The sequence below is a fragment of the Gordonia asplenii genome, assembly GCF_012933505.1.
GTDB classification, from domain to species: domain Bacteria; phylum Actinomycetota; class Actinomycetes; order Mycobacteriales; family Mycobacteriaceae; genus Gordonia; species Gordonia asplenii.
Genome location: NZ_JABBNB010000014.1, coordinates 57,672 through 115,342 on the forward strand (window position 1 = coordinate 57,672; position 57,671 = coordinate 115,342).

Below are 57,671 nucleotides of genomic sequence, written 5' to 3' on the forward strand. Positions count from 1 at the left end.
GCGACGCGCCACCCGAACGGTCTGGCTCGTTGCGCTCGCGTGGCCCGAACTGTCTGGCTCGCTCCGCTCGCGTGTCGGGTGGGGAGTTCAACCCGCAAGCTTGAGTAGAGCTACGCATCCGAATCGGACGTCGGCGTGCGACCGTGAATCAATGACTGCCCCAGATCCCCGTCCGCCGTCGACGCTGGCGATACTCGATCGGCTCAGCGCCGACTGCGCCGACATCTCCCGCCGGGCCTCCGCGATGACGACCGAACTCGCGCAGGTCCGGCATTTGCTGTCCGAGCAGGACGACGCGCGGATGTCAGGTCCGGTCGGCCAACAGGCTGCCCCGCCGATGGTCCCGCCGCAACCGGCGTCGATGATGCCCGGCTTCGCTCCGCCGACATACGCGCCACCGTTCTATCCGCAGCAGGGGCCACAGTGGATTGGCCCGCCACCGCCACAGCAGCCGATGCCGCCGGTCCCGACGCCGCGTCCCGCGCGGCCTCCCCGTCCGCCCCGTCCGCCGCGCTCGTCGTCGCAGATCATCGGCCGGATACTCGCCGCGCTCGGCGTCGGCGTCACGTTGATCGGCGTGGTGCTGTTGCTGGTACTGGCCGCGCAGGCCGGGCTGCTGCGCCCGGAGCTGAGGGTCGCCGGCGGCGCGGTGTTCGCCGCGGCGTTGCTCGGTGCGGGTGTTCTGGTGAGCCGCAGGCGAGGCGGCCGGGTCGGCGGAATCTCCTTGGCCGCCACCGGAATCGCCGCGGGATACATCGACGTGATGGCCGCGAGCGTCATCTACCACTGGTTGCCCGCCGCGGTGGCGCTGATCATTGCCGGGGTGATCGCCGGTGCGGGACTTGGTATTTCGCGGTGGTGGAGCAGCGAATGGCTCGGTGTCGCGGTGATGGTGCCGTTGCTGGTTCTCGCGCCGATCATCACCGGCGGCGTCGACTTCTCGTTGATCGCCTTCATGCTGGTGCTCTCGGCGGCTGCCCTGTGGGTCCCCATTGGCAGAGACTGGCTGGGGTTCTATGCGGCGCGCACCGCGGTGTCGACCATCCCGCTCGCGCTGGGACCGCTTGCCGCGCAAGGCCGATTGACCGGCGACCAGCTGGCATTGCTGCTCAGCTGCGCGGCGCTGAATGCTCTGCTGGCCGTGGGATCGGCGCTGATCGTATTGCGGCCCACACGTTTTCGTCTGGCACTCGGCGTGATCAGCGGAGTCGGGGCGGTGCCTCTCGCGCTGTCCGCCGCTATCGTCGATCCACGCATCTGTGCCGCCGTGATCGCCGGGTACGCGCTGATCATGGTGGGACTGGGTGCCTTCGGGGCGCGGTTGCCCGGCGTGACGCTCGCCGTCCGGATCGTCTGGTTCGCCACCGCTGCGCTGGCGTGCGTCGTCGCGCTGCCGATGGCGTTCGAGCAGACCGTCGTCGTGCCCGCGCTGCTGGCCGTGGCATTCGGTCTGGCGGGCGCGTCGCTGATCACGCCGTCCGACGCCGAAGCCGCCGCGTTCGCCACGATGATGCGCGTCGTCGCCGCGGCTGTCGGCGCGCTGGGATCTCTCGGCCTGCTCGCGCTGTGCCCGCCGTGGGACCTGATCGTCGCCCCGGATATTGCTGTGGGACAGTCGCTTTCGGTGATCATCGCGAGTCTGCTCGCGCTGGCCGCGACGGTGACGTTGGCAGCGTCGGTCCAGCGGGCGACGTCGTCGGCGGACACCGGGCGGCTGGTCTGGGCGATCGCCGCGGTGGCCGCCGTCTATCAGTGCACGCAGATCGCCGTGCACATCGGGATCCTTGCCGGAGGCCGTGACGGTGGCTTTCTCGGCGGGCACATGGCTGCGACGATCGGGTGGGTGGTGGTTGCCGCGGCACTGCTGGGTTATGCGACGCGGATTCGCGGTACCACCCGCGCCTTGCTCGTCGGCGCCGGGCTGGCGCTGACCGCGGCCGCGGTCGGCAAACTGTTCCTCTTCGATCTCGCGACACTCGACGGGCTGTTCCGGGTGATCGCCTTCATCGTCGTCGGGCTGGTGTTGCTCGCCCTCGGCGCCGGGTACGCCCGGCTGCTCGACAATGCCGACGACACGGCGCCACCACGCCAGTAGACTCGGGTGCCGCCGGGGTGAGGAGGCCTTCCTATGAACGAGTCCGACGCCGAATTCGTCGACGAGGTCGCCGATGTCCTGTACGAACTTCCCGGCGTGTGCGCCGTCGCTCTGGGCGGTTCCCGCGCGTCGGGCACCGCGCGCGACGACAGCGATTGGGATTTCGGCCTCTACTACCGCGGTGAATTCGACCCGGACGATCTGCGGGCCGTCGGTTGGCCGGGGGAGATCTTCGACGTCGGCGCCTGGGGCGGAGGAATCTTCAACGGTGGCGCCTGGCTGCGTATCGACGGACGCAAGGTCGACATCGTCTACCGGGACCTCGTCGTCGTCGATCACGAACTCGGCGAGGCAGCTGCCGGCCGCTTTCACTGGGAGCCGTTGATGTTCCACCTCGCCGGCATCCCCAGTTACCTGGTGCTCGCCGAGCTCTCGGTGAATCGGGTGCTGCGTGGTGAGCCGCTGCCGAAACCCGACTTCGCCGCGCCCCTGCGCGAGCGCGCGTCGCAGCTGTGGCGAGGCAACGCTGACCTGACGCTCGGTTACCTGGAGAACTACTACGCTCCGCGCGGGCAAGTCGGCGAGGCCGCCGCAACATTGGTCACGGCTGCCATGCAAACCGCGCACGCGGTGCTCGCCGAGCGAGGCGAGTGGGCCGTGAACGAGAAGCGTCTCATCGATCGTGCGGGGCTGCGCGGCATCGACGACATCGTGCGGGGAATGTCGGACGATCCCGCAGTCCTGCTCGCCGCGGCCGCGGCGGCCCGCAGCCTCTTCGCACGTCGTTGAGCAGTTCCGGCCAGACGTCGGCCGGTCAGCTCAGTTCTGCTGATTTCGGCTGCGCCGCAACAGATCCTGCACGCTGATCTGCTCATCGTCGTCGCGTGCGGCGCGCTTGCCGCTGGAATCGTCGTCGGTCTGACCGCGCAGGTCGGTGGACATCCCACGATTCATCGGCGAACCCTGCGGGACAGTGCTCGACGGGCGGGTGCCCTCCGGGTTGACCGCGGCGGCCAGCGGGCGTCGGCCGGTCTCCTCCAGAGTGGGACGGCGACCCAGCGGCGAGGAGCCACCGGGCATCGGCGCTGGGCCCGGCGGCGAGGTGTGCCGATTCGGTACCGCCCGCTGCCCGGTGGGCTGCGCGGTGGTCACCGGCGGCGTCGACGGTCGACTCGGCGCGGGAGTGGCCTGATTGGCGGGAGCGGCCGGTGCGGGCGCGGGCCGCTGCTGCGGCGGGGGCGTGGGTGCCGGAGCGGGCGGCGGTGTCGGGGCTGGTGCTTGCGGGACAGCCTTCGAGCCGCCCAGCGAGATACCGCCCTTACCGAGCCGCCAGCGCCCGGTGTCGGGGCCGTTGCTGTTGCGCTTGTCGCGACGTGAGGCGATCGGCGGGCGTGGAGTGGCCGGTGGAGGTGTCTGCGGAGCGGGACCGGGCGGACGTGCAGGCGCGACGGGAACCGTGCCGCTGGGGCGGGCGTCGGGAGCCGGGGCGTCGACGACACCGGTTTGCGGTCCGGTACCGGGCAGCGGCCCGCCGGGCTGCGGGACCGGACGGCGGCGCGGAGCGGCAGCGGCGCGCGGTCGATCGGTGACCGGAGTTGTCGACCGGGTCCCCTGCGCGGAGAACGCACGGGTGGGGGCTTCGGCGATCAGCGTGCCCGCCGACATCGGGCGGTGTGCCCGCGACGAGTCGCGGAGTTCGTCGGGTTCGTCGTCGAGGACGGTCTCACCGAGGCCGACCTTCTGCTGCAACCGCTGCATCCAGCGTGGAGCCCACCAGCAGTCGTCGCCGAGGAGTTTCATCACCGACGGCACCAGCAGCATGCGGATGATCGTGGCGTCCAGGATCAACGCGGCGATCATGCCGTAGGCGATGTACTTCATCATCACGATGTCGGACAGGCCGAAGGCGCCGGTCACGACGACGAGAATCGCGGCGGCCGCGGTGATCAGGCGTCCGGTGTGCGCGGTTCCGGTACGGATCGCCTCGGTGGTGCTCGCGCCCTTCTGGCGGGCTTCGACCATCCGTGACAGCAGGAAGATCTCGTAGTCGGTGGACAAGCCGTAGACGATTGCGATGATCAGCACCAGCATGGCCGCGAACAGCGGGCCGGGGGTGAAGTTCGCGATCGACGCACCGTGGCCGTCGACGAAGATCCAGGTCAAGATGCCCAGTGTCGCACCGAGGCCGAGCGCCGACATCAGTGCGGCCTTGATCGGCAGAATCACCGAACCGAAGGCCAGGAACATCAGCAGGCTGGTGACCAGCACCAACAGGACGATCATCACCGGCAGCCGCGATAATAGCGCGTCGATGGAATCCTGCGTCAACGTCGGGGTGCCCGACACGAACATCTTGGTGCCGTGCGTATCGATCTGGCGGAGCTTCTTGATCGCCTCGCCCGCGGTGGTGCGGTCGACGAGGCCGGCCGACATCTGCAGGACGCCGTAGTTGCCGTACTCACCGGACTCCGAACTGTCGGCCGCGGTGCTGAACTTCTTGGTGAAGCCGGGAATCTTGTTGGCGTCGGCCGCGATCTGATCGAGGGCGGCGCTCTGCTCACCGTTGTTCGGATCGAAGGCGATGACCAGTTTGATGCCCTCGGTGCGTTCGCTGGGGAACAGCTTGTCGAAGTGTTCCTGCGCCTGCCGGTTCGGGTTGTCCGGCGGCAGGTAGGCCTCGGAGATGCCGCCGAAGGCGATATTGCCGAACGGGATGATCAGGGCCAGGAGCAGCAGAATCGTCGGGACCGCCGTCTTGACCGGGTGGCGCATGACCCAACCGGACAGTCGGCCCCAGAACCCGTCCTCGATCTCCTTCTTCGTGCGCGTACGGCGCAGGAAGGGCAGGCTGAGCATGTCGATGCGCGGGCCGAGGATGCTCAGAATCGCGGGCAGCACGGTGATCGACAGCAGCGCCGCCAGGCTGACCGACGCGATGGCGCCGTAGGCGACCGACTTGAGGAAGCCCTGCGGGAACATCAGCAGACAGGCCAGGGCGGCCACGATGATCGTCGCCGAGAAGGCGACGGTCTGTCCGGATGTCATCACGGTTCTTCGGACCGCGGCTTTCGTCGAATAGCCTTCGGCGAGTTCTTCACGGAAGCGGCTGACGATGAACAGGCCGTAGTCGATGGCGATGCCCAGACCGATCAGCGTCACCACGGACTGCGCGAAGATGTTGAGTTCGGTGGTCTGGGCGAGGATCTTCATGATGCCCAGCGACCCGGCGATGGTCAGACCGCCGATGAGGACGGGCAGACACGCCGCGACCACGCCGCCGAATACGAAGAACAGCATGAGCGCGACGATCGGCAACGCGATGACTTCGGCCCGGTGAATGTCCTCGTCCATGCCGTTGGCCATCGCACCGGCGACGGGTTGCAGGCCGGCGAGTTCGAAGGTGGTGCCCTGCATGCCGTAGTTCTCGGCGATGCCGGAGAACGCGGGTTCCACGGCCTTGAAGTTCGCGAGCACCGACGTGTCGTCGTTGCCCTTGATGCCGATGCTGATGAACGCGTGTTTGCGGTCCGCGGTGAACATCCGGGCACGCTTTTGATCGAGGGCCGCCTGGGTGGCCGCCGATTTGTCCCCCAGGTCGAACGGATCGATGATGCCGGGAGTGTTGCGGTCCACCGAGCCGGGATACTTCTTGACCAGCGCATCGATGAAGTTCTCGATCTTCACCCCGAACTCGGGGTTGTCGACGGTGGTGCCCTCCGGCGGGGTGATCAGCAGGATCACGTCGGATTTGTGGTCGCGTCCGAGCGCGGCGTCGGCGAGCCTGGCGCCCTTGTCCGACTCCGACGTCGGGTCGAACCAGCCGCTCTGGCTCAGATACTTGTTGAGGTCGAGGCCGTAGAGACCCAGACCCGCCATGAGGGCGATGAGTACCGCGATGACAGCGAATCTCATCCGGTACACGAATGTGCCGATGGCTCCGAACACGAGCGACATTTCCTTTCGTAAACCGCTGACCCACGTCCGTTTCCGCGATCACATCCCTGGCTGGGATGCTCGGCGAACACGTCCGCAGAGCGCGCAGACGGCTAAGTCTTGCAGGTGGGCCTGAGTGTCACCTTAGTGAATGCGCAGGTAGTGATCACCGCAACAACGCCGCCAGGGGTCGGAATGGGGCCAACCACGCGCCGTCGTCGGGCAGTGAATCGAGTCCGATTCGGGGTAGCGGTTCGCGGAAGACGGCCGGAATGTCCTCCAGGTCAACGAATTCGATTCCCTCACAGGCCAGCGCCCAACTGGCGTGTTCGTGGAATCCGATGACGGTGACCGCGACGCCGTCGGCCGCGATGGACAGCAGCGGCTCCCGGAAGGCCTGCCCGTCGGCCGATGCGACGATCAGCCCGGCCAGCCCGACGGACTGGCGGCGCAACTCGATGTGTTCGAGCATGTCGTCGTCGACGTCGGTGTCGTCGGCGAGTTTCGGCTTCGCGAAGACCGCGTACCCGACGTTGCGCAGGGCGTCGACCCACGGCCGCACCACCTCGGCGCTACCGGGCACGATGTTGGTGAAGACGGTGGCCTCGGGTTCGACGGGATCGTCGGACCCGCCCGACAATTGCGCCGTCCGGTCGAGCAACCAGCGTCCCAGCGCGTCGAACCGGGGCCGGTGGGCGGCGGTCGGGCGGCCGCCGAGGATGGCGCCCAGCCCCATGTCCATGTTGGGGGCGTCCCACACGAGCAGGACCCGGCGAGCCCTGCTGTGGCCCGAGATGATTTCTCCGACGGTCATGATTCAGCTCCGTTCGCAGCCGCGGATGTCGCTTCTGCCCTGGTGAAGACGTATTCGGTGACGTCGCGGCCCTCACGCTGTGCGCGTCCCTCGAACTTGGTCGTCGGACGTTCGAGAGAAATCGGTGCACGTGATACGTCCCCGAGTGCAACCACATGCGTCTTCGTCGTGTCTTGATTGTCGAGGACTTCGGTGATCCATTCGGCGTAATCGGCGTGATCGGTGGCGATATGCAACACACCCCCCGGCTTGAGACGATCGGCCATCAACTCGATGGTGCCCTGCTGCAGCAGGCGGCGCTTGTGATGGCGGGCTTTGGGCCAGGGATCCGGGAAGAACACCCGGATACCGGTCAGGCTCGACGGCTCGATCAATTCGTTGAGCACGACCATGGCGTCGCCGCGGATCAGCCGGACATTGGTCAGCCCCCCGCGGTCGACGAGTCCGAGCAACTGGGCCAGACCCGGCTGGTAGACCTCGACGGCCACGACGTCGAGTTCGGGTTCGTCGGCGGCCATCGCCGCGGTCGAGATGCCGGTGCCGCTGCCGATCTCCAGGATCGTCGGGGCCTGCCTGCCGAACCAGGTCGCGGCGTCGAGCGGCGGTTCGCTCTGCCCGTCGACGCGCAGGTCACGGCCCATCGTCGGCCACAGGTTGGCCCAATTGCGCTGCTGACCGGCGGTCAGGGCACCGCGCCGGAAACGAAAACTGGTCACCCGCGGGTAGCGGCGGGCGTTGTCCACCGGATCGGCGTCGGACGGCGAAGATTCGGGGTTACTCACCAGGACATGATCGCATTCGGCCGGGTGAACATCGTGTAAGCGGCGGCCCGGAGCCGGGGCGTCGCAAGAAAGTTCCGGCCGATTCGGCGCCGAGTGGAACCAGACTCGCCCGCGCTGCGTCTTGATTGACGAACACTTCGGCAATCTCTCGCAGACAGGCGGCGACATGCGAAACACCGATGACCCCGACGCGGTCGATGCCCGCGGCGACGAAGCCTTCGACCCGACGTCGGTCGAGGACCTCGCCCGACGCTGGCCCGCGGTGGCCCCGATCCACCGCCGACTCGTCCGCCCGCTCGACGTCGCCGTCCGCGGCGCCGCGGGGTCGGGACGCCGGACCTTGGTGACGGCCATCCAATCCGCGACGTCGGCGTCGGCGGTGATCGACGAGCCCCACTGCACCGTCCCCGACGTCGACGTGGTGCTGTATCTGCTGGTCGACCGGGTGCGTGCGGGTGATCGGGAGTCCATCGCGCGGCTCCCCGCCGACCGTCGGATCGTGTTGTTGAACAAGGCCGACTGTTGCGGACCGTCGCGGTCCGCTGACGTTGCGCGGCGGTGCGCCGACGACCTCGGGGTGCGGGTGACCCCGACGTCGGGCCTGTGGGCCACCACCACCGTCACCTCCGACGACGCCGCGCTCCTGCGTGAGTTGGCCTGGTACGACGACCCCCTGCCCGCGCTCACCGCCCAGTTCGCGGCGGCCGACCCGGCCCGAGCCGGACTGCTGCGCCGGGTCGGGCGGCAGGGGATCGTCGAGTGCCTCGACGCCGTACGCGCCGGCCGCGTCGCGGGCAACCCCGCCGACTTCACCACTCTGCTGCGCCGCCGCTGCGGATTGCGGGATCTGGCCGCGCAGCTGCGGTCGGCGGGCCCGGCGGTTCGCGACTTTCGGCGCGAGCGTGCTCGCGGCGAACTGAACGCACTCGCAGCGGCCGCCCCCGGTCAACTCCGCGACGCCGCCGAGCAGACGTTGATGGGAGCGGCGCATGCCTGAACTCGATGCCGGCGAGGCGCTGCTGACCCGGGCCGCCGAGGTACTGGGCAGACCGGTGGGGCGAGTCCGCGCGACCGGGCGAATCGTCGTCGACGACGGCGCGGACGGCACGCTCGCCGCGCAGCTGATCAGCGCCTGCCGCAGCGGTGACGCCGCACTGGACATGGTCGCGGGTGGGCCGGTGACGGATGCGTCGATCGTCGTGATCGTCGTCGACGCCGGATGTGCCAACGGAGCCGGGATTCGGCCCATGGTCGAGCGGTATCTCCGCGTGGTCGGGCGAGTTGCCTTGGTATGCACCAAGATCGATGTCTTCTGGGAGTGGCCGGCGACATTGGCGGCAGACCGGGCGGTGGCTGACCCGTTGCGCCTGTGTCCGCTGTTCGCCGTCGCGACCGACGTCCCCGACGACCCGCACTCGGGAGTCGACGCGCTCGTCGAATGGTTGCGGGCCGAGTCGTCGGGCGGTGGCAGTGCGGCGGTACGTGCACAGTTGGCGATGACGGCGGCCGCGCTCGCCGACGACGCGGCAGCGCCCGAACAGGCTATGGAACTGCGCCGACGCCGTGCGGCGTTGGTGGCCGAACGGGACCGCGGGCGCGCGGACCGCCTCGCCGGAGTACGCGCCGGACTGAGCGGATGCCGCGCCGCCGGCGCGACCCGGCTCGCCGCGCGGCTACGGGAGGCCTCGGCCCGTGCGTCGGCCGGCATCGACGCCGTCGCGACGCACTCCGACGCCCAGCGAGTCTCGACCTGGTTGCACGGGGCGCTGCGGGAATGCGCACAGTCGGAGTCGGCGGAACTGCACGCACGACTCGCGCGAATCCGGGCGGTGGCGCTACTGGGCATCGAGGCGCCGGGAGTCGGGCCGCTTGCACTGCCACCGATACAGCTGCCCATCCGGTCGCTGCCGAAACCGAACCGGGGCGCCGACGACGCCCTGGTCATGGTGTTGGGGGCCTCCAGTGGACTCGGCGTGGGCCGGCTCGTCGCGTTGCCGCTGGCCGACGCCGGGTTCGCCGGCTGGGGGAGTACCGCGGCGACGGTGATCGTCGGATTGGCGATGGCCTTGTGGGTGGTCCGGACCCGACGCCGCGCGGCGACGCGCACAACCGTGCGGGCCTGGGTCACCGAGGCGACCGCGCAGGCCCGCGCCCGCATCGAACAGAGCATGGCGATCACCGTGACCGACGTCGAGGCGCAGATCGCGGTCACCGTCGCGCGGCACTACGAACGGTCGGATCGGCGTATCGTGCGGGCCGTCGCCGACGTCGACGCGCAGTTGCGCCTGCTCAGCCGGCGCGAACGCGACGCCGGGCGCGCCGACGCCGTGTGCGCGGACATCGCGCGATACCTGGCCGAGCATTGACGCGGACGGTCGGGAAAGAAATATCGGCGGCGATGGAACCGAACGGCTCGCGGCTGCGTCCAAGTAACTGTGATGAGTGATGGTTGATTTCGCGAGCATGGATCTGGGCGCCGGGCCCGTCGAACCGGAGACCGCGGATCCGCCCGACGCGCTGGGGCAGCACTTGCTGCTCCACGACGCGGGACGGGTCTGGGACCTCGGGCCGGCGCTGGTCGACACCGACGCCGACGGCGTTCCGGACACGTTGACCCGGGTCGGGGTGTCCGGGTTGGTGATCTTCACCGATAGCGACCACGACGGCGAGGTGGACAAGGTCACCTCGCTGGCCGCCGACGGCACCTACGAGTCGGCGTCGCGCGAGGGTGCCGGGCAACCGTGGCGCCCCACCGACAGCGGTCGGTTGGGGTAGGGCGCGCGCCCGGTCGTACCGCTTGCCGGATCCTCCGGTCACCGGTGCGCACCGGTGTGGGCCTTATCACCCTTTGCACCCGACTACCTAACGTGCGCTCGGTCCACGTATCCTTGCACTACCAGCGGCCGACGTGAGCACCGGCAGAGAACCCCTTCGAGGAGATATCACATGACCTCAGCGACCATTCCCGGTCTCGATCCGAGTAATGCGCCGACGTCCCACCCAGGATTGTTGGCCTGGGTCGCGGAGGTCGCCGAACTGACACAACCCGACCGCGTGGTCTGGTCCGACGGCAGCGACGCCGAGTGGGATCGGCTCACCTCCCAGCTGGTCGAGGCGGGCACGATCGTCAAGCTCAACAACGACAAGAAGCCGAACTCGTTCCTGGCGACGTCCGATCCGGCGGATGTCGCGCGCGTCGAATCGCGCACCTACATCTGCTCGAAGACCGAAGAGGCCGCCGGTCCGACCAACAACTGGGTCGACCCGGAGGAGATGAAGGCGACGCTCACCCCGCTGTTCGCCGGCAGCATGCGTGGTCGCACGATGTTCGTGATCCCGTTCTGCATGGGTCCGCTCGGCAGCGACGACCCCAAACTCGGCGTCGAGATCACCGATTCGGAGTACGTCGTGCTCTCGATGCGCATCATGACCCGCGTGGGACCGGCCGTCCTAGAGGCGCTCGGCAACGACGGCTTCTTCGTCAAGGCGCTGCATTCGGTGGGTGCGCCGCTGGAGCCCGGCCAGCAGGACGTGCCGTGGCCCTGCAACGAAGACAAGTACATCACCCACTTCCCGGAGGATCGCGAGATCTGGTCCTACGGTTCGGGTTACGGCGGCAACGCGCTGCTCGGTAAGAAGTGCTATTCGCTGCGTATCGCATCGGCCATGGCCCACGACGAGGGCTGGCTGGCCGAGCACATGCTGATCCTCAAGCTGATCAGCCCGGAAGACAAGGCCTACTACGTCGCGGCGGCTTTCCCGAGCGCCTGCGGCAAGACCAACCTCGCGATGATTCAACCGACCGTCCCGGGCTGGCGTGCCGAGACCATCGGCGACGACATCGCCTGGATGCGCTTCGGCAAAGACGGCCGGCTCTACGCCGTCAACCCGGAGTTCGGGTTCTTCGGTGTCGCACCGGGTACCAACCACAGCTCCAACCCCAACGCGATGAAGACCATCGAGGCCGGCAACACCATCTACACCAACGTGGCGCTGACCGACGACGGCGACGTCTGGTGGGAAGGCCTGGAGGGCGAGCCCGATCACCTGATCGACTGGAAGGGTAACGACTGGTTCCTTCGGGAGACCGAAACCCTTGCCGCACACCCGAATTCGCGCTACTGCACCCCGCTGTCGCAGTGCCCGTCGGTGGCCCCGGAATGGGACGACCCGGCCGGTGTGCCGATCTCGGCGATCCTGTTCGGCGGTCGCCGCAAGACCACCGTGCCGCTGGTCACCGAGGCCCGCGACTGGCAGCACGGAGTGTTCATGGGCGCCACCGTCGGCTCCGAGCAGACCGCGGCAGCCGAAGGCAAGGTCGGCACCGTGCGCCGCGACCCGATGGCGATGCTGCCGTTCCTCGGCTACCACGTCGGCGACTACTTCGAGCACTGGATCAACCTGGGCAAGAACGCCGACTCGTCGAAGCTGCCGAAGGTCTTCTACGTCAACTGGTTCCGCCGCGGCGCCGACAAGCGCTTCCTGTGGCCCGGATTCGGTGAGAACAGCCGGGTCCTGAAGTGGATCATCGAGCGGATCGAGGGAACCGCCGACGGCGTCGACACCGCGATCGGCATCGTGCCCACGCCGGAGTCCCTGGATCTGGGCGGCTTGGACACCTCGGTCGACGACGTCGCCGAAGCTCTCGCGGTCGATCACGACGAATGGCGCGCGGAACTGCCGTCGATCGAGGAGTGGTTCTCCTTCGTCGGCGACAAGCTGCCGTCGAGCCTGCGCGACGAACTCGACGGACTGACGCAGCGCCTGGGCTGAGTCCGATCGACTCGAAGGTCCCCCGGATCGTCGGAACCCCTAGTGCTACAAGGGGTTTCGAGTTCCGGGGGATCTTTCGTCGTCTGGGAATGTGATTTGGGGGTGTTACCCGATGGCAATTCGGCCAGTCTTTTGGTTTTCTGGACACCATGACCCCACGACACTCTGCGAGTGCCCAGACAGTTGCCGCTTCTGCCGACGATCTACGAAAGGTTTACGGCTCCGGTGACACCACCGTCGCCGCGCTCGCCGGAGTCAGCGTGGAGTTCGCGGCCGGGGAATTCACCGCCATCATGGGACCGTCGGGATCGGGTAAGTCGACGCTGATGCACTGCCTCGCCGGCCTCGACGTCGCGACATCGGGTCGAGTGCGCATCGGCGACGTCGAACTGGTGGGACTGTCGGACAAGGACATGACCAAACTGCGTCGCGACCGCATCGGCTTCGTGTTTCAGGCGTTCAACCTCGTGCCGACGCTCACCGCCGCCGAGAACATCACCCTTCCCCTCGACATCGCCGGACGCGACGTCGACAAGCAGTGGTTCGACACCGTGATCGGCCGGCTCGGGCTGACCGATCGCCTCACCCACCTCCCCAGCGAGCTGTCCGGCGGTCAGCAGCAGCGTGTCGCGTGTGCGCGCGCCCTCGTCGGCAGGCCCGACATCATCTTCGGCGACGAGCCCACCGGCAACCTCGATTCCCGTTCGTCCGGTGAAGTCCTGTCGATTCTGCGTGCGGCGACCGACGAGTTCAAACAGACCGTGGTGATCGTGACCCACGACCCGCGCGCGGCGTCGTATGCCGACCGGGTGATCTTCCTCGCCGACGGCGCGATCGTGCGTGAGCTGTTCAAGCCGACGGCCGACGACGTCTTCGAAGTCATGCGCCACCTCGACGACCCGCAACCGCAACCGGTGGCCGTCGCGCCGACGATGCCGCCGGTCGGGCCCAACATCGTGCCGAGCATGTCGAAAGAGATCCGCTGACATGTCGAAATCGGTGATGCGCCGGGTTTCCATGCGGAACTTGGGCGCGCATAAGGTGCGGCTGTTTCTCACCGTGTTCTCGGTGGTACTCGGTACGTCGTTCGTGGCCGGGTCGATCGTGTTCACCTCGACGATCAGCCATGCGTTCAGCGGGATATTCGATCGGGTGGCGCTCGGCGTCGCCGTGCAGGTCTCGGCCAAGGACGCGCAGTCGTCCGGGGTGCCCAACGCCATCGTCGACGACTTGACCAAGCGCAAGCAGCAACTCGGGATCGACCGACTGGTCACCGAGTACAGCGGATTGGTCACTCTGGCCGATTCGTCGGGCAACGCCATCCAGACCGGCGGAGCGCCGAGCATGGGATCGGCCTACATCCCGCCCGATCAGGCCCTCAACCCCGCCGACAGTCAGTTGCTCCCGGGCGGGCAGGCGCCGCAGAGCGCCGATCAGATCGTCCTGAACAAGTCGGCCGCCGACAATGCGGGGCTGCACGTCGGGTCGAAGACGCGCGTCGTCGCCAACTCCAGTGACCTCAAGCCGTGGGACGTCACCGTCGTCGGCATCCTCAAGCCGACGTCTGACGCCGAGAGTGGCTTCGTCACAGTGCAATTCGACGCCGAGACCGCCAGCGGACTGTTCTCCGACGGAGATCACGTCGGCGCGATCGACATGTCGGCCGTCCAGGGGGTCACGCCGACCGAGCTGCAGCAACGCGTGCGCGCCGCGGTCGATCAGAACCAGCTCAAGGTGCAGACCGGCGACGAGGTGCGGCAGTCCCAAAAGGATCAGGTCAACAAGTTCCTGAACATCTTCAACTACATCCTGCTGGCCTTCGCCGGGATCGGACTGATCGTCGGCACCTTCATCATCTACAACACGTTCTCGATGATCGTCGCGCAACGAAATCGGGAGTTGGCGTTGCTGCGCGCGGTCGGCGCGAGTCGTAGGCAGGTGTCGCGTTCGGTCCTGTTCGAGGCGCTCATCGTGGGCCTGATCGGCGGTGCGGTGGGCCTCGCGGGTGGTATCGCCATCGCCGCGCTCCTGGTGGCCATCGCCGGCGCGACGTCGGGACTGCCGAGCGGGTCACTGCAGGTGACCGTCTGGGCGGTACTGGCGGCAGTGTTCGTCGGCGTGATCGTGACGCTGGTGAGCGCGTGGGTGCCCGCGGTGCGTGCCGCCCGCGTGCCGCCGGTCGAGGCCATGCGTGCGACGCAGGCCGAGGGATCGGCACCGCTGCGGAACCGGACGATCGCCGGAGCCCTATTGGCGGTGATCGGCATCGCGGCGATCGCGGGCGGCGCCGTCGGGCAGGGCGTTGGTCCGGTCATACTGGTCGGTGCGGGCACCGCGGTCCTCATCGCGGCGGTGGTGCTCGGGGCACCCGCGTTGTCACAGCCCGTCGTCGGCGGGATGGGGCGAGTGCTCGCCGCGCCGTTCGGCAAGGTCGGGCAGCTGGCGCGGACCAATGCGGTGCGCAATCCGAGGCGTACCGCCGCAACAGCTTTCGCGTTGACGCTGGGACTGCTGCTGGTCGCGATCATCGGAACTCTGGGATCGACGTTCAAGGGCACCGTCGACACCAACGTCGACTCGTCGATCACCGCCGACTACATCCTCAACGGCGTCAGCGGTTCGACGCTGTCGCCGACGGTGCTGTCGGAGGTGAAGGACGTCGACGGGGTAGGCAAGGCCACGGCCCTCAGCTTCGTCGCCGCGAAGGTCGGCGACAAGGCGGTCAACGGGCGGGCACAGCGCGGGGATCAACTCGCCGACGTCATGAACATCTCGATGCTCGGCGGAGCGTCGAAGACCATTCCCGACGGGCAGATGTTGGTCAGCGAGACCACCAGCAACACCGAGGGATGGAAGCCCGGCAGCACCGTCACGTTCACCACCTACGACGGGCAGACGGTTCCGGTGAAGGTCGCCGGTGTCTACCGCGACGACACGCAGGCCCTCGGACCGTGGGTGCTGAGCGAGAAGGCCTACCAGCGGGTGATGCCGTCGGTCGCGCAGGTCGACTACGCGGTGTTCGTGAAAGCGTCGCAGGGCGCGAATCTGAGCCAGCTGCGCGATGCGCTCACCGCGGTCGTCAAGCCCTACCTCGTCGTGCAGGTTCAGGACCGCGAACAGTACAAGAGCACGGTGTCGTCGCAGATCGATCAGATGCTCGGCGTGCTCTACGCCATGCTCGGCCTCGCGCTGGTGATCGCCGTGCTGGGCATCATCAACACGCTGGCGTTGTCGGTGGTCGAACGAAAGCGTGAGATCGGGATGCTGCGCGCGATCGGTATGCTCCGCGCCCAGGTGCGCCGCACGATCTACCTGGAGTCGGTCCTGATCGCGATTTTCGGTGCGATCCTCGGCGTGCTCATGGGGTGCGGAATCGGTTGGGCGCTGGCGCGGACGCTGCGCGAATGGGGCGCGGGCGACCCCGTCCTGCCCTGGAGCCTGATCGTCATCACACTCATCGGAGCCGCCGTCGTCGGCGTGATCGCGGCGCTGTGGCCCGCGGTACGCGCTGCCCGCACCAAACCACTGGAGGCGATCGCGGACGTGTAGGCGCGACCCTCGTTCGCTGGTTAGCCAGGCTCGCGTCGAAACCGCGGCACCACCCCCGCCGGTTGAGCCGGGCTCGACGAGCGTAGCGAGCCGCGCCCGTGTCGAAACCACGGTGAGACGAGTTGCCAACTGTCGCTATGAGTTTGGTGCGTTGGCATCGTCGGGTTGCGTGGTTTCGACACGGGCCTTCGCTAGCGCTTCGGCCCGGCTCAACCGGCGGAGCGGCCCGGCTCAACCGGCAGAGCGGCCCGGCTCAACCGGCGGAGTGGACGGCCTTCGCTAGGCTTCGGCCCGGCTCAACCAGCGGATTGAGGCTAGAACGCACGGTGCGACTGCAGCGAGATGAAGAATCCGTGGCCGGTCCGATTGCTGCGGCAGGTGACGCCGGTCGTGCGCATGGTGCAGGTGACATACCCGGCGGTCAGCGACTGTCCGTAGGGCAGAACGGGTTTGACGACCCGCCCGGTTCCGGAGCCGTTGGCCGTGGAGCCGCCGACGAAGACACCTTGGTTCTGACATTGGAATCGGCCCCACGCGGCGTGCGCGCCGTCGCGTTCGAGAACCATCGCCATGCCGTCCGGGCCCCATTTGCGCAAGCACTCGTTCTCGGTCGCGGTGACGACGTTCGTCCGGCCCTGGCAGCCGGCCTGATAGTTGCGCAGCCAGGTGTTGCCCTCGGGCAGGATCGCACACGAGTAGCGACCCGACGGCGAGTGGAAGAACACCGGACTCGGCGCGGCGGCCTGCGCGGGAGCGGTGACGACAGCGCAGAGGATCAGTGTGGTCAGCACCGTGAGTATGACCGCAATCACATTTCTCATCATGTTGGTTGAGTCGTGACGCCGCCGACATCAGTTACTTACTCAGGCTAAAGTACTGCATTTGAACGACGTCCGCCCGAGTGACGAACGATGCAGGCCCTGCGCCGTGATCGCCCTCTCAACTCGCCTCGATCACATCGTTCTCTAAGTCCCAGATGAGAGAATATCGGAATGACTCAACCGCCTGAGGGGTTTGACCAGCACGAACCGACTCGTCGACTCGATCCGCTCGACGACCAGCAGACGCAGGCATACTCCGATCCGGCCCAGCAGTACGAGCCGCCGGCAGCGACCCAATATCAGCAGCCGCCCACTCAATCGCACTACTACGACGAGCCTTATTCGCAGGGCCAGCCGGTGCAGGGCCACCCGGACCACGGGCAGCCGCCCGCCGATCCGCCGAAGAGCAACACCGGCCGCACCGTCGCGCTCTCCTTGGCGATCGTCCTCGCGTTGATCGTCATCGGATTCGTCGGCTACCGGATCATCGACGGCAACGGCGGCTCGTCGAGCACCACCGCCGCGACGTCGTCGGAGACGACCGAATCGACCACCGAACCGACCGAGTCGACAACCGAATCGACGGAATCGACCACGGAATCGACCTCGACGACGCCCACCTCCAGTGACGCCGTGCCGGTCGGCCAGGTGACCTATCAGATCACCGGCGACGGCGACGTCGTCGGACTGCGCTACCGCACCATCGGCGGCAGCCAGTTCCTGGCGGCGGTCGGCTCGCCGTGGCAGCAGACGACCAAGGTCTCGCAGGGGCGTGCGGACATGAGCGCCATCGTCATCCGCGGCAAGCTCACCTGCACCATTTCCCGCGGCGATCACATTCTGTCGTCGTCGACGAGCGCCGGCGGGACCCTGCAATGCTCGGCCACCCTGCCGTCGTCGTAGACGTCACCTCTTACGCAGGACCACAACGAGATTGGTGCCGAGAACCTCCCGCAGAATCGGCACTCTCATCACCCACCACAGCCATCCCGGCAGGTAGCGGGGAAAGGCCGCGAGCAGTTCCGCGTCGGGTTGACCGCGCGCCCAACCCAGCCCCGACGTCGCGGTGACGGCGAAAAGTGATGTGCCGTAAAGGTTTTTCGGTGGATGTCCGTGGCGGCGCGTGTACCAGCGCGCCGCACGGGCACCGCCGAAGTAGTGGGTCAGCCCCATTTCGTGTCCGCCGAACGGGCCCCACCACAGTGTGTAGCTCACGATCACAACGCCGCCGGGCCGGGTCACCCGCACCATCTCGTCGGCCATCTGCCACGGATATCGGGTGTGCTCAACGACATTCGACGAAATACACACATCCATCGAATCGGTGGCGAACGGCAGCTGCTGCCCGGACCCCCGTACGCTCGCGCCGTGGCTGATCCCCGCGGCATGCATCTCCGACGCGTCTGGTTCCAGCGAGATGTACTGTGCGCCAACGGCTGCGAACGCGTCGGCGAAGTACCCCGGGCCGCCCCCGACGTCGAGCAGCAGCGCGCCGTCGAGCGGCGTCGCGGTCACTCCGGCGACCAGTTGCGCGGTGTCCCGTGCGAGCGCACCGTAGAACCGATCCGGATCGGTTTGCTCGAAGCGGAAGTCGTTGAGCAGCCGGGCCGATCGCCGCATTGTCGCATATCGCCGAAACCCCTTGGCGTGCTTCACGCGTCGACCGGAATCCGATAGACGACGACCGGGAACTTATCGGTGGGGTACGAGTCGACGACGACGCCGCCCAAGCTCTCCGCGATCCGACGGCTCGCGGTGTTCTGCTCGGCCACCGGATATCGGAACCCCTCGACGCCGGGCAGGTGTTCGGTCGCCCAATCGCGAGCCGCGGCGACGGCTTTGGCGCCGAATCCGCGACCGTGCCGGTCTTCGCGAATCCAGATTCCCAACTCGGAAATGGGCTCGTGGGCATGATGGACACCGACCTGCCCCAAGAAGTCGCCGGTACCTGCGTCGACGACGGCGAACACGAAATCCGTTCCCGCGCTGCGGCCCTGCATCCAGCCACGCCAAATAGGTTCGAATTCCGCCGCCGACGCCGTGCGTTCCCACGCCATGAACCGCGTCAACGTCGACGTCGTGTGCGCGTACGACTCCGCGGCGAACTCCGGGGAGAACGGATGTAGCGCGATCCCGTCGTAGGTGACGCCCAGACCATCGGTGACCTCGGCCGCCGACAGCACCCGAACACCGATCAACGCGAGGTCGGCGAGCCGGTCCTCAGTGGTCTGGGACAGCGCATCGGCGACCGCCACCGCGCGCAGATCGCGTTCGGTGGCGTCGAAAAGCGTTGCGCGCGGACAGTTCGGCAGGTTGCACCCCGCCACGACGACTGTGTCGCAACCATTTTCACGCAGCCACTCGTCGAGTTCGGTGCGGTAGAACGCACTCCACCGCGGTTTGTACAGCACGATCTCGCCGGGACCGACCTGCTGCGCCGCCCCGCGCAGGAGCACAGCGGTGTCGAGGCGCACCTCGGCGCCGAGGACGTCGGAGGGAATCTGCGCGCCCGCGGTGTCCGGCGCCGCGATCTGAGCACCGCCCTCGACGGCGGCGCGACGTACCGGGTCGACGTCGGATCCGCCCGGCTCGTAGAACCGCACGAGATGGGCGATGGGGCGACCCGCGCTGCGGAACGAGTCCACCAGCCGTGCGAGGGTGCCGACGATCGCGGCGGTTCCGGGCACCGCCGTCGGACTGGCACCGGAAGCGTCCGCTACGGAGTAACCCGACATGTCGCCGATGAAGTCGCGTTGCATGTCGATGACGAGCAGTGCGGCGCGATGCCAGTGCGGTGCGGTGTAGTCGGCCATAGTCCTTGCGAGTCTAAGGCGTGGCTTGGTGCGCAGGTACCCTGGTCACCGATGTCTGCCACCCCCGACCTACCCGACGCCGCGCCGATTCCGTCGCAGGTGTTGTTGTTGTGCTGGCGCGACACCGGCCATCCTCAGGGCGGTGGCAGCGAGCTGTATCTGCAACGGGTGGGGCAGCGGCTCGCCGAGCGCGGTGCGACGGTGACGCTGCTCACCGCGGCGTACCCGGGGGCGCCCGCCGTCGAAATTCGCGACGGCGTGCGGATCGTCCGGGCGGGCGGCCGGTTGAGCGTGTATCCGCGGGCGCTCGCGACGATCGTCGCCGGGCGGTTCGGCCGCGGCCCGCTCGCCGACTTCTCGCCGGAGTTGGTGGTCGACACGCAGAACGGAGTGCCGTTCTTCGCGACGGTGGCTTCCGCCGCGCCGACGCTGGTGCTCGTGCACCACTGCCACCGTGAACAGTGGCCGGTCGCCGGACCGCTGCTGTCCCGTATCGGCTGGTTCATCGAGTCCCGCCTTTCGCCGCTGGTACACCGGCGCAGTCAGTACGTGACCGTCTCCGCGCCGTCGGCGGCCGAGTTGGTCGAACTCGGCGTCGACGCCGAGCGGGTCACCGTGGTGCGGGCCGGCATCGACCCGCTGCCCGTGACCCCCCGACCCCCGTCCGACGACGCCGTGCATCTCGTCACGCTGTCGCGGTTGGTCCCGCACAAGCAGATCGACCACGCCCTGGAGGTGATCGCGCAACTTCGGCGCAGCCACCCCCAGATCGTGCTCGACATCATCGGCGGCGGGTGGTGGGACGATCGGCTCCGCACGCGCGCAACCGAACTCGACGTCGCCGACCGCGTCACCTTCCACGGGCACGTCACCGACGAACGCAAACACGAACTGCTCTCCGGCGCCCACCTGCACCTGATGCCGTCGCAGAAGGAGGGCTGGGGCATCGCCGTGATCGAGGCGGCCCAGCATGCCGTCCCGACCATCGGGTACCGCCATGCCGCCGGACTCCGCGAGTCCATCGCGCACGACGAGACCGGCTTCCTCGTCGACAGCGTCGACGAACTCGTCAGTGCCACCCGCAAACTCGTCGACGATCCCGCTTCGGCCCGCCGGCTGGGCGATGCCGCATACCAACGCGCGCAAGACTATTCATGGGAGTCGACGACGGACGGCATCATCGCCGCCGCAGGCCGGGCCACGTCGCGACGACTGCGATAACCGCGCACAGCAGTGCACCGATCCACAGCCACAGCGCCGTGAGTGCGATCCGACGGTCCGTCGTCGACGCCCCGATGTCGTTGTGCGGGGCGGGAATTCGATACAGCGTCAGCGTCGGGCCGCGGTAGGTCGGAGCGACGCGGCCAAATCCGGGCACCGGGGCCGACGCCACCACCCAGCCGACGCCCAATGCCGCGACGTCCCCGCCGTCGGCCAGCGTCCGGTGTATATCGTCGGCCCACACCGATCCGCCGTCGACGACGCGCCCGTCGACGCTCAATCGTCCGGACTCGGCGACCGCGGCCCGCACCATGCGCGCGGTGGGGTCGAGAGACGGTCCCCGGGCGAAATCGAAGCGGCGCACGGTATCTCCGGGCCACAGTGCGACCGCACCGCTGTCCGCTGGAATCCGCCCGGCCACCGCCCGCCACTCGTCGGGATAGGAGATCGGTGCGATCCGGCCGCCGACCCCCCAGGCCAGATCGGGCAGCGGCGCGACGATGAGCAACGCGGCCGCACCGACGGCGAAACCGGCTGGGACCCAACGCCGTAACGTGCCGACGAACGCGGTCGCCGCCAGCGCGACGAGCGGCATCGCGAGCATGACGAACTTCCCGGCGTCGCGCAGCAGACCGGCTCCGCCGACCGTCGACGCCAGGCGGCCGAGCACGGTGAGCCCGGGCCCGGTCGATGCGACGAGCACCAGCCCGAGCGCCCCGAGTCCCACGGCCGACGCGGTGTCGACCACCGACCGTGCCTCGGCGTCGAAGACCGGCCGCCGCTGCCACAGCGAGCGGATACCCACCGCCACGACGGCGATGAACAACACCGCGGCGACCACCGCCCACGGCGTCTGGCGGCTCGCCGGCACGGCGTCGGTATTCCAGATCCCGCCCATGCTCAGCACGGTCAACACCCGTCCGAGTCCGGGCTCGGCGCGGACGGCGAAGGTCGGCACCGACACCGCTTGAACCGTCGTCACCGACGGCCCGACGAGCACCGCACCCAGCCACGGCGCCATCCCGACGGCCACGGGCGCGAGACTCGCGGCGCACGCGCGCCAGCGGCGTCGAACGGCCAGCGGAATCGTCAGCGCCGCAACGAGAGTCACGGTACCGACAAGCCAACCCGACGGAGTGAGCGCCGCGCAGAGCACGGCTGCCGATAGCACCGACCAGGGTCGCCCGGAGCCCTCGTTCGATCGAATCTGCAACGCCGACAACAAGATCCACCCGAGAGCGGCGTAGCCGGTGAGCAGACTCCAATGTCCCTGCAAGAGTCGTTCGGCGACAAAGGGATTCCAGATCCCGACGAGCGCCGCGGCGGCTGCCCCCGCCGATCCGGCGTCGGGGAGAATGCGATGGGCGAGTGCCCCGTACCCGAGGCCCGCCAGGAACAACGCGAGGGTCATGATCGTGACCACCACGGCGCCGCCGTCGAACAGCGTGGACAACACGGCGATCAACCCGTCCTGGGGGACCGCCCGCGGCGGATTGCCGCCGATGCCGAGCGTCGTGTCGGTGAGGAAGGTGCGCGGCGTCGACACCGCATCGCGATACAGCAGATAACCGGGGCGCCACAGTGGCGCCATGACCGCCGTCGTCGCGGCCGCCGAGACTCCCACCAATACCCTGGTTGTCATGCCCGCGCCTGCCACTCGCACTACCGTACATGCGCTGGGGTGGGTGACCGCGGGGTCGATGACTGCCAACGTCTTCTCCTACCTGGTGCATCTGCCGGCGAGCCGGTGGCTCAGCGAAGCGCAGTACGGCGAGTTCGCGGTGGTGCTCGCCTGGCTGCTGGTCGTCGCGGTTCCGGCGTTGGCAGCGCAGGCCGTCGTCGCCCGCGAAGCGGTACGCGGCGTGGACGACGCGTCGTTGCGGCGGCTGGGTATCCGGCTCACCGGGGTGGTCGCGGTGGCGGCAGTCGTCGCGGTGCCGGTGGTCGGCGCGGTGGCGCAGATCGGATTGTCCACCGTCGTGCCCGGGGTGCTGATCGCCCCGATGCTCACCCTGATCGCGACGGGGCAGGGAATTCTTCAGGGGCACAGTAGATTTCGAATGCTGGGTGTTGTCCTGGCGGTGGTGGGCGCCGCGCGGTCGGTGCCGATGATCGTCGCCGTCGGATGCGGTCTCGGCGTCGCCGGGGCGCTATGGGCGGGTTTGGGTGGTGCTGCCGTGGCGGCCGCGGTGGTGTGGTGGTTGAGTCGATCGGCGGCGGTCGAGCGCAGCGCGCAGCCGCCGGTGTTGTGGACCGTGGTGGCGGCGTCGCAAGTGCAACTGGCCCTGGTGGTGGCGTCCTCGCTCGATCTGTTGCTCTCGCGGACGGTGCTCTCGGCCGCCGACGCCGGGGTGTATGCCGTCGGTGCGGTCGCGGTGAAGGTCGCGTTCTGGTTGCCACAGGCCGTGGGCGTCGTGTTCTATCCGCGGATGGCCGACAGCGGCCAGACCGGTCGGTCGGTGCGCGGCGCGGCGACGGTGGTGGCGGCTCTGGGCGCCGTGCTGATCGTGGCGTCGATCCTCGGTGCCCGATTGGTGCCGATCCTCGTCGGACACAAATACGACGCCGTCGTCGGATCGCTGTGGCTGTTCACCTATACCGGCGTGGCACTGTCGTTGTTGCAGATACTGCTGCTCGCGACGATCGCCGCGCGACGCACCCGCTGGTCACTGATGGCGTGGGCCGTCATCGGCGTCGAGGCGCTCGTCATCCTGCGCTGTGCCCACACCGTCACCGGTCTGATCGCCGTCGCCGCGCTCGCCGCGAGCGTCGCCGCGCTCGCCTACGCCGTCACCTTCCGGATCTGGGCCGGGCCCGCGGAAACGTCGACTCGGACGACCGAATCGACGAGGTACGACGATGCCGGCGATCAATGCGGCGACGCCGAGCAGCCCGCTGATCAGCGGCACGATCCGGCCCCAGACGATCTGCGGCCGTGACGCCGCCCGCGCGGCGTCGGTGAGTTCCCTGGTGGTGGCGGCGTCGTAGGCGAACGTCGCGACGAGACTGTTGAGGCGCACGGCGGCCAATGCGGCGTTCGCCCCGGGGTTGACGATGCGATATTGCGCGTCGATGGTGAACGCGGCGTCGACGATGATTCCCGTCCGGGGGTCCACCGACAGCGACCAGCGCCCGCTGCGATGCAGGGCGGCGGTCAGCGGCGTCGACGGCGCGATCCCGTCGATGGGCCCGAACCACCCCGCGGGCCGGGTGATGAGGGTGCCCGGCTCGGGCCGATTGTCGATGCCGTAGAGGGTCGACAGATCGGTGTCCGGGATGACCGCGGAGTACAGATCGGCGTCGAGCCCGTTGACGCTCGCGCCGCCGTCGTAGTGCAGCGGGACCGAGCGTCGGGTCGGCGTGTCGTAGAACGACAGTGCACTTCCCGGATCGCGGGGGAAGACATAGGTGAAGCCCGTGCGGCCGGGCAGCGGGACGGGCGCACGATTGCTGTCGAATTGCGCCTCGGAGACCGGCGTGCTCACCGGTCGCGCGGTCACCCGGTCGAGGGTGACGCGGTCTTTGAACGCCGACACCGTCGGATTGCCGCAGCTCCCGAGCACCTTGTCGTCGGCGATGCGCACCGAGGTGCCGGCCTGCAGGGTCACCTGCTGTGCTCCGGCCGGACGCACGGCGACGACACGCTGACCGGTCATCAACGCGTCGGTGCGCACCACCGCGGTCGGGGCGTCCAGCGCGCACGCGTCGAGGAACGACGTTTCCTTCTCCGACGTCGCCACCACCGTCGAATCGGTGTTCAACGACACCTTGCGGAATTGCTTCACCAGCAGCGTCGGCGCGGCGACGGTGACGGCGAGGAGGAACGCGGCGAGGAAGATCAGACTGGGGCCGAGCAGGTCGCGTGTGGAGAATCGGCTGGACCCGGACGTCGGCATAGTGGCGAGCCTAGTGGGTAGATTGTCTAGTCGATGACTGTGCCCCGCTTCTACCCGCAACTCGAAGGAATGCGTGCCGTCGCGTCGCTGGGCGTGCTGAGCACGCATGTCGCATTTCAGACCGGAGCGGTGTCGACGCCGGTGCTCGGCCCGCTGCTGGGCCGCCTGGACCTGGCGGTGGCGCTGTTCTTCGGGTTGTCCGGATTCCTGCTGTGGCGGCCGTATGTCGACGCCGCGCACGGTGCGGGCGCTCCCCGCGTTCGACGGTACTTCGCGCATCGATTCGTGCGCATCTGGCCGGCGTATGCGGTCGCCGCGGTGATGGTGCTGACTCTGTTGCCGGACGCGCGCAACGCCGACGTCGTGGTGTGGGCCGCGAATCTCACGCTGACCCAGATCTTCGTGCCGTTGTCGTTGACCGCGGGGTTGACGCAGATGTGGAGCCTGTCGGTCGAGGTGATGTTCTATCTGCTCCTGCCGGTGCTCGGCGCGGCATTGATGCGACTGTCGGGTCCGCTTGCGCGGCAACGGATTCCGGTGCTGATGGGGCTCGTCGGCCTGACCCTGCTGTGGGGGCCGGTGGCCTCGGTGTTGCCGTCGCAGCCGGGACTGGAACCCCAGAACTGGGTGATCGGGCATCTGCCCTGGTTCGGCGCCGGGCTGCTGCTCGCCGAATTGGCGGGCCGGGTCCATCGTGGTGAGCCGCTGCCGCGGTTCACCGCAGCGGTGGTCGAGTTGAGTCGACGCCGCGGACTCATGTTCGGACTGTTCGTCGTGGGATACGGGCTCGCGTGCACGCCGCTGGCCGGACCGACCGGTCTGGGCGCGGTGAGCAGTGGGCAGTTCGTCGGGAAGATCCTGCTCGGCGCGATCTGCGGCTACGCGATCCTGGCGCCGCTGGTGTTGTCCGACGCCGCGACCCCGTTCCGGTTCCTCGACTCGCCGCCGATGCAGGCGCTCGGTCGATGGTCGTACGGGATCTTCATCTGGCACGTCGCGGTTCTGGCCGTGGTGTTCGGGCTGTTCGGGATACTGCCCTTCGGAGGTTCGACGCTGACCGTGTGGACGTTGACCCTGATCCTCAGCGTCGGAGTGGCATCGGCGAGCTACGCCTTCATCGAGGAACCCGCGCGGCGATGGCTACGGGGACGGGAACGGTCGGCGACGGCGGGCGTGCCGCACACCGTTGAAAACTGATGCGGGGACGCGGCGCGAAAGAGTGCTTCGGCACTCGGGGAGCGGGGGCTGTGTGCCGACGCTCGTGCTTCGGCACTCGGGGAGCGGCGGGTACACCGAAGCTCGTTCCTCGCTTCGGCACTCGGGGAGCGGGGGCTGTGTGCCGACGCTCGTGCTTCGGCACTCGGGGGCGATAGGTTCGCCCCCGCCGCCCAAACCCTACTTGCTACCCAATCCCGCGTACCACGACACGAACTCGTATGCCACGTGTGACGCGGCGACGCTGGTGATCTCGGCGTGGTCGTAGGCCGGTGCCACCTCCACGACGTCGGCGCCGACGAGGTTGAGCCGGCGCAGGCCACGCAGGATCTCCAGCAGCTCGCGGCTGGTCATGCCGCCCGCCTCGGGGGTGCCGGTGCCGGGAGCGTGCGCGGGATCGAGGACGTCGATGTCGATGGACACGTACACGGGGCGATTGCCGACGCGCTGACGCAGGGCGTCGACGATCTCGTCGACGCCGCGGCGGAACACGTCGGCGGAGGTGTAGATGCCGAATCCGAAGCGGCGGTCGTCTTCGAGGTCCTTCTTTCCGTACAGCGGTCCGCGGGTGCCGACGTGAGAGAGTGCCTCGGTGTCGACGATTCCTTCCTCGACGGCCCGCCGGAACGGGGTGCCGTGGGTGTACTCGGCACCGAAGTAGGTGTCCCAGGTGTCCAGGTGGGCGTCGAAGTGAACGAGGGCGACGGGGCCATGGACCGCTGCGACAGAACGCAGCAGGGGCAGTGCGATGGTGTGGTCGCCGCCGATGGTGACGAGTTTGACGCCGTTGCGGGCGAACTCTCCGGACGCTTGCTCGAGGGTGTCGATGGCCTCGCCGATGTTGAAGGGGTTCACGGCGACGTCGCCGGCGTCGGCGACCTGCAGTTCGGCGAACGGCGAGATGTCGACGGCGGGGTTGTACGGCCGCAGCAGGCGGCTCGCCTCGCGGATGCCGGCCGGACCGAACCGGGCGCCGGAGCGGAACGACACGCCGCTGTCGAACGGGACGCCCATCACCGCGACGTCGGCGGCGTCGACCTCGTCGAGGCGGGGCAGGCGGGCGAAGGTCGCCGGCCCGGCGAAGCGTGGCATCAGCGAGGAATCGACGGGACCGATGTGGCCGTTGTCGATGACGCGCGGGATCTGGAGTGCGGGGTGAGACAGTTTCATGGCGGTGCTCCTATCGGTGAAAGTGGACGAGGATATCGGGGTCAGTGCTTTGTGAGGTCCGGCGCCGAGTCGAGGCCGCGAGCGCGGCCCAGCCGCGAGTGGCGCATGCCGTAGGCGAAGTACCAGAGGATGGCCACGCCGACCCACACGACGAACACGTAGATGGTTGCCAGGCGCAGGTCCTTGATGATCCAGGCGCAGCCGATGATCGACAGGATGGGCGTGACCGGATAGCCCGGCACCTTGAAACTGCGCTTGAGGGTGGGATTGGTCCGACGCAGGATGATCACCCCGATGGACACCACCAGGAATGCGACGAGAGTTCCGACACTTGTCATTTCGGCGAGGAAGTTGATCGGGATGAGTCCGGCGAGCAACGCGACGACGCCGCAGACGATCAGCGTGTTGTACACCGGAGTCAAAGTGCGCTCGTTGATCTTGTGGAAGATCGGCGGCACCAGGCCGTCGCGCGACATCGCGAACAGGATGCGAGTCTGGCCGAACAGCACCACCAGGGTGACGCTGAAGATCGAGATGACCGCACCGGCCGCGAGAACTGTTGCGGGCCAGCTGGATCCGGTGATGTCTTCGAGGATCTGAGCGAGACCGGCCTCTTGGCCTTCGAATTTGTCGGTGGGTTGTGCACCGATCGCGACGGCAACCACGGCGACGTACACGCCGGTCACCGTCACCAGCGCGATGAGAATGGCGAGCGGCATGTTGCGATGCGGATCCTTGACTTCCTCACCCGCGGTCGACACGGCGTCGAGGCCGATGTAGGAGAAGAAGATTATCCCGGCGGCCGACATGATGCCGGAGAAACCGAACGGTGCGAAGTGGGCGAAATGATCACTGTGCCAGCCGAATACGGAGATGGCGATGAACATGGCGAGGATGCCGAGCTTGATGGCGACCATGATGGCGTTGGTCTTCGCCGACTCACTTGCGCCGCGGATCAACAGGAGGCAGCACAGGCCGACGAGCACCACTGCGGGCAGGTTGATCACCCCACCCTGTTCGGGCGCCTGCGAGATGGCGTCCGGCAGTTTGAAGCCGAAGAGGTTGTTCAGCAACTCGTTGAGGTACTGCGACCAGCCGACGGCGACCGCCGCCGCCGACACCCCGTATTCCAGGAGCAGGCAGGCCCCGACGACCACCGCCACGAGCTCGCCCATCGTCGCGTACGCGTAGGAGTACGACGACCCGGAAACCGGTACGGCACCGGCCAATTCGGCGTAGCACAGGGCGGTCAGGCCCGCGACGACACCGGCCACGATGAACGAGATGATGACCGCCGGTCCGGCCACCGGCACAGCCTGGGACAGCACGAAGAAGATGCCCGTGCCGATGGTGGCGCCGATGCCGAACATCGACAACTGTGCCAGGCCGATGGATCGCTTGAGTTCGCCTCCCCCGGTCTCGGAGCCGGATTCATCTTGCATGGCGTCGACCGGCTTGCGACGCATGATGGGAAGTGTGGACAGCGACATTGCTTGTGCTCCTTGGCAATTGCCGAATGATCTAGAGGTGCGCGATGAGGTCGGCGACGTCGGCCGCCGCGCCCCACGAGGTGGTGACGCCTGCGCCACCGTGTCCGTAACAGGAGATGACCGGACGCGAGCCGACGTCGATGTGATCGAGTGCGACGGTTGGACGGGTGGGTCGGAGACCGACCAGGGTGTCGAGAATCTGTGCACCGTCGAGCCGCGGCTCGACGGCGATCGCGCGGCGCAGGATCTCCTGTGTCACAGCGGGATCGGGAGTGATGTTCGACCCTCCGGGCGTATTGGTGCCCCCGCAGATCACGTCGTCGAGGCGGGGGATCACGTAGGTGAGTCCGGCGGGATTCTCGTCGTCGATGTACCAGTGGGTCAGACCCGGATTGGCAACGCGCACAACCTGTCCGCGGGCCGGGACCAGGGTGTCGTCGCCGGTGAGCGCACCCGAGCGCAGACCGCAGGCCACGACGACCGGACCGGTACCGTCGAGCGAATCGAGGGAGTCGACGCCGCGCCACTCGAAGGTGACGCCCCGCTGCTCGCATCGGTTCAGCAACCAGGCGAGGTAGCGCGGCATCACGATGACGGGAACCGTGCACACCGTGCCCGACGCCGCACCCGGCGGCAGTTCCTCGACCTCAGCCGGGCGGGTGGGGATGTGTTCGGCCCACCAGAGTTCGTCCGGTGAAGCTGTGTGTGCCACAACGGTTCCCGAGCGCAGCACGACGCCGGTGTCGGGGTCGCCGGCGAGCGCGGTGAACGCGGCGAGCGACGTCATCGACCAGCGCAGCGCTTGATCGGCGGGTGCGACGTCGTAGGGTTCCCAGATCGCCGCGGCGACGGCCGAAACCGTTTGTGCCGGACGCTGATCGGCGACGACGCGGACGCGGTGGCCCGCCGCGGCCAGTTCATGTGCACACGTCAGCCCGACGACGCCGGCGCCGACCACGGTGATCTGTTCGGCCATCGGCTCAGTCGAGGTCGATCGGGGCGATGTCGTCGAAGACGTCGCCGGGTCCCGGATTGCCGTCCGCGGTGTGCCCGCCGAAGTGGGTCATCACGCCCCAGACCGCGTTGAGTGCGGTCTGTACCGCGCCTTCGGCCCAGCCCGCCGTCCACGACACGTCGTCGCCGGCGAGGAAGAACCCGCGATACTCGGCGGGCAGCCGATCCTGCATGAAATGCGTGTACAGCCGGCGCTGGTAGCGGTAGTGGCCCGGCAGGTTCGCTTTGAAGGCGCCCATGAAGTCGCGTTCGGTCTCCCACGACAGGGTGACCGGCGACGCGATGACGTGGCTGCGGATGTCGACGCCCGGGTAGATCTCGGCCAGCGACTTGAGCATCAGATCCATCCGCTCCGTCGGGTCGAGCGGTAGCAGCTTGAGGGAGTCGTCGGCCCAGGTGTACGACAGGCAGATGAGGCCGGGCTGGTCGTCGCCGAAGTCGAGAAGGTAAGTGCCGCGGCTCATTCGGTCGGTCAGCGTCATGCTCATCACTTCGCGGCCGGTGGTCGGATCGATGTCTTTCCAGAACGGCCGGTCGACGAGGACGAACACCTTCGACGATCCCATGTAGTGGGTCCGCTCGATCGCCGTCCAATGATCGATCGGCAGCATCTTCTCGTCGGTGTCGATCGTATTGAGCAGCATCCACCCCTGACCGGTGAAGACCGCGGCGTCGAACGTGTCGATGGTGCCCGCCTCGTCGGTGATCGTGATGGTGCCCGGGTGCGTGCGCCGCAGCTTCACGACGCCGGGGCGGGTCACCCCGCCGTCGTGCAGCGACTGCACCGAGGTGCCGGCCGGCCAGTGCGCCGCGTCGTCGACCGGAGTCGACCAGAGTCGTTGGGGCAGTTGGGAAGAACCGCCGACGATGCCGCGGTGGTGGTCGTCCGCGGCGGTGCACACGACCCGCAGGATCTCCAGGATGGAGTTGGGGAAGTCGGTGTCCCATCCGCCGGTGCCGAAGCCCACCTGACCGAAGATCTCGCGCAGCGCAAAGCTTTTGAACGCGTCGGACTGGCAGAGGAAGCCGTAGAAGGTGGTGTCGTCGTGGGTGCGGACCAGGTCGCCCCAGATGCGCTGGATGGCCGCGACGTCGCGGTTGCGGATGGCGTCACCGAGCTCGGTGGCCTGCGCTTGCTCTTCGAGCGTGCGGTTCCAGGCCTCGGCGACTTCGCTGTAGACGGCCGGCAGATCAGCGAGACTGCGCGCGAAGTGCTTCTCGCCCTTGAGATCGACGACGGTGCTCGGCGCGGCGTCGGACAACGGGTTGGGGAACGGCTGAGTCTTCAGCCCCATCGAATCGAGGTAGTGGAACAGCGTCGTCGACGACGGAGGGAACCGCATCGAACCCATCTCCGCGGTGATGCCGGGGTAGCCGTCGAAAGCCACCGAACGCATCCGGCCGCCGATCTGATCAGCCTCGTAGACAACGGGTTTCAGGCCCATTCGAAGTAGCTCGCGAGCGACCAGGGTGCCCGACAGTCCGGCGCCGATGACAGCGACACGCTTGCCGTGCGCCTGCTCGGGAATCGAACCGATGCCGGCCGCCGCGGTGACGAAATCGTCGTACGCGAACGGGAAGTCGGGGCCGAACATGGTCAGCGGCGGCTGCGGTGCGGCGGCGGTGCTGTCGGGGACGATGGGGGTGGTCATCTGCTGCTCTCTCTTCGATGCGGGGGTGAGATGGAGGTGATCAGGACTGGGGACGAGTCGGCGCCGGGTACAGGTCGAGTCGGCGGTCGGCCAGATGGGTGTTCTCGCCGCGCCCGGCGATCAGTGCGTCGGCCTCGACGTCGGCGACGAGGAGCGTCTCGCCGCGACCCGCGCGGGCGAGGTCGGCGCCGTCGGGACCGACGACGACACTCTGTCCGCAGTAGTCGAGGCCGTTCTCGACGCCGCAGCGGTTCGCATAGACGACGAACATCTGATTCTCGTAGGCGCGGGCGGGCACCAGGATTCGGCTGACGACGTCGAACGGGGCCATCAGTCCGGTGGGGACGAGGAGCAGGTCGGTGCCGGACTCGGCGTGGGCGCGCACCAGTTCGGGGAACTCCACTTCGTAGCAGATCGCTAGACCACAGGTGAGACCGCTCAGCTCGACCTGAGTGACGAGCTCGTCGCCCGCGACGAACAATCCGTGGTCGAGTTCACCGAACAGATGAGTCTTGTGGTGGCGGGCAAGTGCTGTGCCGTCGGCGCCGACCAGCACGACGGTGTTGTGGTTGCCGGCGTCGGTGATTTCCGGGTAGCCGTAGAGGATTGCGATCCGATGTTGTTGTGCGAGTTGAGAAATGGCCGATGCGATGGGTCCGTCGCGGTGCTCGGCCCGGCGCGCGGACTCGGCGCCGATGTTGTAGCCGGTGGCCGACATCTCCGGGGTCACGAGCAGGTCGGCGCCGAGGTCGGCGGCCGATGCGGCTGCGGCGGCGATGGCGGACAGATTCTCTTCGACGGTGGCGGCGTCGGCGGGGCCTTGCAGGACCGCGATGCGCATCTGTTCGCTTCTCCTTCATGTCGGTGATCACTGCGTTGGAGATATCGTGACGGACCTCACGAAAATAGTCAACCCTAGTGTCCTGACGGTCCACAGTGTGCCGCCAGTTAGCGGCCGATAACGGCAAAATGCCAGTACAGATGCGTGACACCGAGTGTCATGAAAGGCGTTCTACCGAGTCGCCGGACTCTGGTCGTTAGGGTTTTCGGTGAGCCGATCTGTGCGGCAGGGCCGGGCAGATCATCCACAGCACAGTGGTCTCCGGTGAGGTCGCGGCCACCTGGAACGCGTGCGGCGACGCCGGGTCGAAGGTCATCGCGTCACCGGCGTCGAGGGTGACGACACCGTCGGAGAAGGCGACGTCGAGCTGGCCGGATACGACGAACGCGAACTCGACCTCGCCGGGCAGCGGGTAGGGTTCCCGTCCGCTGCCGCCGCCGGGGGAGATCTGCGACAACAGCACCTGCACTCGCTGTTCGGACTGCGGGGTGAGAAGGAATTCGTTGATGTCGTAGCCGCCGAAGCTGATCGCCGGGTAGTCGCGGGCCCGCACGATGCTGCGCGTCGCGGCGGTCTCGAACAGGCTCGACAGCGGAATGCCCAGTGCGCCACTGATTCTCAATAGTGCGGCCACCGATGCCGTCGAACGGCCACGCTCGACCTTCGATACGAAACTCTTCGTCAGACCGCTGGCGTCGGCCAGCTCCTCGATGGTCATCCGCTGAGCTTTACGCGCGTCACGGATGCGCTGCCCGACCGCGATTGCGGCGCCACCGGTGCTCTGTTCGTCGTCGGGCATGGTGGGAATGGTGCCACAGCGGCTACCCGCGTGTCATGGGCTCGGGCGCGACGGATCGTCGGGCCCGGTCGTCGACCACATCATCGCGGTGACCGCTACCAGCGCCAACAGCTGTGGTGGCCAACTGAATCCGTGATAGCCGGTCGGGGAATGCCATGGGCCGGCGGCCAGATACCAGGTCGCCAACAGCATCGCGACAGCGGCGGTGATCGGGGCGATCTGCGTCCCGGCGTCGCGGCGCCTGACCCACTGTAGGCCGACCCCGACGACCGCGGACGCCGCCAGTCCCCACCAACCGCACAGCAGCCATGACGCGATCAGGACGCCGACGCAGGCGAGCACGCGTGGCGCAGTGTGGGTGTCCGGCTCAACCGGCGGTGGGGGTGGCGCGGTGCGTTGTTTCTGCTGGTTGAGCCGGGGCGGAGCGCTAGCGTAGTCCCGTGTCGAAGCCTCGTGGGCTGGTGGTGTGGGTTTGCCGAGTGTTTTGACGCGGTTGATGATTCGGCTTGCGATGGTTTCGACACGGGCGCGTCTCGCTGCGCTCGTCGGGCCCGGCTCAACCAGCGGCGGGGGTGGGGTCGTCGTGGCCGGCTCAACCAGCGGCGGGGGTGCGCCGCGTCTCGGCCACCATGTGGCGGCGAATAGCAACGCCACCAGTGCCAGCCCGGCGCCCAGCGCCCAGCGGTAGGCGGTGTCGAATCGGTAGGTCAGTTCGATCGTCCCCGACCGATCGGCGGGCACGATCCACCCCTGCTGCCATCCGTCGACGACCACCGGCGTCAAGAGTCGCCCGCTCATCCGTGCCTGCCAGCCCGCATTGGTGCTCTCCGGGACACTCAGGACCCGAACATGCTGTGACGCTTCGACTTTCACCGACCGATTCGTCGCATCCCAGCGAGTCGCGTCGGCGGCCCGAGTCGTCGACGGCCCGCTGCTCTGCGAACCCGGACCCGCCAGGTCCACCCCGACGACGCTGAAGAGTCCGGTGGGATTGACCGACACCTCCTGGTGTCCAGCGGGCAGGCGGATGCGTTCGCCGTCGCACGGTGTCGCGAGAATCGGCTCACCGTCGCGCAGCGCGCGGACCGACGTCGAAACCCTCAGTCGCACAACCTGCCCCGCAGCGGTGACGCCGATTCCCCGGTCGCAGCCCAGATCGATCCGGCGATCGAGCGAGCCGGGGCCCGGAACCGCGGGGAATACCGAGATCTCGCCGATCCCCGGCGGCGCCTTGCGGGCGAATCCCAGTCCGTCGACGTCGATCAGCTCCGACCATTTGCTGATCGTCAACGAAATACGCTGTGTCCGTGGGCTGTCGACGGTGATGAAGCCGTCGCGGCCGACGTGCACCCGATGCTTGCCGTCTCCAGCGTCGACGACCACTTCGGTGGGGCGGGCCGGATACCTGTCCGGCCCGACGATGCGCAGGCGGTCGACCCGTTGCGGCGCTGGAAGATTCAGTACGACCGTGGGACGCGCCTTCGGATCTCGACTGTCGGGGGCGATCCACACCGTCGACGGATCACCGTCGACCAACGCCATCGCATTGCCGCGCGGGTCGGTCACCGACGCCGCGCCGGTGGCACTCAGCGTGCCCGCGACGCCGAGGGCCGCATTCAGATCGGTGCCCGGCCGAGCCCGCAGGACGACGGTGGGCCCGACGTCGACCGCACTGGGCACCGACAGCATCCGGGAGAACACGCCGCTCGTCTCCGCGGAGCGTCCGACGGCGGGGGAACACCGGATGACGTCCGCGTCGGGGACGCATGCCGAGCGGCTGTCGAGTTCCTGAGTCAGGAACCACCCGGCGATCGGTGTGCCACCGGCCACGTCGGGGAGATCGGTACGGAACCTGATGTCGAGCGGAGCGCCGGTCGCCAGGTCGCGCACCCCGACCTCGCTGAGCGCGAATTGATTTCCGGCGACGCCGCCCTTGACGCTCAACGCTCGGATCCGGATCGACGACGTCGCGCCGCCCGGCAGGGTCACGGTCACCGGCTCGCCGGGCTTGATGCCCTGTGCGACGGCCGTCCCGGTGTCGCTGGCGACGACGATGCCGGTGACGTCGGGGCCGATGGCCTTGTGGGTGGTCAGCGTGACCGCGAGGTCGGCGCGCGGGGTGGCGAAGTCGAGTTGCAGCCACTGCCCGACGGCGGCGTCGAGCCCGGAACTGATCCAAGCGGTGTCGGGGTTGTGATCGAATGCCGCGGCGGGCGAGTCGGCGGGGGAGGTCTGGCCGGGTTGCGTTGCGTCGGAGGCGGATCCCGAGGCGGTGACCCATACCTGACCCGGCTCGTTGTCGAGGAGCCACTGACCGGTGACCAGCGGTTGGCCGGTCACCGGGTAGTCGGCCGCCGCGTTCTTGGTTCGCCGTGGATCGTCGGCCGCGCGCGTGGACGAGCTGTGATCGTCGACGCGGCCGAAGTCGGTTTCCCGATCGACCGGGGTATCGGTAATCGTCGTCGCGGCGGCGGGGAGTCCGGCGCGCCGACGGTCGGCGTCGAACAGCGTGGGGCCCAGCGGAGTGAGTCCGCGCTGCGCCCGGTAATCATTGAGTGCGGCAAGCGATTCCGGTCCGCCGCTGATGCGGGGCATGGCGTCGAGGTCGGTGAGGGACGGGCCGGTGCCCGCGAACCGCGGCCCGACGTCGACGGCGAAGATCTGAATGGCGGGCAGCGCGGGTCGCAGCCCGTCGTCGACGACGACGCCGTCGACGGTGGCGGGCCCGACGTCGGGTCCGAACGTGGCCACCCGGCGCAGCCCCGGCGATCCGGTCAGCGCGTATTGAGCCAACAGTGGTCGGGCGGAACGTGATTCGGTCGGGGTGAGGTCGGCGCGCAGCACCACATAGCGGATGCCCTGGCCGGCCAGGGTCGCGGCGAGCCCGGCTGACGGTCTGCCGTCGGCGATGGCGCGCTGCACCGAGTCCATCGCGCGGATCGCTTCGGGAGCGACGAGCGGGATCGCGTCGCGCACGGCCCAGGGGGTGGTGGCCAGCGGCTGCAGCGGCTCATCGCGGGTGAGTCCCCAGAGTTGTTGTGCGAAAGGTGATCCCGGCACCACGAGCGCGCGTCCGGGATGACTCGACCCGGCCGCCTGCTGGTCGAGCCACCGTGCGGTCTGGCGCCAATAGTCTGGTAGGTCGCGGTAGGTGTCGTTGCCCGCCAGTCCGCCGGTCCACACCACCGAACCGGCGCCGAGCAGGGCGACGAGGATCACCAGGGTCGACGCCACGACGGCCGATCGTTCGGGATGTGCCAACGCGGACAACGACTTTCGCAACGGCACCACCGATGGAAGGGGTGCGCGGGCGAGTAGATGCACGATGCCCAGCACCACCGGAACGCGGACCAACGGTTCCCACTTGTGCACGTTGCGCAGCGCCGCACCGGGGCCGTCGAGGAAGACCCGGATCGGCTCGGCGACCGGTGATCCCAGCCCGCCGGCATAGCCGACGCAGATCAGCAGCAGTCCGACGGCGGCGATGGTGACGAACCGTCGTCGAAAGGGCATGTGCCGCATGGACAGTCCGGCGAATCCGGCTGCGGTGACGACTCCCGTCGCGACGACCGCGGCCGGCTGCGTCACCAGAATCGAACCGGCTACGCGTTCGGGAGAGACGAACGGCGTCCACGAGCTCGCGCCGCGGGCCACTTCGGTCAGCGACGTCCATTCCGTTGTGACGCGGGATGATTCGATGAAGTCGAGGAACGGTGGACTGACCCGCGACAGGATGAGCAACGGCACCACCCACCACGCGCAGGCCAGCACGCCGCCGACGGCCCACCAGCCGCCGAAGCGTGCCCACCGTGCGGTCGGACGGTGCATCGCGAACCACAGCACCGATACCGCACACGCGGCGACGGTTGCCACCGCGTTGACGGCGCCCATCAGCGCGACGGCGGCTGCGGACTGAAAGGCCAAGCGCCGCAGCGGACGTTGGGTGTCACCGTCACCGTCGCGGTCGAGGGCGCGGATCACCGGAATCAGCACCCACGGCGCGAGCATCATCGGGAGTGTCTCCGACGAGATCGATCCCAGTGTGGTCAGCACCCGGGGGCTCAACACGAACGCGGTGGCGCCGATCAGCCGCGACGCCGACGATCCGGCCCCGATCGCCTCGGCGAGCCGCACGATCCCGACGAATCCGATGACGATCAGCAGCGCCCACCACAGTCGCTGGGTGATCCAGGGGGGAAGTCCGCAGAGTTCACCGGCCGCGTAGAACGCGCCGTGTGGAAAGTAGTAGCCGTAAGCCTGATTCTGCACTTGCCCCATCGGGGCGATCGGGGTCCACAGATGCCCCGCGCGCGCCAGAAAACCCAGCGGGTTGGCGGTCAGGTCGAGCTTGGTGTCGGCGGCCAGCCGCCCGGGGGATTGGGCGAAGGACGCGATGAGCGCCCCGAGTACCACCCACGCGACGCCACGACGCGACAGCGCGGCCGGTGTCACGAGGCTTGAGTCACCGGGCAGGGTCAGTTGTTGTTCCCGGTGGAACCACCGCGTGAACCGTAGTCGACGGAGCCCTGGATGAACCCGTTGTTGGGATTGATGTTGTTGAGATCGGTTGCCGGGCTGTTGTCGGTGCTCAGCAGTCCGCCGAGAACCACCGAACCCAACCCGACGACGATGCCCGCCACGGCAGCGACTATGCCTGCAACCAGTCGGTTCGATTTCATGGCGACGAAACTACCATCTCAGCCCCTCGACGGCGGTGACGCGCGCGGACGACGTCGGATCACGACGTGGCGGTGGGAGCCTCATCACAGCGTGCCGGAACCACGAAAACGGGGCGGTGGCAGTGCTGCAAGACGTGCTGGGACACGCTGCTGTGCAGCAGAGCACGCAGGCCTGACGAGCCGCTAGTGCCGGTGACCAGCAGGTCGACGTCGAGCGAGTCCGCGGCGGCGACCAGCGCTCCCCACACCGTCGACTCCACCTCGACCAGGGATCCGGTGGCGTTGAGTCCATTGGCGGCCGCCAATGCCAGCCCGTGGCGGTTGACCGCCTCGGCCTCGGCTCGGATCTCCGAATCGACTCCGGCGTCGAATGTGGTGTCCGGCGGCGGACCGAATCCCGCGGCGAGGCTGGACAGTCGCGCGGGACTCGCCGAACCGGGCTCCCAGGCCGTCACCACGCGGGCGTCGTCGGCTTTGAGGAATCGGCCGGCGTACTCGATGGCGCGGTCGGCGTTGGATGAACCGTCGTAAGCGATCATCATGACGGTCGTGCGGGGAGCCTGCGAGTGGTCATCGCCCATGACTCCAGAGTAGTCCCGTCGACGTCGCTGGAGCGGGACTTTCGGCGTCGATTCCGAAGGTGTCGATTCGGAAGCTTCTGCGGCTCGTGCCAGACTCGTGCACATGGGGTTTTCCACGATGACTGCTGCCGTGCGTCGAGGTGTGGTCGCCGCGGCGACGGTGGGCGTCGTCGCGAGCACCGCCATCGCGTGTTCGAGCGGCGACTCCGCACCGGGTGGCACTTCGAGCACTTCGGCCTACTCGTCGCCGACGTCGAGTTCGAGCGCGGCGCCGTCGTCGACGCCGGTCGCCGCTGGGTGCGGGGCCGCCGAACTGTCGAAGCTGACCCGGCGGGAAAAGCTCGCACAGATGATCGTCGTCGGGGTGACGGGCACGTCCGACGCCCAGCAGGTGGTGGCCAAGGAGAGCGTCGGCGGTGTGTTCATCGGCAGTTGGACCGATCAGTCGATCCTGACGTCGGGGGCGGTGAAACGAATCTCGGCGAAGTCGAAGATCCCGTTGATGGTCACCGTCGACGAGGAGGGCGGCCGGGTGTCGCGGCTCAAGAAGCTCGGTATCGACAGCCCGTCGGCACGTCAGTTGGCCGCCACCAAGACCCCCGCGCAGACCCGGGTCCTGGCGGCGTCGATCGGCAAGCAGATCAGAAATCTCGGCATCACCGTGGACTTCGCGCCCGACGCCGACGTCAGCAACGAGCCCGACGACGAGGTGATCGGCGACCGCTCGTTCTCCAACGATCCGGCGAAAGTCACCGAGTACGCCCAGGCGTTCGCTCAGGGGCTAGCCGACGCCGGCGTGATGCCGGTGTTCAAACACTTTCCGGGGCACGGCCACGGCTCCGGTGATTCGCACACCGGAACGGTCCGCACGCCGCCATTGGCGCAACTGAAGACCACCGACCTCGTCCCGTACCGCACCCTGTTGAAGATGCCCGGCGTCGGGGTGATGGTCGGGCATCTCATCGTCCCCGGGCTGACCGGAAACGAGCTTCCGGCGAGCGTCAACCCGCGGGCCATCGCAATGCTGCGGACCGGCAAGCCGTACGGGGGACCGGCCTTCAACGGTGTCGTGTTCTCCGATGACCTGTCCGGCATGGCCGCGATCAGCGAGAAGTACCCGGTAGACCAGGCCGTGCCGATGGCACTGCAGGCCGGCATCGACGTCGGCCTGTGGATCTCGACGGACAAGGTGTCGGCCGTGCTCGACGCGCTCGAACGCTCGATGGATGCCAAGAAGCTGACGCAGGCTCAGGTCGATCGCTCGGTGGTGCGGATCCTGAGCGCCAAAGGCGTCCTGAAATGCTGAACGCGACGATTCCTTCGACGCCTGACTCAGCCACTGACCTTACCGACTGGTAAGTTGGGGTGAGAGCGCGTTTCTTCATTCAGTTTCGGAGGTGACCCATGGCCGGTGGGACCAAACGCCTGCCACGGGCGGTGCGTGAGCAGCAGATGCTCGACGCCGCCGTCACCGTCTTCGCGGAGAACGGATTCCGGGACACGTCGATGGATTCGATCGCCGCGAAGGCGGAGATCTCCAAGCCGATGCTGTATCTGTACTACGGATCAAAGGACGAGCTGTTCGCCGCGTGCATCGAGCGTGAGTCGTCGAAGTTCATGGATGCCATGAGCATCGGCTTCAATCCGGCTCTGCGCCAACGGGATCAGGCGCGCACCGTCATCAAGGAGTTCCTGCGGTTCGTCGACGAGAACCAGGAGTCGTGGCGGGTGCTCTACCGCGTCGCGGTCGGCACCACCAACTTCTCCGACCTCGTCACCACCAGCCGCAAGCGCATCACCGAGATGGTCGCCGTGCTGATCAAGCGCGGCACCACCGTCGACGCCGACGACATCGACTTCGAGTTGACCGCCGTCGCGCTCGTCGGTGCCGGCGAGGCCGTCGCCGACCGGATCTCCGAGGGCGACGTCGACCTGGAGACCGCGACGGACCTGCTCGTCGGCATCACCTGGCGCGGCCTGAAAGGCGTTGGGACGCACGGGAACGTGGAGCCGGCCGCCGAGAACACGTAGGCCGTCGAAACCTATGGACAATCAAGGCGTCGAGGGCACGGTGCCCTCGACGCCTCAACTATTCACAGACTTCTGACGAGACTTCGCCGCCTACAGTCCCCGCACCGTTCCGGTCAGATGCGGATATCCCTTGCGGCGGTTGAGAAGCGACACGTCGTAGCCGCCGGCAACGTTCGGCCCGCTCGCTGCGCTCCCGGCGCCTTCAACCTTGGTTGTGTACAGGTTCACCTTGGCGGGCAACAGAATCGGCTTGCCGAACCGCACCTTGTACTCCACCGCGTCGGGCAGCTGGGCCTCGACGTTGGCGATCGCCGCTGCGGCACTCCACATTCCGTGCGCGATGGCCTGCGGAAAGCCGAACGCCTTGGCCGACAGATTCGACATGTGGATCGGATTGCGATCGCCCGAGGCCTCCGCGTAGTTGCGGATCTGGCCGAGGTTCACCGACAGCACCGCATCCGGGGGCGGTGGCGTCGAATCCTTGGGTGCCGGTCCGCGTTCGCCGCCGGACAGGCTGGTCTTCTGCTGCGACAGGAAGGTACCCACCTGTTCGCCGACCAACTCGCTGCCCACATAGAAGCGCGACGCGATGTCGATCAGCATGCCCTTGCGGTGTTCGCGCAGATCATGAGCCTGCGTGGTGATCGACAGCGGCTCACCGTTCTCGATGCGCCGGAAACGGCGAATCGTGTTCTCCGCGTGGACCGAACCGACCGCGCCGAACGGGAATTTCGGGTCCACGAGGGTCTTCATGACCAGCGGGAACTGCAGCACGAACGGGTAGGTGAGCGGCAGATGCGCGCCGAACTGCAGCCCCGTGGTCCGGCAGTATTCCTGCTGCCGGTTCAGATCGACCGGGACGTGGGTCAACTTGTAGGCGACGTCGGGGAGTTCGGCATCGGCCTTGATCGGCCCCGACTTCCCGACGACGGGCAACAGCGCCGCAACGGCCCGGCCGTACAGCTCGACGGTCGACGGCTCATGTTCGAGGGTGACGATCTTCGTCATCACGCGCCCAGCAGACTCTGGCCGCAGACGCGAACGACGTTGCCGCTCACCGCATTCGACGCCGGGCTCGCGAAGTACGCGACGGTCTCGGCGACGTCGATGGTCTGTCCGCCCTGCTGCAGCGAGTTCATCCGACGGCCGACCTCGCGGGTGGCCAGCGGAATCGCGGCGGTCATCGCGGTCTCGATGAAGCCGGGAGCCACCGCGTTGATGGTGACGCCCTTCTTGGCGAGGATCGGCGCGTAGGCGTCGACCAGGCCGATGACACCGGCCTTCGAGGTGCCGTAGTTGGTCTGTCCGCGGTTGCCGGCGATGCCCGCGATCGACGACACGTCGATGACGGCACCGCCCTTGCGCAGGGCGTCGCGTGCGACGAGCTCATCGACGAGTCGTTGCGGCGCGATGAGATTCACGCCGATGACGGCGTTCCACCGGGCGTCGTCCATGTTGGCGAGCAGCTTGTCGCGGGTGATGCCCGCGTTGTTGACGATGATGTCGACGCCGCCGTGGCGTTCGGTGACATGCTCGGCGAGCTTGGCGCCGGCATCGTCGGCGGTGACGTCGAGCGGCAGAGCGGTGCCGTTGATCTTGTTCGCGGTCTCCGACAGTGCTTCGCCCGCTGCCGGGATGTCGGCGGCGATCACGTGGGCGCCGTCGCGGGCCAGAACCTCGGCGATGGTCGCGCCGATGCCGCGGGCGGCGCCGGTCACCACGGCGACCTTGCCGGCCAGCGGCTTGTCCCAGTCCTCGGGGGCCTGCGCGTCGGCGTCGCCGATGCGGATGACCTGGGCGTCGACATAAGCCGAGCGGCCCGACAGGAGGAAGCGGACGGTCGACTCGACACCGGACAGGCCGGTCTTGGCCTTGGGGGAGACGTAGACGAGCTGCGCGGTCGCGCCGTTGCGCAGTTCCTTGCCGAGCGACCGGGTGAAGCCTTCGAGCGCGCGCTGGGCGATTTGCTCGTCGGGCTTGGCGGCGAGTTCCGGGGTGGTGCCGACGACGACGAAGCGAGCCGAGTTGCCGGTCGAGCGGATCACCGGGGCGAAGAACTCATACAGCGCGGCCAGGCCGGCCGAATCCTTGATGCCGGTGGCGTCGAACACCACGGCACCGAGCTTGTCGGCGCTGCGGCCGGTGGTGTTGTTGCTGATCAGGTCGTACCCCGATCCTTCCGCACCCAGGATCTCGCGGAGCGGCTCGACGAGGCGTCCGTCGCCGCCGACGAGGACCGGTCCGCTCAGCGGCGGCTGCGACGCCGAGTAGCGGCGCAGCGTCGGGGGCTGGGGGAGTCCGACGCGGCTGGCGATGAACGAGCCGGGGCCGGAGGTGACGAAAGCGGAATACAGATCGGTACTGCCTTTAGAGGACACTGCGAACTCCTTCGCGGGTGTGAGCGGTCAGCTGTGACGAAAGCGACCGGGGGTTAGGTCGACAGGGAACTTACTGATGAGTAAGAATACTCCATAGCAGTTCCATTCAACTCCTCAAGGAGCCTTCCGTGGCCAACAGCACATCCCGCAAGCCCGCTCGCAAGCCGGAGCCGCGTCAGCAACGCCCCGTCGCGATCCTCGGCGGCAACCGCATTCCGTTCGCGCGCCAGGACAAGGCGTACGCCACCGCCAGCAACCAGGACATGTTCACCGCGGCCCTGTCGGGCCTGGTCAGCCGCTTCAACCTGCAGGGTGAGCAGCTCGGGATGGTCGCCGGCGGCGCGGTGCTCAAGCATTCGCGTGACTTCAACCTCATTCGCGAGAGCGTCCTCGGCTCGGCGCTGTCGCCCTACACTCCCGGCCTCGACGTCCAGCAGGCATGTGGCACCGGCCTGCAGGCGATCACCATCGTCGCCGACGGCATCGCCGCAGGTCGCTACGACTCGGCCGTCGGCGGCGGCGTCGACACCACCTCCGACGCGCCGATCGCCGTCTCCGAGTCGCTGCGTCGTCAGCTGCTCGAGGTCAACCGGGCCCGCAGCACCTCCGACCGGCTGCTCGCCGCGGCCGGACTCGCCACCAAACTCGGCATCGAGATCCCGAAGAACGGCGAGCCGCGCACCGGCATGTCGATGGGCGAGCACGCGGCCATCACCGCCAAGGAGTTCGGCGTCAAACGCGAGGACCAGGACGCTCTGGCCGCCGCGAGCCACCAGAACATGGCCAAGGCCTACGACGCCGGATTCTTCGACGACCTGGTCACCCCGTTCATGGGGCTGACCCGCGACCAGAATCTGCGCGGTGATTCGACGGCCGAGAAGCTCGCCACCCTCAAGCCGGTCTTCGGAGTCTCGCTCGGTGACGCGACGATGACCGCGGGCAACTCGACCCCGCTCACCGACGGCGCGTCGACCGTGCTGCTCGCCAGTGACGAGTGGGCCGAAGAGAAGAAGCTTCCGGTCCTCGCGTACTTCGTCGACAGTGAGACCGCGGCCGTCGACTACGTCAACGGACCCGACGGCCTGCTGATGGCCCCGACCTACGCGATTCCGCGCCTGCTCGAGCGCAACGGACTGACCCTGCAGGACTTCGATTTCTACGAGATCCACGAGGCCTTCGCCTCCGTGGTGCTCGCGACGCTGCAGGCGTTCGAGTCGGAGGAGTACTGCAAGGATCGCCTCGGGCTGGACAAGGCGCTCGGCTCCATCGACCGCTCCAAGCTCAACGTCAACGGTTCGTCGCTGGCCGCGGGGCACCCGTTCGCCGCGACCGGCGGACGCATCGTCGCGCAGGCCGCCAAGCAGATCCGGGAGAACGGCGGCGGTCGTGCGCTGATCTCCATCTGTGCCGCGGGTGGCCAGGGCGTCACTGCGATCATCGAGGGATAGCTCGTTCGACGCCGGGCCGGTCACCCACGCGGTGACCGGCCCGACGTATGTTCACGACAGGTCCACGTATCCGCCGTACTGCGCGCACCGGCGACAGCGAAACAGCACCAGTGCTGCGTCCCCGTCGGCGCGTAGGGCGGGCCGAATCCGTTCCCAGTCGTCGGCGCGATAGTCGGCGGTCAGTCTGATGCACTCGACGTCGTCGACGCTGAGCTCGGCCAACTCGGCGGCACCGGCCGGCCCGAGGTACACCGCGGCGTCGTCGCAATGCGCCCACCAGCGCGGCTCCTGCCACGCCCGGAATCCGGGTGTCCGATGCGTGACCTCGTCGACGACGGCGTCGGGAACGTGCTGTACCGGATAGCCCCAGGCGATGTCGGCGACGAACGAACCGTCGAAGCGATCGTGTGCCGAACCGTCGGCGATACACCACGGGCACAGGCCGTCGACCTCGTCGACGGTGTAGAACGGTCCGGTGTAGCGGTAGCCACGAGCCCGCTCGCAGCACGGGCAGACGGCATCGGCGTCGACGACGATGACGTCGGTCTTCACCGGCTCTGGGAAGTAGCGGAACTGGGGCAGCTGTTCGCTCATCGTAGGCACGTTACCGCTGGTCACCGGCCTTCTCGCAGCCCGTGAGAATATTTCTCCCCGACGCTGTAACGAACCGTCGCGGCCGGTAGATATACGGGTTGGCTCCGATCGAGCTGCCAGACCCCCGACCCGGCAGCTCGGTCGGAGCCGCTATATCTTGGACAGAGTGAAATCGACGGGGCGAGGCCGACGCGCAGTCCACTGCGCAATCGCCGTCCTGCTCGTGTTCATCCTCGCGTTGTCGATCGACGTGATCGCGACGCACGGCCGCAGTGAGCGCGGAGCCACACTCGCCGGACTCGACGTCGGCAATGTATCGCGCGACGACGCCAGATCGGCAGTCGACCGTCTGCGTCCGACGCCGGCTGCTCCCATACACCTGCGCACGCCGTCGGGGACGGCGACGTTCACCGCCGCCGAACTCGGATTGTCGTTCGACGCCGACGCCACCGTCGAGCGCGTCATGACCCAGCCACGCAGCCTTTGGACGCGGCTGGCGGCACTGTTCGGCGCCGACGTCGCGGTCACTCCGGTGATCCGCGTCGACGACGCCGCGTTCAACGAGGCGCTCGACGCCAAACGGTCGGTACTCGAACGGGCCGCGGTGGAGGGCGGCGTCCATTTCACCATCACGCCCGACGGCACGACACCGGTCGGTGACTTCCCGTCTGCCGGTCTGCGTGTCGACCGGGCCGCGGCGCGCGAGGTGGTCTCGGCGTCGTGGCTCGACGGCGGCGTCATCGACATGCCGATGGAGGCGTTCTCGCCGACGGTCGGCGCCGATACGGTGCGCAGAGTCGTCGACACCGCCGCGAAGACGTACGTGTCGCGCTCGGTGCGCGTCGACGGCCGGGGCGGTGGGCTCACGCTGACCCCGCGGCAACTCGGACAGGTCTCGACATTCGGCCCCGACGGCAGAGGCGGATTGACGCCCGTCGTCGACGCGAAGAAGCTCGCGGGCCTCGCGTCGACGATCCTGCGTCCGACCGAGAAGCGTCCCGTCAACGCGACGTTCGCGGTCGGCGGCGCCGCCCCGAAAGTGGTGCCGTCGCGCGGCGGGTACGCGATCGACTGGACCGGCACCGGTCAGCGGCTCGGTCGTGCCGCGCTGGAACCGTCGGCTCGACGCAGTGAGGTCAGCTACCGGGAGACCGCGCCCGCACTCGACACCGCCAAGGCGAACACACTCGGCGTCAAAGAGGTCGTCAGCGAGTTCACGACCGGAGGATTCAGTTCGGCGTCGGGCGAGAACATCCGGTTGGTCGCAGAGAAGGTCGACGGCGCAATCGTGTTGCCGGGCAAGAAGTTCTCCCTGAATACGTTCACCGGTCCGCGGGGCAGCGCGCAGGGTTACGTGAGTTCGACGATCATCGATCACGGTCGGGCGGCCAAGGCCGTCGGCGGCGGCATCTCGCAGTTCGCGACGACGCTCTACAACGCGGCGTACTTCGCGGGCCTCGACGACGTCGATCACACCGAGCACGCCTACTACATCTCCCGCTATCCCGAAGCGCGCGAGGCGACGGTCTTCGAGGGAGCCATCGATCTGGTCTTCGGCAACAACACGGCGTCGGGAATCTACATCGAGACGCAGTGGACGCCGGCGTCGGTCACGGTTCGAATGTGGTCGACGAAAACCGTTGAGGTGCAGTCGATCACCGGAGACAGGTTCGCCTACACCGACCCTTCGACGATCCGACTGCCCGCGGGGCGCGACTGCCTGGCCAGCGCCGGTCAACGCGGATTCACAACGTCGAACACGCGGGTGATCACCGACCGCGCGACACACCGGCAGATTTATCGGCACACTCGGACCGTCAGATATGCTCCCGAGCCGAACGTCGTGTGCACATAGCGAGGAGTGTCGATGCCGCAAGTCCGCCACACGCCGACCGAGCGGGCCCTGCTGCGATTGATCGCGGGTACCGCGGGCGCCTGCGTGGTGTTCGGTTTCGTCGTGTCGTCGCCGCGCGAGGTGATTTCCGGGATCGGTGACATCGTGATCGCGCCGGATGTGCTGATCACCGACTTCGTCGGGCTCGGCGGGCTCGGCGGAGCCTTCGCCCAAGCCGGTGTGCTCACCTTGATCGCTTGCGCCACCTACCGATTCAGCGGCGCCCGGATCGACGGCGCGGCGGTCGGTTGCCTGTACATGGTGTTGGGGTTCGGGCTGTTCGGTAAGACCGTCCTCAACGTGTGGCCCATCCTGATCGGCGTCGCGCTGTACGCACGGTTCGTCCATGAGCCGCTTCGTGATTCGGTGACCACCGCCTGGTTCGCGACCGCGCTGTCACCGGTGTTCTCCGAGATCGCGTTCAACAGCGGGCTCGACCGGTGGATCGCCGTTCCGGCCGGGTTGGCCATCGGCGTGCTGATCGGGTTCGTCGTCTCACCCGTCGCGCGCGGGCTGTTTCGCGCCCACAACGGAATGACGTTGTACAACATGGGTTTTGTCGCGGGAATCCTCGGCGCGGTCATCGTGGCGGTGTTCAGCAGCTTCGGCTTGGCGCCCCAACCGCCGATGAGCTGGACCGACGGTAACAACGCGTCGCTGCTGGTCCTCGTCGTCGTGATGATCGCCGCGGTGGTGGCGACCGCGTTCGCGGTGAACCGGACGCCGTGGCGGGGACTGCGCGCATTGCACAGCCGCACCGGACAGGCGCCGGTCGACTTCATCGATTCCGACGGCGCCGGCTCGACGCTGCTGAACATGGCTATCATCGGCACCCTGACGACGGCGGTCGTGTTCGCCATCGGCGCGGACCTCAACGGACCGGTGGTCGGTGGCATCGTCAGCGTGATCGGGTTCGGCGCGTGTGGCAAACACACCGTCAACATCGTTCCGGTGATGGCCGGTGTGCTCCTCGGGGTGTGGCTCAAACCGCTGGGCCTCGCCGACCCCGGCGTCATCTGGGCATTGATGTTCGGCACCTGTCTGGCCCGATCGCCGGACGGTTCGGTCCGCACTGGGGACTGCTCGCGGGATTCCTGCACGTGTCGATGGCCCAGATCGGCGGCGTGCTTACCGGCGGACTCAACCTGTACGGGAACGGGTTCGCGGCGGGGCTGGTTGCCGCGGTAGTCGGGCCCGTGGCGCTGATGCTCGGCGATCGCCGGGCGAGCGACACACCGTCGGAGCGAACGGATGTGCCCGCCGCCTAGCGTTCCTGGAACGCTAGCCGTCACAGCGCCAGGATCTGCGCCTTCTTAGCGGCGAACTCGTCTTCGGTGAGGATCCCGGCGTCGCGGAGTTGGCCGAGCTGCGTCAACTGGGCCAGCTGCTCGTCGATCGACACCGCAGGTGTTTGCGGGACGGGTGGTGCCTGCGGCGCAGGGGCCGGTGGCGCGTGATGAACGACGGGTTGCTGCGCGCGGGTGGCGTGCTGGTTGGCCCAGCGTTGCTGCTGGCGTCGTTGTACGCGACCGTGCACCGAACTGGCGATGGCCGCGCGGCCCGCCGTTCTCAGAATTCCCATGATCGTGATCCTTGTCTGCCGTGACTACTGGGTCGAAGATGTGCTCGACGCCTACCGGTCGAGGGCGGCGTCGAGGTCGGCGGAGTCGACCGGTCCGACCGCCACTACGCGACCACCGGCGGATTCGAATGCCCCCAGGACCTGACTGATGCTCAACTCCTCGTACACGACGATGGCTGCGATCGCGTCGGTCGAGACGGCGTCGCGCACCACGGTGAGATCGTCGTCGTCGAGCAAGCGGCTGGCGGCGCCGTCGAAGTCGGCGAAGTCGATTCCGCCGATCACCCCGAGGTCGTGGGCGTCGACGGTGACCACCGTGTCGTCGTGGCCTTTGCGAAGGAACTCTATGTCGATGACATAGACGACGTTTCGGTCGACGAGGTCGACCAGTGCGGCGAAGCCGTCGGCGGTGACCCTGCCGTCGGCGAATTCGATGATGAAGAAATCGACCGGGCCGAGGACTGTATCGTTCACCGCAGCAGTTTAGCTTGGGGCGGCTCACCGCATCCCGGCTACGGCTCGGATGCCTCGGAAGGACGAGAATGGCTGTGGCAGAGGGTGGTTCGTCGGGCGAGAGTCCGAGGCCGTCGGCCGAGCGGAGCCGCGCGGGCGGTTCGATTCTCGCCCGCGCCGGACTGGCGAGTTGGTATCTCCTGGGGATCGTCGCGCTGGTGGTCGTCATCGCCGCGGCGCTCGGCGCGGTGAGCAGCATCCTGATTCCTCTGGTCATCGCGGTGATTCTGGGGATCGTGCTGGAGCCGGTCGCCGAAGCGTTGAAGAGGCGTGGCGTGCCGGCCACCGTTGCCGTGGCGATCACCCTTCTCTTCGCCGTCGCGGTGGGCGCGGTCACGGTGGTCGTCATGGTGTGGGGATTCGTCTCGCAGTGGCCGCAGATCCAAGACGAACTGCTGCTCGGCTGGAATGCGGCGATGCGCTGGGTCACCGACCTCGATCTCGACTCGCAGTGGTTGGAGCACGCGCGCAGCGCGCTCGGCACGCACGCTCAGGAACTCGCGCAGGGTGTCCTCGGCGTCGTCACCAGCACCTTCTACGGCATGATCGCACTCGTCGTCGGGATCTTCTTCGCCGCCTTCTTCCTGTTCTTCGTCCTGCGCGATTCCCGGCTCTTCCCGTCGTGGCTGGCCCGCAGCACAGGCCTCGACGTCACCGAGGTCGACGCGGTGGTGGATCTGTCCCGACAGTCGGTCCGCGGCTACTTCCGCGGGACCGCGATCACCGCGTTGATGACAGCGCCGATCTTCGTCATCCCGCTGCTCATTCTGCGGATCCCGTTGGTCATCCCGATCTTCATCCTGTACTTCTTCTTGTCATTCCTGCCGTTCGTCGGTGCGTGGATCACCGGCGTCTTCGCCGTACTCATCGCCTTCGGTACCGGCGGCCCGACCGCGGCGGTGATCATTCTCGTCACCTTCGTCATCTCCAACGGAACGATCCAAAGTGCCGTCAGCTCATGGGCTTTGGGATCGTCGTTGCGTTTGCATCCGATTTCTGTCCTGCTTGCGACGATGATCGGCGGAACCGTGGCCGGGCTCATCGGAATGGTGCTCGGCGCCCCGACGCTGGCCGCCGTCGTCAAGTCCGTCGAAGCGGTGCGAACCATGCGACGCCCCGCGCCCCACACGACGACCTGACCGACACAGGGGGCGGCGTCGAAGCCGAAACGACCGAACGTATGCTCGGTCCCATGGATATCAATGGAGCAAGTGCAATTGTGACCGGCGGTGCATCGGGTATCGGTGCCGCGTCGGCTCGCCGGCTGGCCGCTCGCGGCGCCAAGGTCGTCATCGCCGACCTCAAGGCCGACGACGGTGAGGCGTTGGCCAAGGAACTCGGCGGAGTCTTCGTCGCCGTCGACGTGACCAACACCGAGCAGATCGAGGCCGCCGTCAACAAGGCCACCGAACTCGGCCCGCTGAAGGCCGTCGTCAACTCGGCCGGCATCGGCTGGGCGCAGCGCACCGTCGGCAAGGACGGCCAGTTCGCCTCGGCGCACAACCTCGACCTCTACAAGAAGGTCATCGCGATCAACCTGATCGGCACTTTCGACTCGGTCCGCCTCAGCGCCACCGCCATGAGCCGCAACGAGCCCAACGAGAACGGCGAACGCGGCGCGATCGTCAACCTCGCCAGCGTGGCGGCATTCGACGGGCAGATCGGCCAGGCCGCCTACTCGTCGTCGAAGGGCGGTGTCGTGGGTATGACCCTGCCGGTCGCCCGTGACCTGGCCGCCGTCGGCGTGCGCGTCAACTGCATCGCCCCCGGCCTGATCGACACCCCGATCTACGGCACCGGCCCCGAGTCGGACGCGTTCAAGGCCAAGCTCGGCGAGAGCGTCCTGTTCCCCAAGCGTCTCGGCGTGCCGGACGAACTGGCGTCGATGGTCGAAGAGCTGATCACCAACTCCTACATGAACGCCGAGGTCGTCCGCGTCGACGGCGGCATCCGGATGCCTCCGAAGTAGCGGCTATATCCACTGTCGGATCGGACCAGGCGACGCCTGGTCCGATCCGTCGGTTTTAGCGGTGACTCGTTGAATTCTGTCTTGTCATGCTTGCTGAGGGGACATTCACCTCGGCGAAGGTGAGCGGGCTGTTTTCGGTCGGTGGCTGATTGCATTCTGCCGCGTCACACTTGCTGAGGGAGTATTCGCCTCGGCGCACGTGAGCGTCCCTTTTTCAGTCGCCAGCTGATTGTATTCTGCCGCGTCACCCTCGTCGAGGGAGTATTCACCTTGGTGGACGTGAGCGTCCCTTTTTCAGTCGGCGCATGAGGCAAGGCGGAGAACGTAACTCGGCGAGTGGTCTGCTTTCTGTCGAGGCTCGGCAAAGCCGCTGTGTGAGCCAGCTGATTGCATTCTGTCCCGTCACCCTCGCCGAGGGAGTATTCACCTCGATGGACGTGAGCGTCCCTTTTTCAGTCGGCGCATGAGGCAAGGCGGGGAACGTAACTCGGCGAGTGGTCTGCTTTCTGTCGAGGCTCGGCGAAGCCGCTATGCGAGCCAGCTGATTGCATTGTGTCCCGTCACCCTCGCCGAGGGAGTATTCACCTCGGCGGAGCTGAGCGTCCCTTTTCAGTCGGCGCATGAGGCAAGGCGGAGAACGTAACTCGGCGAGTGGTCTGCTTTCTGTCGAGGCTCGGCGCAGCCGCTATGCGAGCCAGTTGATTGCATTCTGTCCCGTCACCCTCGTCGAGGGAGTATTCACCTCGGCGGACGTGAGCGTCCCTTTTTCAGTCGCCAGCTGATTGTATTCTGCCGCGTCACCCTCGTCGAGGGAGTATTCACCTTGGTGGACGTGAGCGTCCCTTTTTCAGTCGGCGCATGAGGCGAGGCGGAGAACGTAACTCGGCGAGTGGTCTGCTTTCTGTCGAGGCTCAGCGAAGCCGCTATGCGAGCCAGTTGATTGCATTCTGCCCCGTCACCCTCACTGAGGGAGAATCCACCCCGGCGGAGCTGAGCGTCCCTTTTTCAATCCCCAACGGACTGCATTCTGCCGCGTCACCCACGCCGAGGGAATATTCACCTCGACGCACCTGAGCGTCCCTTTTCCATTCGCGACAGATTCCAATCGGCACCGTTCGACCTATCGACACGACTGCTCCCAACACCCGCACGGGTGAAAGAACTCAGACCCCGCACCGGAGGTGCAGGGTCTGAGGCAAAGCGGACTGCAGGCTCAGAAGGCCGCTTCGTCGAGCTCCATGACGTCGTTGTCGATGTTCTCGATGATGCCGCGGGTCGCGGTGAGCTGCGGCAGCATGTTCTTCGCGAAGAAGGCCGCGGTGGCAACCTTGCCCTCGTAGAACGCCTTGTCGGCGCCCGATGCGTCGGCGTCGAGTGCGGCCAGTGCGATCTCCGCCTGGCGCAGCAGCAGCCAGCCGATCAGCAGGTCCCCGACGCCGAGCAGGAAGCGCACCGAACCCAGCCCGACCTTGTACAGCTCGGTGGAGTTCTCCTGCGCGCCCATCAGGAACCCGGTCAGCGTGGCCGCCATGCCCTGAATGTCTTCCAGCGCGGTCTTCAGCAGCGCGCGCTCGCCCTTGAGCCGACCGTCGACGGCGTCGGACTCGATGAACTTCGAGATCTCGCCCGCCACGTGAGCCAGTGCCTGGCCCTTGTCGCGAATGATCTTGCGGAAGAAGAAGTCCTGCGCCTGGATGGCGGTGGTGCCCTCGTACAGCGAGTCGATCTTCGAGTCGCGGATGTACTGCTCGATCGGGTAGTCCTGCAGGAAGCCCGACCCGCCGAGGGTCTGCAGCGACTCGGTGAGCTTCTCGTAGGCACGCTCGGAGCCGACGCCCTTGACGATCGGCAGCAGCAGGTCGTTGATCTTGAACGCGAGGTCGGCGTCGGCGCCGGAGACGATCTTCGCCGACGACGCGTCCTGGTGCGACGCGGTGTACAGGTAGATCGCCCGCAGTCCCTCGGCGTAGGCCTTCTGGGTGATCAGCGAACGACGGACATCCGGGTGGTGCGTGATGGTGACGCGCGGTGCGGCCTTGTCGGTCATCTGAGTCAGATCCGAACCCTGTACGCGCTGCTTGGCGTAGTCGAGAGCATTGAGGTAACCGGTCGACAGGGTCGAGATGGCCTTGGTACCGACCATCATCCGGGCGTGCTCGATGACGTCGAACATCTGCGCGATGCCGTTGTGGATCTCGCCGACCAGCCAGCCCTTGGCGGGTACCCCGTGCAGGCCGAAGGACAGCTCGCAGGTGGTCGAGGCCTTGAGGCCCATCTTGTGCTCGACGTTGGTGACGAAGACACCGTTGCGTTCGCCGAATTCCTGGGTCTCGAAGTCGAAATGGGTCTTCGGGACGTAGAACAGCGACAGGCCCTTGGTGCCCGGTCCGGCGCCCTCGGGGCGGGCCAGCACCAGGTGGAAGGTGTTCTCGAACATGTCGTCGGCGTCGGCCGAGGTGATGAACCGCTTCACACCCTCGATGTGCCAGGTGCCGTCTTCCTGCTGGGTGGCCTTGGTGCGGCCGGCGCCGACGTCGGAGCCGGCGTCGGGCTCGGTGAGCACCATCGTGGCGCCCCAGCCGCGCTCGGAGATGATCTGCGCCCACTTCTTCTGTTCATCGGTGCCGTTGTTGTAGAAGACCTGCGCGAACGACGGTCCGGCCATATACATGAAGGCCGCGGGCTGCGCGCCGAGCAGCAGTTCGGCGATGCCCCACTTGACGGTCGACGGAACCGGGATGCCGCCGAGCTCCTCGTGCAGACCGGTCATCGCCCAGCCGGACTCCTGCAGGGTGGCGACGGCCTTCTTGAAACCTTCGGGGATGGTCACCGAGTGGGTGTCGGGGTGGAACACCGGGGGATTGCGGTCGGTGTCGGCGAACGGCTCGGCGATCGGTCCTTCGGCGAGGGTCTTGACCTCGCGCAGCATGTCGACGACCGTCTCGTGATCCAGGTCGCCGAATTCGCCGGTTTCCAGAACCTTGTCCAGGTTGAACAGTTCGAAGAGGTTGAACTGCAGGTCGCGCAGGTTGCTCTTGTAATGGCCCATGTCTGGCTTTCCTTTACTCGGTTTGGGCTGGCCGGCTTCGGCGGTTGGTCCGTCGACGTCGGGTCGTGCACATCGCTGGGTTGCGGGCGAGTGTCGGCGCCGGGTCTGCCGCCCGGTCGCTATGTTACTCGCCGGTAACAACCTTAAGAATACTCTGCGTACGGACAACGGACAACAGGAACATGTGTGATCTGCGCTAGCAATTGCTAGCGCGTGATGAAAGTCACAGCTACGGCTGCAAAACCTCGCGCAGATACGCCAGATCATCCGGAATCCCCTCGGCCGGGGTCTCCAGAACGACCGGCGACCGGGCGGCCTCGATCACGCCGACGAGCACATCGGCGTCGATATGTCCCGACGCCAGGTTCGCGTGTCGGTCGCGGCCGGAATCGAACTCGTCGCGAGAGTTGTTCAGATGGATCAGGTCGATGCGGCCGGTGATCGCACGGACTCGATCGACCAGCCCGACGAGATCTTCGCCGCCGGCCCAGGCGTGGCAGGTGTCGAGGCAGAATCCGACTCCCTCGAAGTCGCCGACCGCGTCCCACAGACGCTCGATCGACTCCAGGGTTCGCGCCATCGCATGATCCCCACCCGCGGTGTTCTCGATCAGGATCGGCACGCCGAATCCGCCCTTGTCCACTTGGCGCTCGAAGAGCTTGCGCCAGTTCTCGAATCCCAGCGCCGCGTCCTCGCCGTCACGCAGGTGGCCACCGTGTACGACGAGCCCGATCGCCCCGAGTTCGGCGGCCGCCGCAGCCTGCTGTTCGACGGCCTTGCGCGACGGCATCCGCAGCCGGTTGTTCAAGCTCGCGACGTTGATCTGATAACTCGAATGCACGACGACGTCGATCGGCGAATTGCGGATCTCCTCGGCGTGCGGATGGGGCTCGGGTTTCTTCCAGCTCTGCGGGTCGGTGACAAACATCTGATAGATGTCGATGCCGAGTTCCTCGGCGGTCTCGACGGGGTTCGCATCCTCACGAAGGTGTGCTCCAATACGCATCCGTCAACCTTAAGGCGTGTGTCCCGATTCTCTTTGCGGCCCTCGGCGGCCCACGCCGTGCTGAGCGAGCGTGCGAGTCGAAGTAGTGACCGCCTCGCGGCGTTGTCGGTCACGATGGCAGCCGCTATCGGCGCATCCTCCACCGTGTCGGACCGAAGAAACGCCCCGGCGATGCCTCGGGGAGACGCGCCTCAGTTCCGACGTCGCCTACCCTGTGCGGGTGAGGTTTCGTCGACGACAGGGCAGCGCGCCGCGGGTGCGGCGTGCGCTGTTGTTGATGTTGACCTCGATCGCCGTCGTACTGATGCATTCCGCCTTCGGAGCGCACTGTGCCTCCGCGGCGATGCCGGCATCGCACCATGGAGCACCGGTCGCCCACCACGACGCCGTCGCGTCGAGCGATCACCGCCCGACGATGGGTGAGCAGACTCAGGCCCGTGGAGTCGACAAGGCGTCGGCCGCAGACGACTGCACGATGTCGGCGTCGTGCACCTTCGTTCTGCCCGGCGGTGCGGCGATCATCGTTCTGGCGATCCTCGTCGTGATCGCGTATCCGCCGCGAGAGTTGTTCGCGCGCTTGGTGGTTGCGCGCCGTGTGGTGCTGGGCCGCCCGCCGCCCTGGGCGATCGCCACCCACCTTCAGCTTGGAGTGCTGCTGCGCTGATCGACGACCCGGTGGGCGTCGATCGACTTCTCGTGCGCCCGACCGGCCTTCGCCGATCAGTTCACCCTTCTCACCTCCAAGGAATCCGATGTCGTTCAACCACAAGTCACTTCGTGCTGCCCTGCTGATCTCCGCAACTGCGGCAACGCTATTCGCCGCCGGATGCGGCTCCGACGATTCAACCCATCCTCGACATGCCTCGACGCCGACGACGGTCACCACCACATCGGTGCCCGCTTCGTCAGTGGCCCAACACAATTCGGCCGACGTGATGTTCAACCAGATGATGATTCCGCACCACTCGCAGGCGCTTGAAATGGCGGCCCTCGTCGACTCGCGGACCACCACTCCCGCGGTCCGGCAACTCGCCGCCTCGATCAGGACTGCCCAGCAGCCTGAGATCGACCAGATGACCGCGCGGCTGAAGGCATGGGGCCAACCGACCGAGATGTCGGGCGGCCATGGCGGACACCGGATGTCGGGCATGATGTCCGACGCCGACATGACCGAGCTGACCGCGGCGCGCGGCACCGAGTTCGATCGGAAGTGGCTGTCGATGATGGTGCGTCACCACGAGGGCGCGGTCGCCATGGCCGACGCCGAACTCACCGACGGCGTCGACGCCGGTAGCCGAACCCTCGCAGCCGCGATCAAGACCGCGCAGCTCGCTGAGATCGCACGGATGAACACACTGCTGGGCAAGTGACAGCATGACCGCGGCGGGCTCACCGACACGTCGGTGAGCCCCGCCGGAAACAATTACTTACGCAGCGGCAGCCGCATCAAATACACCTGATAGCCCAGCGAGATCGAGTACGTGAAGTACAGCGTCGGGCCGTCCAGCGACCACGGGTGGATGAACGGGGCGTAGCCGGAGTACGGGTCGTTCGCCGGAACCACGTTCACACCGCTGGTCCACGGGCCTTCCGGGTGATCGGCGGTACGCATCAGAACGCCGTCGCGGGTGGCCAGTGAGATGTACTTGCCGAGGTAGCGGTCGTAGGCCACCGAGAGTTCACCGGTCGGCCCCGACATCACCGGGGTCGCCGCATCGGTATTGCGCGGCACCCACTTGCCCCACGAGAAGTATTCGTAGGCACCGAGATTCGCGATCTGTGCTTGCGGAACCCGAGCCAGGTACACGGCGCCCGCGCGGCCCGGCGGAGTCCCGTAGATGTAGACATAACCACCCTCCTTGAGGAAGGCGCTCATCTGAAACTTGCGGTTACTGCCCCAGTTGGGGCGGAAAGTGTTGGTGGCCTTCCAGTTTCGGCCGTTGTCGTCGGAGACGGCCAAGCCTGAGAAACGTGTCTTCCAGGTACCCGGGTCGCCCCAGTGGTTGACGGCCATGACCGACATGTACTGCCTGCCGTTGATCGCCACGCCTGCGGTCGGGATGATCGTGATCTCCCGGCTCGTCGGCTTGAGCAGGCGTTTGGCGTGCCCGACCGGACCGCTGTGGCCGGTGAAGGTCATACCGTTGGCGAGATTGTGGTCGCGGCTGCGCAGCAGCACGTTGGATCGCCAATAGAACAGGTCGCCGTAGAGCAACGACCACCCGTTGATCGACTGGGTGTCGCCGAAGGCCGCCAGGATCTCGCCGTGCCCGTTGTCCCACAGGACGCCGAGGTCGGTGCCGAAGACATCGTCTTGGCCGATGGTGTCGTTCATCGCGCCCGGACCGGTGAGCCGCGCGACGATCGTGCCGCGCCCGGCGGGTCCCGGATCGGCCGAGGCCGACGGGGCGTGAGTGAGCCCGCAGACCATCGCTACTGATACCGCCGCGATGGTTGCCGAAGTTCGAAGCTTCGCGAAGCGCAAGACCATGCGAGGCACCTTATCAACGATGGTGGCTGGGCTCACATCGGCGGGGAGTTACGCGCGATCGACGACAAACTCTTGTCGGGCGCAGTCCTCACGCGCCTTCGGCGTAGCGCTCCTTCGGATCGATCACGGTGAAGTCGATCTCCGACGCCGCGTTGTTCACGCCGACGACGATCCCGGTCGCGAACTGGCCGCCCGAATCGTAGAGATTGGCGGTGCTCGTCGAGATGCCGTCGGCCTCCAGGTGCGAGTCGGTTTCGACGGTGATCCGCCCGGCGTCGGGCAGTCTGACGATCACGACGGTCACGTCGCAATTGATGAAACCGATGCCGGTGCTGCCCCAGTTGCCCATCAGGCTGGTCGCCTCGGCGGCGAGCACGGTCCGCTGAAAGGGCGTCAGTCGCTCGTCCTCGACGATCGGCACCAGCGCGGTGGACATTCGCTTGCGGACGGGAGCCTGCAGCGCGGTCATGTCCCGGGTCCACGACGACGCGTCGTCGGCCAGGCTGTAGTACGGCGCCAGGTCGTCGGCGGGGACGCCGGTGGCGGCCGGCGCGACGGCGGCGCGTTGCCAGCGCTGC

General features: G+C 67.4%; 47 protein-coding genes and 2 pseudogenes (1 of these 49 only partly in view). 22 read left to right on the forward strand and 27 right to left on the reverse strand.

Annotated features, from left to right (window positions below):
* The first annotated feature begins 151 nt into the window (after nucleotides 1-151).
* Entirely contained in the window at nucleotides 152-2,095 is a 1,944-nt protein-coding gene (locus HH308_RS14670; RefSeq protein ID WP_170194969.1) for a DUF2339 domain-containing protein, read from the forward strand.
* Between the two features lie 33 nt (nucleotides 2,096-2,128).
* Nucleotides 2,129-2,884, forward strand: coding sequence for a nucleotidyltransferase domain-containing protein (locus HH308_RS14675; RefSeq protein ID WP_170194970.1), 756 nt, complete (start codon nucleotides 2,129-2,131; stop codon nucleotides 2,882-2,884).
* Nucleotides 2,885-2,914: 30 nt separating this feature from the next.
* Here HH308_RS14675 and HH308_RS14680 read toward each other — a convergent pair whose 3' ends face one another.
* From HH308_RS14680 to trmB, 3 genes are all read right to left on the reverse strand, one after another.
* A complete protein-coding gene (locus HH308_RS14680; RefSeq protein ID WP_170195053.1) occupies nucleotides 2,915-6,040 on the reverse strand; it encodes an MMPL family transporter in 3,126 nt (1,041 codons plus the stop codon).
* A gap of 154 nt (nucleotides 6,041-6,194) precedes the next feature.
* Entirely contained in the window at nucleotides 6,195-6,842 is a 648-nt protein-coding gene (locus HH308_RS14685; protein ID WP_170194971.1) for an NYN domain-containing protein, read from the reverse strand.
* A complete protein-coding gene (gene trmB / locus HH308_RS14690; RefSeq protein ID WP_170195054.1) occupies nucleotides 6,839-7,627 on the reverse strand; it encodes a tRNA (guanosine(46)-N7)-methyltransferase TrmB in 789 nt (262 codons plus the stop codon). The genes HH308_RS14685 and trmB overlap by 4 nt, the downstream gene beginning before the upstream one ends.
* 163 nt (nucleotides 7,628-7,790) lie before the next feature.
* On the opposite strand from trmB, the gene HH308_RS14695 reads away from it, so the two are divergent.
* From HH308_RS14695 to HH308_RS14720, 6 genes are all read left to right on the forward strand, one after another.
* Entirely contained in the window at nucleotides 7,791-8,621 is an 831-nt protein-coding gene (locus tag HH308_RS14695; protein ID WP_170194972.1) for a hypothetical protein, read from the forward strand.
* Nucleotides 8,614-9,990, forward strand: a complete 1,377-nt coding sequence (locus HH308_RS14700) for a hypothetical protein (protein ID WP_170194973.1) — start codon at nucleotides 8,614-8,616, stop codon at nucleotides 9,988-9,990. Before HH308_RS14695 ends, HH308_RS14700 begins: the two co-directional genes overlap by 8 nt.
* 79 nt (nucleotides 9,991-10,069) lie before the next feature.
* Complete coding sequence (locus tag HH308_RS14705) at nucleotides 10,070-10,399, forward strand: DUF6802 family protein (protein ID WP_170194974.1); 330 nt, start codon at nucleotides 10,070-10,072, stop codon at nucleotides 10,397-10,399.
* Nucleotides 10,400-10,570: 171 nt separating this feature from the next.
* Nucleotides 10,571-12,397 carry a phosphoenolpyruvate carboxykinase (GTP) gene (locus tag HH308_RS14710; RefSeq protein ID WP_170194975.1) on the forward strand — a complete coding sequence of 609 codons (1,827 nt, stop codon included), beginning with the start codon at nucleotides 10,571-10,573 and terminating at the stop codon, nucleotides 12,395-12,397.
* A gap of 149 nt (nucleotides 12,398-12,546) precedes the next feature.
* Complete coding sequence (locus HH308_RS14715; protein ID WP_246284615.1) at nucleotides 12,547-13,383, forward strand: ABC transporter ATP-binding protein; 837 nt, start codon at nucleotides 12,547-12,549, stop codon at nucleotides 13,381-13,383.
* A gap of 16 nt (nucleotides 13,384-13,399) precedes the next feature.
* Nucleotides 13,400-15,946, forward strand: coding sequence for an ABC transporter permease (locus HH308_RS14720; RefSeq protein ID WP_170195055.1), 2,547 nt, complete (start codon nucleotides 13,400-13,402; stop codon nucleotides 15,944-15,946).
* 314 nt (nucleotides 15,947-16,260) lie between these two features.
* On the opposite strand, the gene HH308_RS14725 is transcribed toward HH308_RS14720, so the two are convergent.
* Nucleotides 16,261-16,758 (reverse strand): DUF6636 domain-containing protein, encoded by a 498-nt coding sequence (locus HH308_RS14725; protein WP_170194976.1) that lies wholly within the window; start codon nucleotides 16,756-16,758, stop codon nucleotides 16,261-16,263.
* Nucleotides 16,759-16,938: 180 nt separating this feature from the next.
* On the opposite strand from HH308_RS14725, the gene HH308_RS14730 reads away from it, so the two are divergent.
* Nucleotides 16,939-17,670, forward strand: coding sequence for a hypothetical protein (locus HH308_RS14730; protein WP_170194977.1), 732 nt, complete (start codon nucleotides 16,939-16,941; stop codon nucleotides 17,668-17,670).
* 3 nt (nucleotides 17,671-17,673) lie between these two features.
* On the opposite strand, the gene HH308_RS14735 is transcribed toward HH308_RS14730, so the two are convergent.
* The 3 genes and pseudogenes from HH308_RS14735 to HH308_RS29815 all read right to left on the reverse strand — a co-directional run.
* Nucleotides 17,674-18,387: a class I SAM-dependent methyltransferase gene (locus HH308_RS14735; RefSeq protein ID WP_170195056.1), complete on the reverse strand. Its 714-nt coding sequence runs from the start codon at nucleotides 18,385-18,387 to the stop codon at nucleotides 17,674-17,676.
* 32 nt (nucleotides 18,388-18,419) lie between these two features.
* Nucleotides 18,420-18,950 (reverse strand): GNAT family N-acetyltransferase, encoded by a 531-nt coding sequence (locus HH308_RS29810; RefSeq protein ID WP_312870608.1) that lies wholly within the window; start codon nucleotides 18,948-18,950, stop codon nucleotides 18,420-18,422.
* Nucleotides 18,930-19,580: pseudogene (locus HH308_RS29815) on the reverse strand (cysteine hydrolase family protein); the annotation flags it as partial. The gene HH308_RS29810 and the pseudogene HH308_RS29815, both read right to left, overlap by 21 nt.
* A 51-nt stretch (nucleotides 19,581-19,631) precedes the next feature.
* Between HH308_RS29815 and HH308_RS14745 the strand changes: the two are divergent.
* Nucleotides 19,632-20,801 (forward strand): glycosyltransferase family 4 protein, encoded by a 1,170-nt coding sequence (locus HH308_RS14745; RefSeq protein ID WP_170194978.1) that lies wholly within the window; start codon nucleotides 19,632-19,634, stop codon nucleotides 20,799-20,801.
* Here HH308_RS14745 and HH308_RS14750 read toward each other — a convergent pair.
* Entirely contained in the window at nucleotides 20,758-22,443 is a 1,686-nt protein-coding gene (locus HH308_RS14750; protein ID WP_170194979.1) for an MmpA family trehalose lipid delivery protein, read from the reverse strand. The two genes, HH308_RS14745 and HH308_RS14750, sit on opposite strands and share 44 nt — an antisense overlap.
* Between HH308_RS14750 and HH308_RS14755 the strand changes: the two genes are divergently transcribed.
* Entirely contained in the window at nucleotides 22,391-23,740 is a 1,350-nt protein-coding gene (locus HH308_RS14755) for a polysaccharide biosynthesis protein (RefSeq protein WP_211188515.1), read from the forward strand. The two genes, HH308_RS14750 and HH308_RS14755, sit on opposite strands and share 53 nt — an antisense overlap.
* Here HH308_RS14755 and HH308_RS14760 read toward each other — a convergent pair.
* A pseudogene (locus HH308_RS14760) lies at nucleotides 23,714-24,805 on the reverse strand (porin PorA family protein); the annotation flags it as partial. The gene HH308_RS14755 and the pseudogene HH308_RS14760 overlap by 27 nt on opposite strands.
* Here HH308_RS14760 and HH308_RS14765 point away from each other — a divergent pair.
* Nucleotides 24,731-25,894, forward strand: coding sequence for an acyltransferase family protein (locus HH308_RS14765; protein WP_170194980.1), 1,164 nt, complete (start codon nucleotides 24,731-24,733; stop codon nucleotides 25,892-25,894). The pseudogene HH308_RS14760 and the gene HH308_RS14765 overlap by 75 nt on opposite strands.
* 198 nt (nucleotides 25,895-26,092) lie before the next feature.
* On the opposite strand, the gene speB is transcribed toward HH308_RS14765, so the two are convergent.
* From speB to HH308_RS14810, 9 genes are all read right to left on the reverse strand, one after another.
* A complete protein-coding gene (gene speB / locus HH308_RS14770; RefSeq protein ID WP_170194981.1) occupies nucleotides 26,093-27,082 on the reverse strand; it encodes an agmatinase in 990 nt (329 codons plus the stop codon).
* Between the two features lie 41 nt (nucleotides 27,083-27,123).
* Nucleotides 27,124-28,572 (reverse strand): amino acid permease, encoded by a 1,449-nt coding sequence (locus HH308_RS14775; RefSeq protein WP_170194982.1) that lies wholly within the window; start codon nucleotides 28,570-28,572, stop codon nucleotides 27,124-27,126.
* A 31-nt stretch (nucleotides 28,573-28,603) separates the two neighbouring features.
* Nucleotides 28,604-29,548 (reverse strand): FAD-dependent oxidoreductase, encoded by a 945-nt coding sequence (locus tag HH308_RS14780; RefSeq protein ID WP_170194983.1) that lies wholly within the window; start codon nucleotides 29,546-29,548, stop codon nucleotides 28,604-28,606.
* A 4-nt stretch (nucleotides 29,549-29,552) separates the two neighbouring features.
* Nucleotides 29,553-31,238 (reverse strand): flavin monoamine oxidase family protein, encoded by a 1,686-nt coding sequence (locus HH308_RS14785; RefSeq protein ID WP_170194984.1) that lies wholly within the window; start codon nucleotides 31,236-31,238, stop codon nucleotides 29,553-29,555.
* A gap of 40 nt (nucleotides 31,239-31,278) precedes the next feature.
* Nucleotides 31,279-32,079 (reverse strand): carbon-nitrogen hydrolase family protein, encoded by an 801-nt coding sequence (locus HH308_RS14790; protein ID WP_170194985.1) that lies wholly within the window; start codon nucleotides 32,077-32,079, stop codon nucleotides 31,279-31,281.
* Nucleotides 32,080-32,275: 196 nt separating this feature from the next.
* Nucleotides 32,276-32,878 (reverse strand): helix-turn-helix domain-containing protein, encoded by a 603-nt coding sequence (locus tag HH308_RS14795; RefSeq protein WP_170194986.1) that lies wholly within the window; start codon nucleotides 32,876-32,878, stop codon nucleotides 32,276-32,278.
* A gap of 33 nt (nucleotides 32,879-32,911) precedes the next feature.
* Nucleotides 32,912-37,330, reverse strand: coding sequence for an alpha-(1->3)-arabinofuranosyltransferase (locus HH308_RS14800; protein WP_170194987.1), 4,419 nt, complete (start codon nucleotides 37,328-37,330; stop codon nucleotides 32,912-32,914).
* Nucleotides 37,331-37,353: 23 nt separating this feature from the next.
* A complete protein-coding gene (locus HH308_RS14805) occupies nucleotides 37,354-37,557 on the reverse strand; it encodes a DUF2613 domain-containing protein (protein ID WP_170194988.1) in 204 nt (67 codons plus the stop codon).
* Nucleotides 37,558-37,616: 59 nt separating this feature from the next.
* Nucleotides 37,617-38,138, reverse strand: coding sequence for a universal stress protein (locus tag HH308_RS14810; RefSeq protein ID WP_246284616.1), 522 nt, complete (start codon nucleotides 38,136-38,138; stop codon nucleotides 37,617-37,619).
* Between the two features lie 103 nt (nucleotides 38,139-38,241).
* On the opposite strand from HH308_RS14810, the gene HH308_RS14815 reads away from it, so the two are divergent.
* Together HH308_RS14815 and HH308_RS14820 are read left to right on the forward strand one after the other, a co-directional pair.
* Entirely contained in the window at nucleotides 38,242-39,444 is a 1,203-nt protein-coding gene (locus HH308_RS14815) for a glycoside hydrolase family 3 N-terminal domain-containing protein (protein WP_246284617.1), read from the forward strand.
* 98 nt (nucleotides 39,445-39,542) lie between these two features.
* Entirely contained in the window at nucleotides 39,543-40,169 is a 627-nt protein-coding gene (locus tag HH308_RS14820) for a TetR/AcrR family transcriptional regulator (protein ID WP_170194989.1), read from the forward strand.
* 90 nt (nucleotides 40,170-40,259) lie between these two features.
* Here HH308_RS14820 and HH308_RS14825 read toward each other — a convergent pair whose 3' ends face one another.
* Complete coding sequence (locus HH308_RS14825; RefSeq protein ID WP_170194990.1) at nucleotides 40,260-41,177, reverse strand: MaoC/PaaZ C-terminal domain-containing protein; 918 nt, start codon at nucleotides 41,175-41,177, stop codon at nucleotides 40,260-40,262.
* Nucleotides 41,177-42,547, reverse strand: a complete 1,371-nt coding sequence (locus HH308_RS14830) for a 3-oxoacyl-ACP reductase (protein WP_170194991.1) — start codon at nucleotides 42,545-42,547, stop codon at nucleotides 41,177-41,179. Before HH308_RS14830 ends, HH308_RS14825 begins: the two co-directional genes overlap by 1 nt.
* Before the next feature lie 128 nt (nucleotides 42,548-42,675).
* Between HH308_RS14830 and HH308_RS14835 the strand changes: the two genes are divergently transcribed.
* Entirely contained in the window at nucleotides 42,676-43,995 is a 1,320-nt protein-coding gene (locus HH308_RS14835; protein WP_170194992.1) for an acetyl-CoA C-acetyltransferase, read from the forward strand.
* A gap of 51 nt (nucleotides 43,996-44,046) precedes the next feature.
* Here HH308_RS14835 and HH308_RS14840 read toward each other — a convergent pair whose 3' ends face one another.
* Nucleotides 44,047-44,589, reverse strand: a complete 543-nt coding sequence (locus HH308_RS14840) for a CbrC family protein (RefSeq protein WP_170194993.1) — start codon at nucleotides 44,587-44,589, stop codon at nucleotides 44,047-44,049.
* Nucleotides 44,590-44,755: 166 nt separating this feature from the next.
* Here HH308_RS14840 and HH308_RS14845 point away from each other — a divergent pair, with 166 nt between their 5' ends.
* Genes HH308_RS14845 through HH308_RS30715 form a run of 3 tightly spaced genes read left to right on the forward strand, consistent with a single transcriptional unit; the run spans nucleotide 44,756 to nucleotide 47,751 of the window.
* Nucleotides 44,756-46,444 carry a VanW family protein gene (locus HH308_RS14845; RefSeq protein WP_312870601.1) on the forward strand — a complete coding sequence of 563 codons (1,689 nt, stop codon included), beginning with the start codon at nucleotides 44,756-44,758 and terminating at the stop codon, nucleotides 46,442-46,444.
* Between the two features lie 12 nt (nucleotides 46,445-46,456).
* Nucleotides 46,457-47,671, forward strand: coding sequence for a DUF1576 domain-containing protein (locus tag HH308_RS14850; protein WP_170194994.1), 1,215 nt, complete (start codon nucleotides 46,457-46,459; stop codon nucleotides 47,669-47,671).
* The gene (locus HH308_RS30715; RefSeq protein WP_512698888.1) at nucleotides 47,599-47,751 is read left to right on the forward strand and encodes a hypothetical protein; all 153 of its coding nucleotides are present in this window, start codon (nucleotides 47,599-47,601) and stop codon (nucleotides 47,749-47,751) included. Before HH308_RS14850 ends, HH308_RS30715 begins: the two co-directional genes overlap by 73 nt.
* A gap of 20 nt (nucleotides 47,752-47,771) precedes the next feature.
* Here the strand turns inward: HH308_RS30715 and HH308_RS14855 are convergent, their stop codons facing one another.
* Nucleotides 47,772-48,065 carry an SHOCT domain-containing protein gene (locus tag HH308_RS14855; protein ID WP_170194995.1) on the reverse strand — a complete coding sequence of 98 codons (294 nt, stop codon included), beginning with the start codon at nucleotides 48,063-48,065 and terminating at the stop codon, nucleotides 47,772-47,774.
* Nucleotides 48,066-48,116: 51 nt separating this feature from the next.
* Nucleotides 48,117-48,539 (reverse strand): DUF6325 family protein, encoded by a 423-nt coding sequence (locus tag HH308_RS14860; RefSeq protein ID WP_170194996.1) that lies wholly within the window; start codon nucleotides 48,537-48,539, stop codon nucleotides 48,117-48,119.
* A gap of 68 nt (nucleotides 48,540-48,607) precedes the next feature.
* On the opposite strand from HH308_RS14860, the gene HH308_RS14865 reads away from it, so the two are divergent.
* Both HH308_RS14865 and HH308_RS14870 read left to right on the forward strand, forming a co-directional pair.
* The gene (locus tag HH308_RS14865) at nucleotides 48,608-49,717 is read left to right on the forward strand and encodes an AI-2E family transporter (protein ID WP_170194997.1); all 1,110 of its coding nucleotides are present in this window, start codon (nucleotides 48,608-48,610) and stop codon (nucleotides 49,715-49,717) included.
* Between the two features lie 53 nt (nucleotides 49,718-49,770).
* The gene (locus HH308_RS14870; protein WP_170194998.1) at nucleotides 49,771-50,547 is read left to right on the forward strand and encodes an SDR family NAD(P)-dependent oxidoreductase; all 777 of its coding nucleotides are present in this window, start codon (nucleotides 49,771-49,773) and stop codon (nucleotides 50,545-50,547) included.
* Nucleotides 50,548-51,760: 1,213 nt separating this feature from the next.
* Here the strand turns inward: HH308_RS14870 and HH308_RS14875 are convergent.
* Nucleotides 51,761-53,596: an acyl-CoA dehydrogenase gene (locus HH308_RS14875; protein WP_170194999.1), complete on the reverse strand. Its 1,836-nt coding sequence runs from the start codon at nucleotides 53,594-53,596 to the stop codon at nucleotides 51,761-51,763.
* 229 nt (nucleotides 53,597-53,825) lie between these two features.
* Nucleotides 53,826-54,602: a deoxyribonuclease IV gene (locus tag HH308_RS14880; protein ID WP_170195000.1), complete on the reverse strand. Its 777-nt coding sequence runs from the start codon at nucleotides 54,600-54,602 to the stop codon at nucleotides 53,826-53,828.
* Between the two features lie 220 nt (nucleotides 54,603-54,822).
* Here HH308_RS14880 and HH308_RS14885 point away from each other — a divergent pair, with 220 nt between their 5' ends.
* Nucleotides 54,823-55,266, forward strand: a complete 444-nt coding sequence (locus HH308_RS14885) for a hypothetical protein (RefSeq protein ID WP_170195001.1) — start codon at nucleotides 54,823-54,825, stop codon at nucleotides 55,264-55,266.
* A gap of 88 nt (nucleotides 55,267-55,354) precedes the next feature.
* The gene (locus tag HH308_RS14890) at nucleotides 55,355-55,972 is read left to right on the forward strand and encodes a DUF305 domain-containing protein (RefSeq protein ID WP_211188516.1); all 618 of its coding nucleotides are present in this window, start codon (nucleotides 55,355-55,357) and stop codon (nucleotides 55,970-55,972) included.
* A gap of 53 nt (nucleotides 55,973-56,025) precedes the next feature.
* Here the strand turns inward: HH308_RS14890 and HH308_RS14895 are convergent, their stop codons facing one another.
* Both HH308_RS14895 and HH308_RS14900 read right to left on the reverse strand, forming a co-directional pair.
* Nucleotides 56,026-57,093 carry a glycoside hydrolase family 183 protein gene (locus HH308_RS14895; protein ID WP_170195002.1) on the reverse strand — a complete coding sequence of 356 codons (1,068 nt, stop codon included), beginning with the start codon at nucleotides 57,091-57,093 and terminating at the stop codon, nucleotides 56,026-56,028.
* A gap of 88 nt (nucleotides 57,094-57,181) precedes the next feature.
* Nucleotides 57,182-57,671, reverse strand: partial view of an acyl-CoA thioesterase domain-containing protein gene (locus HH308_RS14900; RefSeq protein WP_170195003.1) — the 3' portion only. The gene runs 353 nt beyond the window's last position; only the last 490 of its 843 coding nucleotides appear in the window; its start codon lies beyond the right edge, outside the window; the stop codon is at nucleotides 57,182-57,184.

Bases quoted from the DNA above. Each gene is read 5' to 3' on its own strand.
- HH308_RS14670 (WP_170194969.1), top strand. From the start codon at position 152: ATGACTGCCCCAGATCCCCGTCCGCCGTCGACGCTGGCGATACTCGAT.
- HH308_RS14675 (WP_170194970.1), top strand. From the start codon at position 2,129: ATGAACGAGTCCGACGCCGAATTCGTCGACGAGGTCGCCGATGTCCTG.
- HH308_RS14685 (WP_170194971.1), bottom strand. From the start codon at position 6,842: ATGACCGTCGGAGAAATCATCTCGGGCCACAGCAGGGCTCGCCGGGTC.
- HH308_RS14695 (WP_170194972.1), top strand. From the start codon at position 7,791: ATGCGAAACACCGATGACCCCGACGCGGTCGATGCCCGCGGCGACGAA.
- HH308_RS14700 (WP_170194973.1), top strand. From the start codon at position 8,614: ATGCCTGAACTCGATGCCGGCGAGGCGCTGCTGACCCGGGCCGCCGAG.
- HH308_RS14705 (WP_170194974.1), top strand. From the start codon at position 10,070: ATGGTTGATTTCGCGAGCATGGATCTGGGCGCCGGGCCCGTCGAACCG.
- HH308_RS14710 (WP_170194975.1), top strand. From the start codon at position 10,571: ATGACCTCAGCGACCATTCCCGGTCTCGATCCGAGTAATGCGCCGACG.
- HH308_RS14715 (WP_246284615.1), top strand. From the start codon at position 12,547: ATGACCCCACGACACTCTGCGAGTGCCCAGACAGTTGCCGCTTCTGCC.
- HH308_RS14720 (WP_170195055.1), top strand. From the start codon at position 13,400: ATGCGCCGGGTTTCCATGCGGAACTTGGGCGCGCATAAGGTGCGGCTG.
- HH308_RS14730 (WP_170194977.1), top strand. From the start codon at position 16,939: ATGACTCAACCGCCTGAGGGGTTTGACCAGCACGAACCGACTCGTCGA.
- HH308_RS14735 (WP_170195056.1), bottom strand. From the start codon at position 18,387: ATGCGGCGATCGGCCCGGCTGCTCAACGACTTCCGCTTCGAGCAAACC.
- HH308_RS14745 (WP_170194978.1), top strand. From the start codon at position 19,632: ATGTCTGCCACCCCCGACCTACCCGACGCCGCGCCGATTCCGTCGCAG.
- HH308_RS14755 (WP_211188515.1), top strand. From the start codon at position 22,391: ATGACCGCCGTCGTCGCGGCCGCCGAGACTCCCACCAATACCCTGGTT.
- HH308_RS14750 (WP_170194979.1), bottom strand. From the start codon at position 22,443: ATGACAACCAGGGTATTGGTGGGAGTCTCGGCGGCCGCGACGACGGCG.
- HH308_RS14765 (WP_170194980.1), top strand. From the start codon at position 24,731: ATGACTGTGCCCCGCTTCTACCCGCAACTCGAAGGAATGCGTGCCGTC.
- speB (WP_170194981.1), bottom strand. From the start codon at position 27,082: ATGAAACTGTCTCACCCCGCACTCCAGATCCCGCGCGTCATCGACAAC.
- HH308_RS14775 (WP_170194982.1), bottom strand. From the start codon at position 28,572: ATGTCGCTGTCCACACTTCCCATCATGCGTCGCAAGCCGGTCGACGCC.
- HH308_RS14780 (WP_170194983.1), bottom strand. From the start codon at position 29,548: ATGGCCGAACAGATCACCGTGGTCGGCGCCGGCGTCGTCGGGCTGACG.
- HH308_RS14785 (WP_170194984.1), bottom strand. From the start codon at position 31,238: ATGACCACCCCCATCGTCCCCGACAGCACCGCCGCCGCACCGCAGCCG.
- HH308_RS14790 (WP_170194985.1), bottom strand. From the start codon at position 32,079: ATGCGCATCGCGGTCCTGCAAGGCCCCGCCGACGCCGCCACCGTCGAA.
- HH308_RS14795 (WP_170194986.1), bottom strand. From the start codon at position 32,878: ATGCCCGACGACGAACAGAGCACCGGTGGCGCCGCAATCGCGGTCGGG.
- HH308_RS14805 (WP_170194988.1), bottom strand. From the start codon at position 37,557: ATGAAATCGAACCGACTGGTTGCAGGCATAGTCGCTGCCGTGGCGGGC.
- HH308_RS14810 (WP_246284616.1), bottom strand. From the start codon at position 38,138: ATGGGCGATGACCACTCGCAGGCTCCCCGCACGACCGTCATGATGATC.
- HH308_RS14815 (WP_246284617.1), top strand. From the start codon at position 38,242: ATGGGGTTTTCCACGATGACTGCTGCCGTGCGTCGAGGTGTGGTCGCC.
- HH308_RS14820 (WP_170194989.1), top strand. From the start codon at position 39,543: ATGGCCGGTGGGACCAAACGCCTGCCACGGGCGGTGCGTGAGCAGCAG.
- HH308_RS14825 (WP_170194990.1), bottom strand. From the start codon at position 41,177: ATGACGAAGATCGTCACCCTCGAACATGAGCCGTCGACCGTCGAGCTG.
- HH308_RS14840 (WP_170194993.1), bottom strand. From the start codon at position 44,589: ATGAGCGAACAGCTGCCCCAGTTCCGCTACTTCCCAGAGCCGGTGAAG.
- HH308_RS14850 (WP_170194994.1), top strand. From the start codon at position 46,457: ATGCCGCAAGTCCGCCACACGCCGACCGAGCGGGCCCTGCTGCGATTG.
- HH308_RS14855 (WP_170194995.1), bottom strand. From the start codon at position 48,065: ATGGGAATTCTGAGAACGGCGGGCCGCGCGGCCATCGCCAGTTCGGTG.
- HH308_RS14865 (WP_170194997.1), top strand. From the start codon at position 48,608: ATGGCTGTGGCAGAGGGTGGTTCGTCGGGCGAGAGTCCGAGGCCGTCG.
- HH308_RS14870 (WP_170194998.1), top strand. From the start codon at position 49,771: ATGGATATCAATGGAGCAAGTGCAATTGTGACCGGCGGTGCATCGGGT.
- HH308_RS14875 (WP_170194999.1), bottom strand. From the start codon at position 53,596: ATGGGCCATTACAAGAGCAACCTGCGCGACCTGCAGTTCAACCTCTTC.
- HH308_RS14880 (WP_170195000.1), bottom strand. From the start codon at position 54,602: ATGCGTATTGGAGCACACCTTCGTGAGGATGCGAACCCCGTCGAGACC.
- HH308_RS14890 (WP_211188516.1), top strand. From the start codon at position 55,355: ATGTCGTTCAACCACAAGTCACTTCGTGCTGCCCTGCTGATCTCCGCA.
- HH308_RS14895 (WP_170195002.1), bottom strand. From the start codon at position 57,093: ATGGTCTTGCGCTTCGCGAAGCTTCGAACTTCGGCAACCATCGCGGCG.